48 protein-coding genes and 2 tRNA genes (1 of these 50 running past the window's edge) are annotated in these 57,296 nt (G+C 69.4%); 16 read left to right on the top strand and 34 right to left on the bottom strand.

The window, feature by feature from the left end:
* The 12 genes from FGD71_RS30570 to FGD71_RS30515 form a co-directional block, all read right to left on the bottom strand.
* Window positions 1-182, bottom strand: partial view of a TIGR03960 family B12-binding radical SAM protein gene (locus tag FGD71_RS30570; RefSeq protein ID WP_119103782.1) — the 5' end (the start) only. The gene continues 1,783 nt to the left of window position 1, outside the view; the window shows 182 of its 1,965 coding nt (coding positions 1-182); the start codon lies at window positions 180-182; its stop codon lies beyond the left edge, outside the window.
* Between the two features lie 40 nt (window positions 183-222).
* The gene (locus FGD71_RS30565; RefSeq protein WP_119103781.1) at window positions 223-1,788 is read right to left on the bottom strand and encodes a CYTH and CHAD domain-containing protein; all 1,566 of its coding nucleotides are present in this window, start codon (window positions 1,786-1,788) and stop codon (window positions 223-225) included.
* 56 nt (window positions 1,789-1,844) lie between these two features.
* Window positions 1,845-2,453, bottom strand: a complete 609-nt coding sequence (locus FGD71_RS30560) for a hypothetical protein (RefSeq protein ID WP_119103780.1) — start codon at window positions 2,451-2,453, stop codon at window positions 1,845-1,847.
* 66 nt (window positions 2,454-2,519) lie between these two features.
* Window positions 2,520-3,719, bottom strand: a complete 1,200-nt coding sequence (gene rodA / locus FGD71_RS30555; protein ID WP_119103779.1) for a rod shape-determining protein RodA — start codon at window positions 3,717-3,719, stop codon at window positions 2,520-2,522.
* Window positions 3,716-5,968, bottom strand: coding sequence for a penicillin-binding protein 2 (gene mrdA, locus FGD71_RS30550; protein ID WP_119103778.1), 2,253 nt, complete (start codon window positions 5,966-5,968; stop codon window positions 3,716-3,718). The genes rodA and mrdA overlap by 4 nt, the downstream gene beginning before the upstream one ends.
* Before the next feature lie 131 nt (window positions 5,969-6,099).
* Window positions 6,100-6,771, bottom strand: coding sequence for a rod shape-determining protein MreD (gene mreD, locus FGD71_RS30545; RefSeq protein WP_119103777.1), 672 nt, complete (start codon window positions 6,769-6,771; stop codon window positions 6,100-6,102).
* 13 nt (window positions 6,772-6,784) lie between these two features.
* Entirely contained in the window at window positions 6,785-7,738 is a 954-nt protein-coding gene (gene mreC, locus FGD71_RS30540; protein WP_119103776.1) for a rod shape-determining protein MreC, read from the bottom strand.
* 140 nt (window positions 7,739-7,878) lie between these two features.
* A complete protein-coding gene (locus FGD71_RS30535) occupies window positions 7,879-8,898 on the bottom strand; it encodes a rod shape-determining protein (protein ID WP_059131610.1) in 1,020 nt (339 codons plus the stop codon).
* Between the two features lie 350 nt (window positions 8,899-9,248).
* A complete protein-coding gene (gene ndk, locus FGD71_RS30530) occupies window positions 9,249-9,662 on the bottom strand; it encodes a nucleoside-diphosphate kinase (protein ID WP_119103775.1) in 414 nt (137 codons plus the stop codon).
* Between the two features lie 121 nt (window positions 9,663-9,783).
* Window positions 9,784-10,167, bottom strand: a complete 384-nt coding sequence (locus FGD71_RS30525; RefSeq protein ID WP_119103774.1) for a DUF4233 domain-containing protein — start codon at window positions 10,165-10,167, stop codon at window positions 9,784-9,786.
* Window positions 10,168-10,170: 3 nt separating this feature from the next.
* Window positions 10,171-11,679: a bifunctional tetrahydrofolate synthase/dihydrofolate synthase gene (gene folC / locus FGD71_RS30520; RefSeq protein WP_119103773.1), complete on the bottom strand. Its 1,509-nt coding sequence runs from the start codon at window positions 11,677-11,679 to the stop codon at window positions 10,171-10,173.
* Window positions 11,680-11,793: 114 nt separating this feature from the next.
* The gene (locus tag FGD71_RS30515) at window positions 11,794-14,418 is read right to left on the bottom strand and encodes a valine--tRNA ligase (RefSeq protein ID WP_119103772.1); all 2,625 of its coding nucleotides are present in this window, start codon (window positions 14,416-14,418) and stop codon (window positions 11,794-11,796) included.
* A gap of 136 nt (window positions 14,419-14,554) precedes the next feature.
* Here FGD71_RS30515 and FGD71_RS30510 point away from each other — a divergent pair, with 136 nt between their 5' ends.
* Entirely contained in the window at window positions 14,555-15,520 is a 966-nt protein-coding gene (locus FGD71_RS30510) for a hypothetical protein (RefSeq protein ID WP_119103771.1), read from the top strand.
* Between the two features lie 89 nt (window positions 15,521-15,609).
* On the opposite strand, the gene clpX is transcribed toward FGD71_RS30510, so the two are convergent.
* The 5 genes from clpX to FGD71_RS30485 all read right to left on the bottom strand — a co-directional run bounded on the left by clpX (window position 15,610) and on the right by FGD71_RS30485 (window position 20,731).
* Window positions 15,610-16,893 (bottom strand): ATP-dependent Clp protease ATP-binding subunit ClpX, encoded by a 1,284-nt coding sequence (gene clpX / locus FGD71_RS30505; protein WP_119103790.1) that lies wholly within the window; start codon window positions 16,891-16,893, stop codon window positions 15,610-15,612.
* Between the two features lie 160 nt (window positions 16,894-17,053).
* Complete coding sequence (locus FGD71_RS30500) at window positions 17,054-17,734, bottom strand: ATP-dependent Clp protease proteolytic subunit (RefSeq protein ID WP_119103770.1); 681 nt, start codon at window positions 17,732-17,734, stop codon at window positions 17,054-17,056.
* Window positions 17,735-17,820: 86 nt separating this feature from the next.
* Window positions 17,821-18,429, bottom strand: coding sequence for an ATP-dependent Clp protease proteolytic subunit (locus FGD71_RS30495; protein ID WP_119103789.1), 609 nt, complete (start codon window positions 18,427-18,429; stop codon window positions 17,821-17,823).
* 610 nt (window positions 18,430-19,039) lie between these two features.
* The gene (gene tig / locus FGD71_RS30490) at window positions 19,040-20,437 is read right to left on the bottom strand and encodes a trigger factor (RefSeq protein ID WP_162931268.1); all 1,398 of its coding nucleotides are present in this window, start codon (window positions 20,435-20,437) and stop codon (window positions 19,040-19,042) included.
* A gap of 217 nt (window positions 20,438-20,654) precedes the next feature.
* Window positions 20,655-20,731, bottom strand: a tRNA-Pro gene (locus FGD71_RS30485).
* Window positions 20,732-20,884: 153 nt separating this feature from the next.
* On the opposite strand from FGD71_RS30485, the gene FGD71_RS30480 reads away from it, so the two are divergent.
* Together FGD71_RS30480 and FGD71_RS30475 are read left to right on the top strand one after the other, a co-directional pair.
* Window positions 20,885-20,955 (top strand) — tRNA-Gly (locus FGD71_RS30480).
* A gap of 73 nt (window positions 20,956-21,028) precedes the next feature.
* Window positions 21,029-21,586 carry a GNAT family N-acetyltransferase gene (locus tag FGD71_RS30475; protein WP_119103768.1) on the top strand — a complete coding sequence of 186 codons (558 nt, stop codon included), beginning with the start codon at window positions 21,029-21,031 and terminating at the stop codon, window positions 21,584-21,586.
* Window positions 21,587-21,813: 227 nt separating this feature from the next.
* Here FGD71_RS30475 and FGD71_RS30470 read toward each other — a convergent pair whose 3' ends face one another.
* Entirely contained in the window at window positions 21,814-22,008 is a 195-nt protein-coding gene (locus FGD71_RS30470) for a hypothetical protein (RefSeq protein ID WP_119103767.1), read from the bottom strand.
* Between the two features lie 634 nt (window positions 22,009-22,642).
* Here FGD71_RS30470 and FGD71_RS30465 point away from each other — a divergent pair.
* On the top strand, window positions 22,643-23,824 hold the full coding sequence (locus FGD71_RS30465) for an acyltransferase family protein (protein ID WP_119103766.1): 1,182 nt from the start codon (window positions 22,643-22,645) through the stop codon (window positions 23,822-23,824).
* A gap of 62 nt (window positions 23,825-23,886) precedes the next feature.
* Here FGD71_RS30465 and FGD71_RS30460 read toward each other — a convergent pair whose 3' ends face one another.
* The 4 genes from FGD71_RS30460 to FGD71_RS30445 all read right to left on the bottom strand — a co-directional run bounded on the left by FGD71_RS30460 (window position 23,887) and on the right by FGD71_RS30445 (window position 28,930).
* Entirely contained in the window at window positions 23,887-24,363 is a 477-nt protein-coding gene (locus FGD71_RS30460) for an HD domain-containing protein (protein WP_119103765.1), read from the bottom strand.
* Window positions 24,360-26,816, bottom strand: a complete 2,457-nt coding sequence (locus tag FGD71_RS30455; RefSeq protein WP_119103764.1) for an FtsX-like permease family protein — start codon at window positions 26,814-26,816, stop codon at window positions 24,360-24,362. Before FGD71_RS30455 ends, FGD71_RS30460 begins: the two co-directional genes overlap by 4 nt.
* Complete coding sequence (locus FGD71_RS30450; RefSeq protein ID WP_119103763.1) at window positions 26,816-27,601, bottom strand: ABC transporter ATP-binding protein; 786 nt, start codon at window positions 27,599-27,601, stop codon at window positions 26,816-26,818. The genes FGD71_RS30455 and FGD71_RS30450 overlap by 1 nt, the downstream gene beginning before the upstream one ends.
* Window positions 27,602-27,751: 150 nt before the next feature.
* Complete coding sequence (locus tag FGD71_RS30445) at window positions 27,752-28,930, bottom strand: PP2C family protein-serine/threonine phosphatase (RefSeq protein WP_119103762.1); 1,179 nt, start codon at window positions 28,928-28,930, stop codon at window positions 27,752-27,754.
* A 182-nt stretch (window positions 28,931-29,112) separates the two neighbouring features.
* Between FGD71_RS30445 and FGD71_RS30440 the strand changes: the two genes are divergently transcribed.
* Entirely contained in the window at window positions 29,113-30,366 is a 1,254-nt protein-coding gene (locus FGD71_RS30440) for a GNAT family N-acetyltransferase (RefSeq protein WP_119103761.1), read from the top strand.
* 22 nt (window positions 30,367-30,388) lie between these two features.
* Here FGD71_RS30440 and FGD71_RS30435 read toward each other — a convergent pair whose 3' ends face one another.
* Together FGD71_RS30435 and FGD71_RS30430 are read right to left on the bottom strand one after the other, a co-directional pair.
* Complete coding sequence (locus FGD71_RS30435) at window positions 30,389-31,243, bottom strand: Fpg/Nei family DNA glycosylase (RefSeq protein ID WP_119103760.1); 855 nt, start codon at window positions 31,241-31,243, stop codon at window positions 30,389-30,391.
* A gap of 142 nt (window positions 31,244-31,385) precedes the next feature.
* On the bottom strand, window positions 31,386-31,871 hold the full coding sequence (locus tag FGD71_RS30430) for a ribose-5-phosphate isomerase (RefSeq protein WP_119103759.1): 486 nt from the start codon (window positions 31,869-31,871) through the stop codon (window positions 31,386-31,388).
* A gap of 283 nt (window positions 31,872-32,154) precedes the next feature.
* Between FGD71_RS30430 and FGD71_RS30425 the strand changes: the two genes are divergently transcribed.
* On the top strand, window positions 32,155-33,600 hold the full coding sequence (locus FGD71_RS30425; protein ID WP_119103758.1) for an amino acid permease: 1,446 nt from the start codon (window positions 32,155-32,157) through the stop codon (window positions 33,598-33,600).
* A gap of 80 nt (window positions 33,601-33,680) precedes the next feature.
* Here FGD71_RS30425 and FGD71_RS30420 read toward each other — a convergent pair whose 3' ends face one another.
* Complete coding sequence (locus FGD71_RS30420; protein WP_119103757.1) at window positions 33,681-34,772, bottom strand: serine/threonine-protein kinase; 1,092 nt, start codon at window positions 34,770-34,772, stop codon at window positions 33,681-33,683.
* Window positions 34,773-34,957: 185 nt separating this feature from the next.
* Between FGD71_RS30420 and FGD71_RS30415 the strand changes: the two genes are divergently transcribed.
* Complete coding sequence (locus FGD71_RS30415) at window positions 34,958-36,289, top strand: FAD-binding oxidoreductase (RefSeq protein WP_420878365.1); 1,332 nt, start codon at window positions 34,958-34,960, stop codon at window positions 36,287-36,289.
* On the opposite strand, the gene FGD71_RS30410 is transcribed toward FGD71_RS30415, so the two are convergent.
* Window positions 36,279-36,866 (bottom strand): biotin transporter BioY, encoded by a 588-nt coding sequence (locus FGD71_RS30410; RefSeq protein ID WP_119103756.1) that lies wholly within the window; start codon window positions 36,864-36,866, stop codon window positions 36,279-36,281. The genes FGD71_RS30415 and FGD71_RS30410 overlap by 11 nt on opposite strands.
* Before the next feature lie 261 nt (window positions 36,867-37,127).
* Between FGD71_RS30410 and FGD71_RS30405 the strand changes: the two genes are divergently transcribed.
* The 6 genes from FGD71_RS30405 to FGD71_RS30380 all read left to right on the top strand — a co-directional run bounded on the left by FGD71_RS30405 (window position 37,128) and on the right by FGD71_RS30380 (window position 43,964).
* Entirely contained in the window at window positions 37,128-38,522 is a 1,395-nt protein-coding gene (locus tag FGD71_RS30405) for an amino acid permease (protein ID WP_119103755.1), read from the top strand.
* Window positions 38,523-38,692: 170 nt separating this feature from the next.
* A complete protein-coding gene (locus FGD71_RS30400; protein WP_119103754.1) occupies window positions 38,693-39,334 on the top strand; it encodes a superoxide dismutase in 642 nt (213 codons plus the stop codon).
* A gap of 263 nt (window positions 39,335-39,597) precedes the next feature.
* The gene (locus tag FGD71_RS30395; protein ID WP_119103753.1) at window positions 39,598-41,820 is read left to right on the top strand and encodes an MMPL family transporter; all 2,223 of its coding nucleotides are present in this window, start codon (window positions 39,598-39,600) and stop codon (window positions 41,818-41,820) included.
* A 5-nt stretch (window positions 41,821-41,825) separates the two neighbouring features.
* Complete coding sequence (locus FGD71_RS30390; RefSeq protein WP_119103752.1) at window positions 41,826-43,061, top strand: sensor histidine kinase; 1,236 nt, start codon at window positions 41,826-41,828, stop codon at window positions 43,059-43,061.
* Window positions 43,058-43,720 (top strand): response regulator, encoded by a 663-nt coding sequence (locus tag FGD71_RS30385; RefSeq protein WP_119103751.1) that lies wholly within the window; start codon window positions 43,058-43,060, stop codon window positions 43,718-43,720. Before FGD71_RS30390 ends, FGD71_RS30385 begins: the two co-directional genes overlap by 4 nt.
* 58 nt (window positions 43,721-43,778) lie before the next feature.
* Window positions 43,779-43,964, top strand: a complete 186-nt coding sequence (locus FGD71_RS30380) for a hypothetical protein (RefSeq protein ID WP_240436848.1) — start codon at window positions 43,779-43,781, stop codon at window positions 43,962-43,964.
* Between the two features lie 154 nt (window positions 43,965-44,118).
* Here the strand turns inward: FGD71_RS30380 and FGD71_RS30375 are convergent, their stop codons facing one another.
* Window positions 44,119-44,775: a mycothiol-dependent nitroreductase Rv2466c family protein gene (locus FGD71_RS30375; protein ID WP_119103750.1), complete on the bottom strand. Its 657-nt coding sequence runs from the start codon at window positions 44,773-44,775 to the stop codon at window positions 44,119-44,121.
* A 180-nt stretch (window positions 44,776-44,955) separates the two neighbouring features.
* Here FGD71_RS30375 and pepN point away from each other — a divergent pair, with 180 nt between their 5' ends.
* Entirely contained in the window at window positions 44,956-47,532 is a 2,577-nt protein-coding gene (gene pepN, locus FGD71_RS30370) for an aminopeptidase N (protein WP_119103749.1), read from the top strand.
* A gap of 205 nt (window positions 47,533-47,737) precedes the next feature.
* Window positions 47,738-48,811 (top strand): hypothetical protein, encoded by a 1,074-nt coding sequence (locus tag FGD71_RS30365; protein ID WP_119103748.1) that lies wholly within the window; start codon window positions 47,738-47,740, stop codon window positions 48,809-48,811.
* A 35-nt stretch (window positions 48,812-48,846) separates the two neighbouring features.
* Here FGD71_RS30365 and FGD71_RS30360 read toward each other — a convergent pair whose 3' ends face one another.
* The 7 genes from FGD71_RS30360 to FGD71_RS30330 form a co-directional block, all read right to left on the bottom strand.
* On the bottom strand, window positions 48,847-49,992 hold the full coding sequence (locus FGD71_RS30360; protein WP_119103747.1) for a serine hydrolase domain-containing protein: 1,146 nt from the start codon (window positions 49,990-49,992) through the stop codon (window positions 48,847-48,849).
* Between the two features lie 34 nt (window positions 49,993-50,026).
* A complete protein-coding gene (locus FGD71_RS30355) occupies window positions 50,027-51,172 on the bottom strand; it encodes a serine hydrolase domain-containing protein (protein WP_119103746.1) in 1,146 nt (381 codons plus the stop codon).
* A 177-nt stretch (window positions 51,173-51,349) separates the two neighbouring features.
* On the bottom strand, window positions 51,350-52,498 hold the full coding sequence (locus FGD71_RS30350) for a serine hydrolase domain-containing protein (protein ID WP_181359307.1): 1,149 nt from the start codon (window positions 52,496-52,498) through the stop codon (window positions 51,350-51,352).
* Window positions 52,499-52,622: 124 nt separating this feature from the next.
* The gene (locus FGD71_RS30345) at window positions 52,623-54,395 is read right to left on the bottom strand and encodes a TIGR03767 family metallophosphoesterase (RefSeq protein WP_119103744.1); all 1,773 of its coding nucleotides are present in this window, start codon (window positions 54,393-54,395) and stop codon (window positions 52,623-52,625) included.
* Window positions 54,396-54,626: 231 nt separating this feature from the next.
* Entirely contained in the window at window positions 54,627-55,106 is a 480-nt protein-coding gene (locus tag FGD71_RS30340; protein ID WP_119103743.1) for an NUDIX hydrolase, read from the bottom strand.
* A gap of 9 nt (window positions 55,107-55,115) precedes the next feature.
* Entirely contained in the window at window positions 55,116-56,051 is a 936-nt protein-coding gene (locus tag FGD71_RS30335) for a pyridoxamine 5'-phosphate oxidase family protein (RefSeq protein ID WP_240436847.1), read from the bottom strand.
* A 12-nt stretch (window positions 56,052-56,063) separates the two neighbouring features.
* Entirely contained in the window at window positions 56,064-56,519 is a 456-nt protein-coding gene (locus FGD71_RS30330; RefSeq protein WP_119103741.1) for a VOC family protein, read from the bottom strand.
* Between the two features lie 130 nt (window positions 56,520-56,649).
* Here FGD71_RS30330 and FGD71_RS30325 point away from each other — a divergent pair, with 130 nt between their 5' ends.
* Window positions 56,650-57,192, top strand: a complete 543-nt coding sequence (locus FGD71_RS30325) for a CGNR zinc finger domain-containing protein (protein ID WP_119103740.1) — start codon at window positions 56,650-56,652, stop codon at window positions 57,190-57,192.
* The last annotated feature ends 104 nt before the right edge of the window (window positions 57,193-57,296 follow it).

Genomic DNA, 57,296 nt, shown 5'->3' with positions numbered 1-57,296 from the left:
CCCTGGTTGGGCAGCCCGACCTCGTACGCGTCCGGGTACATGAGCGCCCAGCGGACGTCACAGGCGTCCCAGGGCTTGACCGTGGAGTTGAGCTCTCCGCCGACGTACTGAATCGGCTTCTGCACATGCGGGAGCAGAGCTTCGAGCTGCGGGAACACCGATACGGCGGCTTCGGCAGGCATCTCGCGAACTTTCGTGAGCTGGCAGGGGGGACCCTCAACCCTAACGCGTTCGGCGGAGCCCTCCTGACGCGGCGGAGATCGTCGCCCACGCCTCGGGCAGCTCCCGCTCGGCCGCCGCCGCGCGCTGTTCCTCCCTGCCGTACAGCACCCCGTAGGTGAAGGAGCTCTCGCCCGCCGCGTGCGCCTGGGCGGCCAGGTCCCCCAAGGCGTGACGGGTCATCACGCTGTCCTGGTGATCGCCGAGCAGTCCCTGGAGTGCCTTCATGTCGCGGACCAGCTCGACGGCGGGCTTCCCCAGCGCCTCGGCGGCCGCCTCGGCCGCGTACCGGGTGCGCTTGGCCTTCTTGCGGGCCTCGTGCATCGCGAGGTCGCGGTCGTGGCCGGACGGGTGGTGGAGCGCCTCGTCGACGAGGCCGGACAGCCGTCGGAAGTCGCGCCGCACGGCCTTGCCGATCACCTTCCCGGGGTCGCCCGTGGCGGCGTCGAGCAGCGGCGGCTCGGCGACGAGCGCGTCGAGGACGTCGAGGAGCACCAGGTACCGCCGGCCGTCGAGGACCCCGATCAGCCGGCGGCGGGAGCCGCCGCTGCGGGCGTGCGACCAGGTGCGCAGCCGGGTGCGGACGGGGCCGGTCAGCAGCGGGCGCGGCAGCTCGCCGAGCGCGGCCGTGAGCCGTTCGGTGAGTACCTCCTGGTCGCGGTCGACGCCCAGTTCACCCGCGAGCCACTTGAGCTCCTCGCCGATCGGGTCTGTGACCGTGCGGTCCAGGACCTTGGCGTACGAGCGGAAGCAGCTGCGCATGCGGCGGGTGGCAACGCGCATGCGGTGTACGGAGTCGGGCAGGTCGCGGCGGACGGCGGGGTCGAGTTCGACGATCGCGTCGCGCTGGGCGCGCAGGTAGGCGAGCACGTGGTCGGCCGGGGTGACCGGCTCCTGCGGATCCTGCTCCTTGCGCTTGTTCTGTTTCTTCGGCGCCTTCTTCTGTTCCTTCTTCGGTGCCTTCTTCGGCCCCGGTGCGGTCTCGGCAAGGGCCCGCGCCAGCTTCGACGACGCCCCGGCGGGGCGGACGCCCGCCTTGCGCAGCCGTTTGTCCACCTTGTCGAGGAAGGCCGGGTCCCCTTCGTCGGCGAGTTCCACTTCGATCTCGGTCCACTGGGCCGTGCCGCCCTTTCCGGTGAGCCGCTCCGCCTGTACGGCGTCCACGCTGACCTCGGCGAGCAGCCCGCCGTCCGCGTCGAGGAGGTGGCGGACGTCACGGGCGGAGTGGAGGCGGACGACGGGCAGCAACTCGGTGTCGCGGACGCGGGAGCGGACGAGCCCGGCCAGGGTGCGCGGCAGGGTGTCGGAGAGCGGGGCCTGGATCTCGTCCCGGACGCCGGGGGCGACCGGGAACTTCAGGTGCCAGCCCTCGTCGGCGCCTCCGGTACGCCGACGCAGGGTGATCGAGGATGCGGCGAGGCGCTCGTCGGCGGTGTCGTAGTAGACCGCGTCCAGGTCCGCGACGCCCTTGTCGACCACGGCCGCGACCCCGGCGACACCGGTCAGGTCGGGCAGACCGCTTTCGTCGGATTCGTACTTCCGCTCGATCTCGCGCTTTGTGTCCGCCATGAACTGAATCTAGTCGTACTCGGGCCGAGATGGCACTGCCCCGGCGCGCATGGGGCTCATGAGGCGAGCAGGGCCCGCATCCGGGGCCCGTCGGGGAACGGCACGTCCTCGGCGGTCCGGGAGACGAGGTGGACGTGCGCGTCCTCGAACTGGTGGTACGACAGGGGCTCATCTCCCTGCCCGACGATGAGCACGTTGTGCTCCAGGCGCCAGGAGACGTACCGGGAGTGGTATTTCGGCTGCCGTATGTCGTAGTCGGGCAGGCCCAGGCGGTCGGTGAAGCGCTGGACGACGGTGTCGAAGTGGGCGTCGAACTCCGGACGCCAGGCGCCTTCCTCGCTGGCCCAGCCGGGCGTTCGCGCCCAGCAGTCCTCTTCGAGCAGGTCGTCGCCGATCCAGTAGAGGTAGGAGAAGGGAAGGCAGAGCGAGCCGTCGCCGTCGCAGGTGACGAAGTGCCCCTGCGGCGAGATGAAGTTCGCCTCGGGGACGTCGGGCGTCTTCTCGTAGTCGGGGCCGCGCACCGCTTCCAGCCAGTCGCGCCAGCCCAGGCCGAGCAGCCGCGCGGTCACCGCCTCGTCGTCGGTCAGGTCCAGCTCCGTCAGGCCGATGAGCTGGTCGGCCAGGTCGGGGGTGACCGGGCAGAGGGCCACGCGTTCGTCGGACATCGCTCTCTTTCCTGCCAGGGCTGTCGAGCCCCAGGGCATGTCCGGCGGATCATGGCCGGACAGGCCCTAGGCCGACATCGGCCGCTGCACCCTGATCGACTGCAGGAGCCCCACGGCCACCCACACCGCGAACATCGACGAGCCCCCGTACGAGACGAAGGGCAGCGGTAGTCCCGCCACGGGCATGATGCCGAGGGTCATGCCGACGTTCTCGAAGGACTGGAAGGCGAACCAGGCGATGATGCCGGCGGCGACGATCGTGCCGTACAGCTCGGTCGTCTCGCGGGCGATGCGGCAGGCACGCCACAGCACCACGCCCAGCAGCACCAGGATCAGTCCGGCGCCGATGAAGCCGAGTTCCTCGCCCGCGACCGTGAAGACGAAGTCCGTCTGCTGTTCGGGGACGAACTGGCCGGTGGTCTGCGAGCCCTTGCCGAGTCCGGTGCCGAAGAGGCCGCCCGAACCGATCGCGATGCGCGCCTGGTTGGTGTTGTAGCCGACGCCGGCGGGGTCGAGCTCGGGGTTGGCGAAGGCGGCGAAGCGGTTGATCTGGTACTCGTCGAGGATCCCGAGTTGCCAGACCGCGATGGCGCCGACGGCACCCGTCCCGATGAGGCCGAGCACCCAGCGGTTGGAGGCGCCGGAGGCGAGCAGCACACCGAGCACGATGATGACCATGACCATGACCGAGCCGAGGTCGGGCATGAGCAGGACGATCAGTATCGGCACGGCGGCCAGTCCCAGGGCCTGCAGGACCGTGCGGTGGTCGGGGTACGGCTTGTCGCCGGCGTCGACCCGGGCCGCGAGCAGCATCGCCATGCCCAGGATGATCGTGATCTTCACGAACTCGGAGGGCTGCAGCGAGAAGCCGCCGCCGAGGACGATCCACGCGTGCGAGCCGTTGATCGTCGCGCCGAGCGGGGTCAGCACCAGCAGGATCAGGAACACCGAGATGCCGTACAGGATCGGCACGGCCGTGCGCAGCGTGCGGTGCCCGAGCCAGACCGTGCCGACCATCAGGGCGAACCCGATGCCCGTGTTGAGCAGGTGCCGGACCAGGAAGTAGTAGGGGTCGCCCTGGTTGAGTTCGGTGCGGTTGCGGGTCGCCGAGTAGACGAGGGCCGCGCCGATCACGGAGAGGGCGATGGCCGCGAGCAGTATGGGCCAGTCGAGCCTTCGCGCCACCGAGTCGCGGGCGAACAGCCGTGCGAGGGTGGAGCGTTCAGGGCCGTACCCGGAGACCGAGAAGCTGTTCGCGCCGGTCATGTGGTCCTCCGCCTCTTCTTGCGGCGGGCAGCGCGCCTTCGGTTGTCGCGGTTGTTGCCGGTGCCCGGTGAGGGCGTGGTGGCCGCCGGGTCGTTACCCGTCGCCGCCTGCTGCTGGTTCCGTTCGGACGCCTGCTCTTTGATCGGGTCGTACTTCTTGATCTTCGGGGCGTCGATCGAACCGTCCGGCTCGATCTTCGGCAGGCTCTTCTGCGGCTGGTACAGCAGGGCCTTCTTCTTGTCGATCGAGCCGTCCTCGCCGACCCCGTACAGCGCGTTGTAGATCTTGCGCACGGCGGGGCCGGAGGCACCGGATCCGGTACCACCCTGGGAGATGGTCATGACGACCGTGTAGTCCTTGGTGTACGTGGTGAACCATGAGGTCGTCTGCTTGCCGTAGACCTCGGCCGTACCCGTCTTGGCGTGCATCGGGATCTTGTCCTGCGGCCAGCCGCCGAACCGCCAGGCGGCCGTACCGCGGGTCGCGACTCCCGCGAGGGCTTGGTCTATTTCGTCGCGCGTCGTTCTGCTCATCGGCAGCTTGCCGTGCGACTTGGGCTTGATCTCCTGGATGTGCTTGCCGTCGGCGCTGAGGATCGCCTTGCCGACGGTCGGGTTGTAGAGGGTGCCGCCGTTGGAGATCGCCCCGTAGATGGTCGCCATCTGGATGGGCGTGACGAGGGTGTCGCCCTGGCCGATGGAGTAGTTGACGGAGTCACCGGCGCGCAGCCTGTTGCCCTCCAGGCAGTTCTCGTAGGCGATCCGCTCGGCGTACGAGCCGCTCTTCTTGCCCTGCTTGCACCAGGCGTCCTTGTTGGCCTTCCAGTAGTTCTTCTTCCACTGGCGGTCGGGGACGCGTCCGGTGACCTCGTTCGGGAGGTCGATGCCGGTCTCCTTGCCGAGGCCGAACTGGTGGGCCGTCTTGTAGAACCAGTCCTTGGCCTTCTTCTTCGGCTTGTTGCCGCCGTCCCGGTTCCACTCCTCGTGCGAGAGCCGGTAGAAGACGGTGTCGCAGGAGACCTCCAGGGCGCGGCCGAGGCTGATCGGGCCGTACCCCTTGGACTCGAAGTTCTTGAAGACCTGGCCGCCGATGGAGTACGAGCTGGAGCATTCGTAGGGGCCGTTGAAGGAGTAGCCGGCGTTGACGGCGGCGGCCGTCGGGATGACCTTGAAGACGGAGCCGGGGGCGGATTGCCCCTGGATGGCCCGGTTCAGCAGCGGGTAGTTGGAGTCCTTGCCGGTGAGCTTGGCGTAGTCCTTGCCGGAGATCCCGCCGACCCAGGCGTTCGGGTCGTAGTTCGGGTTGGACGCCATGGCGACGACACGGCCCGTCTTGGACTCCATCACCACGACCGCGCCGGAGTCCGCCTTGTAGTTCGTTCCGGTGTTCCGGTCGTGCTGCTTGCGCGCCTCCTTCATCGCCTCGTTGAGCTCGTACTCGGCGACGCGCTGGACGCGGGCGTCGATGCTGGTGACGACGTTCGCGCCGGGCTTGGCCTCGTCGCTCTTGGCCTGGCCGATGACGCGGCCGAGGTTGTCGACCTCGTAGCGGGTGACGCCTGCCTTGCCGCGCAGTTCCTTGTCGTACTGGCGCTCCAGGCCGGAGCGGCCGACCTGGTCGGAGCGCAGATACGGCGAGTCGGTGTGCTCGGCTTCCTTGATCTCCTCGTCCGTGACGGGTGAGAGATAGCCGAGAACCTGCGCGGTGTTGGCGTCGCCGGGGCTCGCGTAGCGGCGTACGGCCTGGGGCTCGGCGGTGATGCCGGGGAAATCCTCGGAGCGTTCGCGGATCTGCAGGGCCTGCTTGGCCGTGGCCTCGTCGGTGATGGGGATCGGCTGGTAGGGCGAGCCGTTCCAGCACGGCTGCGGCGTCTTGGCGTCGCACAGCCGCACCTTGGCCATGACGTCCTTGGGCTTCATGCCCAGGACGCCGGCCAGTTTGGCGAGGACGGCCTTGCCGTCGTCCTTCATCTTCAGCAGATCGGTGCGGGACGCGGAGACCACGAGCCGGGTCTCGTTGTCCGCGATCGGCACACCGCGGGCGTCGAGGATCGAGCCGCGGACGGCCGGACTGACGACCTGCTGGACGTGGTTGCCGGAGGCCTCCTTGGCGTAGGCGTCGCCCTCACGGATCTGGAGGTACCAGAGGCGTCCGCCGAGCGTTCCGAGGAGGGAGACGACGAGGATCTGAATGATGACGAGCCGGATCTGGACCCGTGGGGTCCGGCCGGTTTCGGGGATGTTGGTCACTGCGGCTGCCTCCCCCTCTCAGAGCGCGTACGAGTCGGAGTCATACGAATACATGGCCGGCCTGGGCCGGTGGATGGCCGGCGGCTCCGGCAGGTGCTGTATCGGTGTGGGCTGGGGGGAGGTTGCCGCTCTCACAGGCGCTTGACCCCCTTGATGCGCCCCGCGCGGGCGACGCGCGCCTTCGCTGCCTTCATGCGCAGGCCGCCGCGCTGTCGGCCGATGCTCAGGCCCGTGCCGGACGACAGCCAGCCGGTGGAGACGTCGGTCGCCGTGGAGGAGCCGCCGGTGTCGGCGAGTGGATCGTTGTCGGCGCGCCGGGCCAGCGCCATGATCCCGGGGACCACGAAGGGTGCGAGCAGCAGGTCGTAGAGCGCGGCCGTGAACAGCAGGCTGCCCAGGCCCACATGGCGTGCGGCGGTGTCACCGACGAGGGCGCCGACGCCCGCGTACAGGAGCGTGGAGCCGATCGCGGCGGCGACGACCACGACCATCGGGCCGGTCGCGGACTTGAGCCGGCCGGTGTCGGGTTTGGCGAGGCCGGCGAGGTAGCCGATGACGCACAGCACGAGGGCGTAGCGGCCGGCGGCGTGGTCGGCGGGTGGCGCGAAGTCGGCGAGGAGGCCGGCGCCGAAGCCGATGAGGGCGCCGCCGACGTGGCCGTAGACCAGGGCGAGGCCGAGGACGGTGAGCATCAGCAAGTCCGGTACGGCCCCGGGCAGATGGAGGCGGGCGAGGACGCTCACCTGGATCACCAGGGCGACGATCACGAGGGTGGTGGAGAGCAGCATTCGGTTGGGGCGCATGGGATTTCAGCTCCTACTGCTCTTGCTGCTCTTGCTGCAGACCGTCGGCGGGCACCTGGGCCGACGGGGTGACCGTCACGGTCACCGTCGGTGTGGGGGTCGGCTTGGGTGCGGGTGGCAACACCTTGTCGCGCGGGTCCCTGCGCGGGGCCTCGACGACGACGCCGACGATGTCGAGCTTGCTGAAGGCGACGTACGGCTCGACGTAGAGCGTGCGGGTCAGGTCGCCGGCGGAGGGGTCGACGCGGGAGACGACGCCGACGGGGACACCGGGCACGAACGGCTTGTCGGCCTGGGAGCCGAAGGTGACCAGCCGGTCGCCCTTCTTGATCTTGGCCTTGCCGTTGAGCAGTTCCACGCGCAGCTGCCGGTCGCCCTGGCCCGAGGCGAAGCCGAGTTCGTCGGTGGACTCCATGCGCGTGCCGACCGTGAAGTCCGGGTCGGTGGCGAGGAGCACGGTGGCGGTGTTCGGCCCGACGGTCGTGACCCGGCCCACCAGGCCGTCCCCGTTCAGGACGGTCATGTCGCGCTTGATGCCGTCGTTGGCACCGACGTCGAGGGTGACGGTCCAGGAGAAGCCCTGGGCCGCGCCGATCGCGATGACTTCGGCGCCCTTGATGCCGTACTGCCCGGCGCCCGCCGTCTTCAGCATCTTGTTCAGCTGTTTGAGACGACTTCGGTTGCGGTCGTCGCTGCCCAGCTTCGCCTTCAACGCGGCGTTGTCTCGCTCCAGCTGGGCGATGCGGTTATGCCGGTCGCCGGAGTCGCGGACCGCCGCGATCGCGTTGCCGACGGGGTCGACCGCGGAGGACACCCCGTTCTCGATCGGGCCGAAGACCGTGGCGGCCGCCCGGCGGGCACCGTCGACGGGCGAGTCCTCGCCGCCGCGGATGTCCACCGTGATCAAGGCGAACGCGATGGCGATCAGCAGCACCAGGAGCAGCCGGCTCTCTCGTGTGTCCCTCACGTGCGGCGGCCGTGCCTTCCCTCGTCGGAATTCGTGTAGGGCTCCCCGAGCCGGGGCGCTACGGGGGAGCTTATGCCTCAATATCAACGATCCGCCGCACGAGAAGGGATCATCTCGTACGGCGGAATCGAAGAGTTACGTCATCTGCGCGGCTGAGCGTCCAGCACTTGCTGGAGCGCCTCGAACTCCTCGACACACTTGCCGGAACCGAGCGCGACGCTGTCCAGCGGATCCTCGGCGATGTGAATCGGCATGCCGGTCTCTCTGCGCAGCCGCTCGTCGAGCCCGCGCAGCAACGCGCCGCCACCGGTGAGGACGATCCCCCGGTCCATGACGTCGCCGGAGAGCTCGGGCGGGCATTTGTCGAGCGTGGTCTTCACCGCGTCGACAATGGCGTTGACCGGCTCTTCGATGGCCTTCCGCACCTCGGCCGCGGAGATGACGACGGTCTTCGGTAGACCGGAGACGAGATCCCGGCCGCGGATTTCGGTGTGCTCGTCGGAGTCGAGGTCGTACGCCGAGCCGATGGTGATCTTGATCTGCTCGGCCGTCCGTTCACCGAGAAGGAGCGAGTACTCCTTCTTGATGTGCTGGATGATCGCGTTGTCGAGTTCGTCGCCCGCGACGCGGATGGACTGTGCCGTGACGATTCCGCCGAGCGAGATGACCGCCACCTCGGTGGTGCCGCCGCCGATGTCCACCACCATGTTGCCCGTGGCCTCGTGGACCGGCAGGCCGGATCCGATGGCCGCGGCCATGGGCTCCTCGATGATGTGCACCTGGCGCGCGCCCGCCTGGGACGACGCCTCGATGACGGCGCGCCGCTCGACGCCCGTGATCCCGGAGGGGACACAGACGACGACACGGGGGCGGGCGAGATACCGCCGCTTGTGGATCTTCAGGATGAAGTAGCGGAGCATCCGCTCGGTGATCTCGAAGTCGGCGATGACGCCGTCCTTCAGCGGCCGTACGGCGACGATGTTGCCGGGCGTCCGCCCGATCATCTTCTTCGCCTCCGCGCCGACGGCGAGGATGCCGCCGGTGTTGGTGTTGATCGCGACGACGGAGGGCTCGTTGAGTACGATCCCGCGACCCCTGACGTACACCAGCGTGTTGGCGGTCCCGAGGTCGACAGCCATGTCACGGCCGATGAACGACATTGAGTTCCCCATCAGGATTCGTCTGGCCTTCCCAAGTGGAGCTTTTGATGGCTTTTTAGGTAGGCGAGGTGTAAGCGCTGCGACGTGAAGGCTTCCATCGTAGTCTCGCCTGTCCGAACACAGCGCAAGGGTCTTCGCCATTGTCAGCAGATGATGTGCCGCCCCGCTTGTGGAGACGAGCCATTGGGGGCATGCGTTCCCCCAATCGCCACGCATATGCCAGGTGACGGCCGGATTTCTCCGACAGCCGCTGGTCAGACACACACGTCGACTGACATAGCGTCAGAAAAATTCACCCGAGTGCGCCGGACGATTACGCACCCGGGTCTCTTCATACGGACCCGACTGGGCTAAGCGAGGCCGGGGAAGAAGATCTTCAGCTCGCGGTCGGCGGACTCCTCGGAGTCCGAGGCGTGGATCAGGTTCTCCCGGACGATCACACCGAAGTCGCCGCGGATGGAGCCGGGAGCCGCGGCGATCGGGTCGGTCGGACCCGCGAGCGCCCGTACGCCCTCGATGACCCGCTCGCCCTCGACGACCAGGGCGACAACGGGACCGGAGGACATGAAGGCGACCAGTGGCTCATAGAAGGGCTTGCCCTTGTGCTCGCCGTAATGCTGCTCCAGGGTCTCCTGGTCCAGCGTGCGCAGCTCCAGCGCGGTGATCTGCCAGCCGGACTTGCGCTCGATACGGCTGATGATCTCGCCGGTCAGGCCACGACGGACCGCGTCGGGCTTGAGGAGGACGAGGGTGCGCTGGCTCACGGTGGGGCTCCTTCTATGACAGATGTGCGGCGGATCGAGGTTACAGGGCGTGTCGGAGCACGGGTCACGCAGCGTCAGCCCAGGACGCGCGCCACCGCTGGGAAGAAGCCGCCCGCAGGGCCTACGCCGGGCTGCTTCCGGTCTCCGCCTGCGCCTCGCCCCCGGCACCGGCCTCCGCCTGCGCGGCGAACCGCGCCTTCGCCTCGTCCACCTTCCGCCCGTAGTGGACGGACGCCCACCACAGGGCGGCGAAGATCGCGCCCAGGAAGAACATCGTCGGAACGACGAAACCGGAAGCGATCAACGCGATCTGCAGGGCCCAGCCCAGCTGGACACCTCCCGGCCGCGTCACCACACCGCACAGCAGCACGCACAGCACCATCGCGACACCGCTGACCGTCCATACCGTCGTCATGGACAGGCCGGGGTCCTTCATGGCGACCAGTCCGGCGAAGCCGATGACGAAGAACTCACCGATCAGTGTCGAAGAACAGAGCGTACGCACAGGTCAGCCCCTCCCCAGGAGCAGTCGGGCCTCGCCGACGGTGATGACGGAGCCGGTGACGAGGACGCCCCCGCCCGCGTACTCGCCCTCCTCCTCGGCGAGCGTGATCGCCGCCTCCAGGGCGTCGTCGAGGCGCGGCTCGACCTGGACGCGGTCCTCACCGAAGACCTCGACAGCAAGCGCGGCCAGCGCATCCGCGTCCATCGCACGATGGCTGGAATTCTGCGTGATCACGACCTCGGCGAAGATCGGCTCGAAAGCCTCCAGCAGCCCCCGTGCGTTCTTGTCGTCGCTCATCCCGACCACACCGATCAGCCGGCTGAAGTCGAAGACCTCGCTGATGCCCTCGGCCGTGGCGCGAGCGCCCGCCGGATTGTGCGCGGCGTCCAGAACGACGGTCGGCGATCGCCGCACGATCTCCAGGCGGCCCGGCGAGGCGACCGCGGCGAAGGCCTTGCGCACCGTGTCGATGTCGAGCGGGTCGGGCCGCTGGGACCCGACCCCGAAGAACGCCTCGACGGCGGCGAGCGCCACCGCCGCGTTGTGCGCCTGGTAGGCCCCGTGCAGCGGGAGGAACATCTCTTCGTACTCGCCGCCGAGGCCGCGCAGTGTCAGCAACTGCCCGCCGACGGCGACCTGACGCGACACGACCCCGAACTCCAGGCCCTCACGGGCGACCGTCGCATCGACCTCGACGGCCTTCTTCAGCAGCACCTGCGCGGCGTCGACCGGCTGCTGCGCCAGGATGACGGTCGCGCCCTGCTTGACGACGCCCGCCTTCTCCGCGGCGATCTCGCCGGGCGTGGCGCCGAGCCGGTCCGTGTGGTCCAGGTCGATGGGGGTGACGACCGCGACATCGGCATCGATCACGTTCGTGGCGTCCCAGCTGCCGCCCATCCCCACTTCCACGACGGCCACGTCGACCGGCGCGTCCGCGAAGGCCGCGTACGCCATGCCCGTCAGGACCTCGAAGAAGGAGAGCCGGAACTCCTGCTGGGCGTCCACCATCTCCACGTACGGCTTGATGTCGTGGTACGTCTCGATGAACCGCTCGGCGTCCACCGGCGCGCCGTCGAGGCTGATCCGCTCGGTGATCGACTGGACGTGCGGCGAGGTGTACCTCCCGGTGCGCAGCTCGAAGGCACCGAGGAGCGCCTCGATCATGCGGGCCGTGGACGTCTTGCCGTTCGTCCCCGTGATGTGGATCGAGGGATACGAGCGCTGCGGCTCGCCCAGCACGTCCATCAGCGCGGCGATCCGGGCGACGGACGGCTCCAGTTTCGTCTCGCCCCAGCGCGTGGCCAGCTCGGCCTCGACCTCGCGCAACGCCTGGTCGGTTGCGGGATCGGCCGGCCGCGCGGGGACGTCGGACTGCGGCGGACCGCCCTGGGTGCGCAGGGTGCGGCTGCCTGCCTCGATCACCGCGAGGTCGGGATCGCGCTCCGTCTCCGCTCCGACGATCTCGTCGAACGGGTCGGACTCGCTGCTGTCGTGCGGGGGGAACTCACTCACGTGGCCAGTCTACGGAGCCCGACCGACAAGAGCGGAAGGCGCCCGGGGCCTCGAAGGTCCCGGGCGCCTTCCACCACTTACCAGGGCCGGTCAGGCCACAGCCGACGCGGCGGGTCAGGCCGCCGGCAGCCGCTCCAACTGTGTCTGAATCCGCGCGATGTCCTCGTCCGCCTTGGCGAGGCGTGTGCGGATCTTCTCCACGACGTGGTCCGGGGCCTTCGCGAGGAACGCCTCGTTGCCGAGTTTGGCGTTCGCCTGGGCCTTCTCCTTCTCGGCGGCGGCCAGGTCCTTGGCGAGCCGCTTGCGCTCCGCCGCCACGTCGATCGTGCCGGACAGGTCGAGCGCGACGGTCGCGCCCGCGACCGGCAGCGTCGCCGTCGCCGCGAAGCCCTCGCCCTCCGGCTGGAGGCGCAGCAGCTGACGGATGGCCGCCTCGTGCGGGGCCAGGGCGGTCCCGTCGAGGGTGACGCGGGCCGGGACGCGCTGGCCGGGCTGGAGACCCTGGTCGGCGCGGAAGCGGCGGACCTCCGTGATGACCTGCTGGAGCGTCTCGATCTCCCGCTCGGCACCGGCGTCACGGAAGCCGCTGTCCTTCGGCCACTCGGCGATCACGACGGACTCGCCACCCGTCAGGGTGGTCCAGAGCGTCTCCGTGACGAACGGGACGACGGGGTGCAGCAGCTTCAGCGTGACGTCCAGGACCTCGCCCAGGACCCGCTTGCTGACATCGGCGGCCGCACCGCCCGCGTTGAACGTCGTCTTGGACAGCTCGACGTACCAGTCGAAGACCTCGTCCCACGCGAAGTGGAAGAGGGCGTCGGAGAGCTTGGCGAACTGGAAGTCGTCGTAGAACGCGTCGACTTCGGCGACGGTCTTGTTGAGGCGGGACAGGATCCACCGGTCCGTCGCCGACATCTGGGACGGGTCCGGGAGCGGGCCCTCGACCGTCGCGCCGTTCATCAGCGCGAAGCGCGTGGCGTTCCAGATCTTGTTGGCGAAGTTCCGGGACGCCTGGACCCAGTCCTCGCCGATCGGCACGTCCGTACCGGGGTTGGCGCCACGGGCCAGGGTGAAGCGGACGGCGTCGGAGCCGTACTTGTCCATCCAGTCCAGCGGGTCGACGACGTTGCCGAAGGACTTCGACATCTTCTTGCCGCGCTCGTCGCGGACCAGGCCGGTCAGGGCGATGGTCTTGAACGGGGCCTCACCGTCCATCGCGTACAGGCCGAACATCATCATCCGGGCGACCCAGAAGAAGATGATGTCGTGGCCGGTCAGCAGGACGTCCGTCGAGTAGAACTTCCGCAGGTCCGGGGTCTGTTCGGGCCAGCCGAGCGTGGAGAACGGCCACAGGCCGGAGGAGAACCAGGTGTCGAGGACGTCGGTGTCCTGGGTCCAGCCGTCACCGCTCGGCGGCTCCTCGTCGGGGCCGACGCAGCGGACCTCGCCGTCCGGCCCGTACCAGACGGGAATCCGGTGGCCCCACCACAACTGCCGCGAGATGCACCAGTCGTGCATGTTGTCGACCCAGTCGAAGTAGCGCTTCGACATGTCCTCGGGGTGGATCTTGACCCGCCCGTCCCGGACCGCGTCGCCCGCCGCCTTGGCGAGCGGACCGACCTTGACCCACCACTGCATGGACAGCCGCGGCTCGATGGTGGTCTTGCAGCGCGAGCAGTGGCCGACCGAGTGGACGTACGGCCGCTTCTCGGCGACGATCCGGCCCTGCGAGCGCAGCGCGCCGACGATGGCGGAGCGCGCCTCGAACCGGTCGAGTCCCTGGAAGGGACCGTGGGCGGTGATGACCGCCCGCTCGTCCATGACCGTGATGGACTCCAGGCCGTGGCGCTGGCCGATGGCGAAGTCGTTCGGGTCGTGGGCCGGGGTGACCTTGACGGCGCCGGTGCCGAACTCGGGGTCGACGTGCGTGTCGGCGACGACGGGGATGCTGCGGTCGGTGAGAGGCAGCTTGATCCTCTTGCCGATCAGGTGCCGGTAGCGCTCGTCGTCGGGGTGAACGGCGACGGCGGTGTCACCGAGCATGGTCTCGGCACGGGTGGTCGCGACGACAAGAGTCTCGTCGCCCTCCCCGTACTTGATGGAGACGAGTTCGCCGTCGTCGTCCTGGTACTCGACCTCGATGTCCGAAATGGCCGTCAGGCAGCGAGGACACCAGTTGATGATGCGCTCGGCGCGATAGATCAACTCGTCTTCGTACAGCTTCTTGAAGATGGTCTGGACGGCGCGGGACAGCCCCTCGTCCATGGTGAACCGCTCACGCGACCAGTCGACACCGTCCCCGAGCCTCCGCATCTGGCCGAGGATCTTGCCGCCGTACTCTTCCTTCCACTGCCAGACGCGCTCGACGAACTCCTCGCGCCCCAGGTCGTGGCGGGACTTGCCTTCCTCGGCGAGCTGCTGCTCGACCTTGTTCTGCGTGGCGATACCGGCGTGGTCCATGCCGGGCAGCCACAGCGACTCGAACCCCTGCATGCGCTTGCGGCGGGTCAGGGCGTCCATGAGCGTGTGCTGGAAGGCGTGCCCCAGGTGGAGCGAACCGGTGACGTTCGGCGGCGGGATGACGATGGTGTACGGGGTCTTGTCACTCTTCGCGTCGGCGGCGAAGTACCCCTTGTCCACCCAGCGCTCGTACAGCTTCCCCTCTACCTCGGCCGGCGCGTACTGGGTCGGCAGTTCGGTGATGGGCGCTGTGGGCTGCTGCTGAGCGTTCTCGGTCACGGGCTCAGTTTAGGGGTGTTACAGGCCCGTCCCGAAACGGGATTCTTCTGTAACGGTGCGCCCCCCGATGCATCGCGCTCTCCCTGCCTACGCCAGGATGTTCGAAACGCATAAGTATCTGGAGGGGAACCCAGAGATGAGCTACAACCAGCCGGGCCCGTACGGCGGGCAGCCCCAGCAGCCCGGACCGTACGGTCAGCCGGGCCCGTACGGCGGGCAACCCCCGCAGGCCCCCCAGCCCGGCTATGGCTACCCGCAACAGGCTCCGCCGCAGCAGCCGGGCTACGGGTACCCACAGCAGACCCCTCCCGGAGCCCCGCCCCCGCAGCCCGGCTACGGCCAGCAGCCCCCGTACGGCCAGCAGCCCCCGCCTTACGGGGTTCCGCAGCCTCCGGCTCCCGGCGACGGCAAGAAGAAGACGGGGATCATCATCGGCTCGGTGGCGGTCGTGGCCGCGATCGCCGTAGGGGCGTACTTCGTGATCGGCGGGGGCGGCGGCAGCGGCTCGGACATCGCGGACGACGGCCCGCACAAGCTCACAACTCCGGCGACGGTGCTGGGTGGTGAGTACAAGAAGGGCGAGGCAACGGACAGCGGCGGCTTCGACAAGAGCGACATGGAGGAAGCGGAGAAGCACGGCGTCAAGAACGCCAAGAACGTCGACGCCGCCTACCAGGCCGGGGACGAGAACAATCCACTGGCCATGAAGATGCTCCAGTTCATGGGGGTCTACGGCGAGATCGAGGACCCTGAGAAGGTCGTCGACGCCATGTTCGCGGAGCTCAAGAAGAACGCCACCAAGGACAAGTCGAACGAGGGCGAGCTCGTCGGCAGCCCGAAGAGCTACAAGCCCAGCGGTCTGGACGGCGCGATCCTGAAGTGCCAGGAGACCAAGATCAAGAACGAGGACGCCGCGGCGGGCGACCCGGCCTCCGGCCCCAAGGAGATCAGCATGCCGGTGTGCATCTGGGGTGACCACAGCACCCTCGGTGTCGTCATCAACATCGAACTCGCCGACGCCATGGCAGGAAAGAGCGCCGACCTCAGCGGGTCCGCCGACATCACGGCCAAGTTCCGCAAGGAAGTACGCGTCAAGGCGTGAGCATCGCCGCGTGACCGCGGGAGCGGGAGCGTACGACGGAGGGGGGTGGCCCGACCTGGGCCACCCCCCTCCTCGTATGTGCGTACCGCCTACGCCGTCTTCTGCTCTCCCGAACCCCGGCCGCGGGCGTCCCGCGGGATCAGGGTCGGGTTGACGTTCGAGAGGACCACGTCCGGCGTGATGACGACGCGGCCGACGTCCTTGCGGGACGGGACTTCGTACATCACCGACTGCAGGACCTCTTCCATGATGGCGCGCAGGCCGCGGGCGCCGGTCTGGCGGAGGATGGCCTGGTCGGCGATCGCTTCGAGGGCCTCGCGCTCGAAGTCCAGCTCCACGCCGTCGAGTTCGAAGAGGCGCTGGTACTGCTTCACCAGCGCGTTGCGCGGTTCGACGAGGATCTGGAGCAGGGCCTCACGGTCCAGGTTGTGGACCGAAGTGATCACCGGGAGACGGCCGATGAACTCCGGGATCATGCCGAACTTGACCAGGTCCTCGGGCATGACGTCCTCGAACTGGTCCTTCTCCTCCAGTTCGCGCTTCGAGCGGATCGTCGCGCCGAAGCCGATGCCCTTCGCACCCGCGCGGGACTCGATGATCTTCTCCAGGCCGGCGAAGGCACCGCCCACGATGAACAGGACGTTCGTCGTGTCGATTTGGATGAACTCCTGGTGGGGGTGCTTGCGTCCGCCCTGGGGCGGGACCGAGGCCGTCGTGCCCTCCAGGATCTTGAGCAGGGCCTGCTGGACGCCCTCGCCGCTCACATCCCTTGTGATCGACGGGTTTTCGCTCTTACGAGCCACCTTGTCGATCTCGTCGATGTAGATGATCCCGGTCTCGGCCTTCTTGACGTCGTAGTCCGCCGCCTGGATCAGCTTCAGCAGGATGTTCTCGACATCCTCGCCGACATACCCGGCCTCCGTCAGCGCCGTCGCGTCCGCGATGGCGAAGGGGACGTTGAGCATGCGCGCCAGGGTCTGAGCGAGCAGCGTCTTGCCCGAGCCCGTGGGGCCGAGGAGCAGGATGTTGGACTTCGCCAACTCGATGGCGTCGTCGCGGTTTTGGCCCCCGTTCTCACCGGCCTGGACCCGCTTGTAGTGGTTGTACACCGCGACCGAGAGGGCCTTCTTCGCAGACTCCTGCCCGACGACGTACCCCTCGAGGAACTCGTAGATCTCGCGGGGTTTGGGGAGTTCCTCCCACCTCACCTCGCTCGTCTCGGCGAGCTCTTCCTCGATGATCTCGTTGCAGAGATCGATGCACTCGTCGCAGATGTACACACCGGGGCCTGCGATGAGCTTCTTGACCTGCTTCTGGCTCTTGCCACAGAACGAGCACTTGAGCAGATCGCCGCCGTCACCGATGCGTGCCACGGTGTGCTTCCCCTTCGCCTGGGAGACGCCTAGGTCCAGCGGCTCCTGGTGCTGCCTTATGTCCGACGGTACCTTGCCGAGCCCCTCGTTCGGGCCCCCCTTGGCGCGGTTCACTTTGTCGTGAACCGCGCCAAGGAGCGGCTGACGATACAGCGCTACGTCACGCGACCGCCGCGTTGTTCATCTTCCGGGTCGAAATGATCTGGTCGATCAGGCCGTACGAGAGCGCGTCCTCAGCGGTGAGGATCTTGTCGCGCTCGATGTCCTCGCGGATCTTCTCGATCGGCGTGGTGGAGTGCTTGGCCAGCAGTTCCTCCAGCTGGGCGCGCATCCGCAGGATCTCGTTCGCCGCGATCTCCAGGTCGGAGACCTGACCCCGGCCCGTCTCACTGTAGGGCTGGTGGATCAGCACGCGCGCGTTCGGGAGCGCCATGCGCTTGCCCGGCGTACCGGCGGCGAGCAGGATCGCGGCGGCGGAGGCCGCCTGACCCATGCAGACCGTCTGGATGTCCGGCTTCACGAACTGCATCGTGTCGTAGATGGCCGTGAGCGCCGTGAAGGAACCACCGGGGCTGTTGATGTAGACCGAGATGTCACGGTCGGGGTCCATCGACTCCAGGCACAGCAGCTGCGCCATGACGTCGTTGGCGGAGGCGTCGTCGATCTGCACGCCGAGGAAGATCACGCGCTCCTCGAAGAGCTTCGCGTACGGGTCGTACTCGCGCACACCCTGGGAGGTGCGCTCGACGAAGCGCGGGATGACGTAGCGGGACTCCGCGCGAGGACCGGTGTACTCGGCCTGCGTGCGGGCGTAGAGGCCGCTACCGGGGAAGTCGTTCACTGTGTCTCCTGGAGAGCCTGAAAAGGGCTGAGGCGGTCGGCTGAGGGCTCGGAGGGGGCCTTGGGTCGGCTGCGCGCGGCGCCGGCCTAGGCCGCTCCCGTGCCGCCGCCGCCCGGCATGCCGGCAGCGGTGGGCATGATGTCGTCGATGAGGCCGTACTCCTTGGCCTCGATCGGGTCGAACCAGCGGTCCCGGTCCGAGTCGCGGGTGATCTGCTCCACGGTCTGGCCGGTGTGGAACGCGGTCAGCTCCGCCATCCGCTTCTTGGTGTGCAGCAGCCGCTCGGCGTGGATCTTGATGTCCGACGCGGAGCCGGCGAGACCGGCCGAGGGCTGGTGAATCAGGATCTCTGCGTTCGGCAGCGCGAAGCGCTTGCCCGGGGTACCCGCGCTCAGCAGGAACTGACCCATGGAGGCTGCCATGCCCATGGCGATGGTCACCACGTCGTTCTGGATGTACTGCATGGTGTCGTAGATCGCCATACCGGCCGTGATCGATCCGCCGGGGCTGTTGATGTACAGGAAGATGTCCTTGTCCGGGTCGGCGGCAAGGAGCAGCAGCTGTGCGGTGATCTTGTTCGCGATGTCGTCATCGACCGGCTGGCCGAGAAAAATGATCCGCTCGCCGAGCAGCCGGTTGTAGACCTGGTCGCCGAGGCCACCACCGATGGAAGGCTCGCCGGCGGCGGAAGGCATCAGATTCGTCACGTATCCACCTGCTCGTCTTTACGACGGCGCCGGGCCGTCTCACGTGTTCTGCCGGGGCTTGGGGCCCCGTGTGCGCGCCGCGTCGGGCGGCTCCGGGGACTCCCCTGCCCTCGTACTCATGGACCCTAACGCGCAGGCAGGCGGGTGCCATCCCGGTTCTTCGACTGTTCGCTGTGAGCGCAGGTCGCTCCGCTGGGTTCAGCGGGTTTGGGCGGGCCGGGCATGGGGTTCCTCCGTAAGGGGTACCTGGGCGTCCGGGGCTTCGCGTTCAAGCGGGTTCCCTTCCCCGAGCCCGCCCCTTCCCGAAACAGGGGGCTGCGCCCCCAGGCCCCCCAGGGGGAGGGGGTGGATGGGTTTCGTACTTCGGGTGCGGGTCGGTTGTGGCTGGTCGCGCAGTTCCCCGCGCCCCTGAAGGGCGCGTCCCGCTCAGCCTCAGTTCCCCAGCGGCCCTGGAGGGGCGCACCCCCACGCTCCCGCAGTCGCCAACGCACGGGAGGGGTCGTGACCCCGACCCACCCACCCAGCGAATGCGACGGGCCCCGGGGCGCGTGGTCGCGTCCCGGGGCCCGTTCTACGTGGCTCAGCTGGAGTCCGAGGCTCAGGCCTCGGGCTTCTCCTCGGTGGCCTCGGCGGAGCCCTCCGCCTCGGCCGCAGCCTCGGTCTCGGACCCCGTCTCGTCCTCGTCCTCGTCGTCCAGGTCGACGATCTCGCCGTTCGTGTCCTTGACCGTCGCGGCCTCGACGACGACCGCGAGGGCCTTGCCGCGGGCGACCTCGCCGACGAGCATCGGGACCTGGCCGCCCTCGACGACCGCCTGGGCGAACTGGTCGGGGGACATGCCGGAGGAGGCCGCACGCCGCATGAGGTGCTCGGTGAGCTCCTCCTGGTTGACGTTCAGCTTCTCCTTGTTGACCAGCTCGTCGAGGACGAACTGGGTCTTGATGCCCTTGACCGCGGCCTCGCGCGTCTCGGTGTCGAACTCCTCGGCCGTCTTGCCCTGGATCTCGAGGTACTTCTCGAGGTCGAGGCCCATCTGGCCGAGCTGGTGGTGCTCGAGGTTGTGCTTACGGGTGTTGATCTCGTCCTCGAGGAGCTTCTCGGGGACGGGCACCTCGACCAGCTCCAGCAGCTTCTCCAGGACACGCTCCTGGGCCTGCGTGGCCTGGTCGTACTGCTTGGTGTTCTCGAGGCGCTGGCGGCTGTCCGCCTTCAGCTCGTCGAGCGTGTCGAACTCGGACGCGAGCTGCGCGAACTCGTCGTCCAGCTCGGGAAGCTCACGCGCGGCGACCTGGGTGACCTTGACGGTGACCTCGGCCTCCTTGCCGGCCGCCGAGCCGCCCTTGAGCTCGGAGGTGAAGGTGGCCTCGCCACCGGCCTCCAGGCCCTTCACGGCGTCGTCGATGCCGTCGAGCAGCTCGCCCGAGCCAATGGTGTAGGAGACGCCGGAGGCAACGCCGTCCTCGAGGATCTCGCCGTCGACCTTGGCCTCCAGGTCGATCGTCACGACGTCGCCGTCCTCGGCGGCCCGCTCGACCGGGGAGGTCGAGGCGAAGCGCTCACGCAGCTCGGTGACGGCCTTGTCGACGTCCTCGTCGGTGACCTCCACGGCGTCGACCTCGACCTCGATGCCGGAGTAGTCCGGGATCTCGATGGCCGGGCGGATGTCGACCTCGGCGGTGAAGTTCAGCGTCTCGCCGTCCTTCAGCTCCGTGATGTCGACCTCGGGCTGGCCGAGGACATTCAGCTCGGCGTTGTTCACGGCGTCGGTGTAGAACTTCGGAAGCGCGTCGTTGACCGCCTCCTCCAGAACCGCACCGCGACCGAACCGCTGGTCGATGACGCGCGCCGGAATCTTGCCCTTCCGGAAGCCCTTCACCGTGACCTGCTGGTTGATCTTCTTGTACGCCGCGTCGAGGCTGTCCTTGAGCTCCTCGAAGGGCACCTCGACAGTGAGCCGAACCCGGGTCGGGTTCAGGGTCTCCACGGCGCTCTTCACGGTTCGGTCTCCTTGATGGCTGACTTCTTGGGGGTTCTGCTGGCGACCTCTACCAGGTGCGGCGGGAGCCTCAGCGGATTCGCGGCCCTTTGAGAAACGTGACAGTGCAGACACACGGGCGCGCAGCTTGCATAGTAACCGCAGGCGGTACACGCCCCAAAAGGCGATCTTGCGGTCCCGGAGATCCCTGGACTGGACCCCTGTCGGGTCCGGCCGGTGGTCGGGGTGGCGGGATTTGAACCCACGGCCTTCCGCTCCCAAAGCGGACGCGCTACCAAGCTGCGCCACACCCCGTTCGGTGCGACACGTAGGGTACATGCCCGCAGGCAGTGCGGCTCCCGCATTTCACGAGCGCCCCCGGGGCACGGAACGGGGTGTGCGGCGAGGGCCCACGACCCGCTACGATGCTTCCGTGCCGCGCGTCGACTGACCTGCGGCGCACCCTGTGCGGGCGTAGCTCAATGGTAGAGCCCTAGTCTTCCAAACTAGCTACGCGGGTTCGATTCCCGTCGCCCGCTCTGACGACTCAGGGCCAGGTCAGAGGTTCGTTCCTCTGCCTGGCCCTGATCGTTTGTCCGAGGGGGGCACCACATGACGCCACAGGGAACCGTCACGGTAGAGCACATGGGTGGCTCGGCCGCAGCACAGGCTGAGGACGCGTTCAGGCTGATCTATGCCGACGTGTTCGCGGAACCGCCGTACAACGAGACCGCTGACGACGTCGCAGCCACCTTCCGGCGCTTTCGCTCCCAGACCCGCAAGCGCACTTTTCGCGCCGCCCTGGCCCGCACCGAGGACCGCGAGCCGGTCGGCATGGCATACGGCTACCCGGTCGGGCCTGACACAAGGTGGTGGGACGAACTGACCGAGCCCGTGCCCGACGACATGCGGCGCGAGGACGGGCACCGCACCTTCGGCCTCATGGAACTTGCCGTACGCGGACCCTGGCGCGGGCGGGGAGTCGCGCGGCGTCTGCACGAGGCCCTGCTCGATGGCATCGAGGCCGAACGGGTGCTGCTGAACGTCCACCCGGACAGCAAGGCAGCGTCGGCCGCCTACCAGGCGTGGGGCTACCGCAAGATCGGCGAGGCGCGCCCGTGGGAGGGTCCGGACCTCTATGACGTCATGCTGCTCGACCTGCGCACATGACGCTACGTGGCGAGCGGAGCTGGGCGCGGGCGGCGGCTCATCCCGGAACGCGGCGCGGTCGGGCCGGAGGACGCCGGGGAATGAAGACTCGGGCGGTGGGTACCCGCGTCGTCGCCAAGGGTGAGCCGAGCCGGTTCGCGAGGGCGTGGCCGCTGGTCACCGGCGTGCTCGACCCGAACCGCTCACCACGCCGAACCGTTCAACCCGCTCAGCCCGCCGCAACCGGCTCAGAACTGGATCGAGTTGATGGTCTCCGCTATCGAGTTGAGGAACCGCTGGATGTCGTCCGCCATGCCGGTCGAGGCCAGGAAGAAGCCAAAGAGCACGGCGACGATCGCCGGCCCCGGCTTGATCGATCCTCCTCGTATCAACACCACCAGGACGATCGCCAACAGCAGCACCACTGACAGCGAAATGGCCACAACTGATCACACCCTACGGTCGGTCCGCTCTCCCGGCCCGAGGGTGCATCCCCGCACACCCCCGCAGAACCATCGTGCCACCAACCAGGCCGCGGTATGCGACCCGTGAGGCATAGTCGGCCACGGTTCTCGCCGGACCTGCGCGTTCGGCCCCCGCTCCGCGCTCCCCGGCGGAGAGGAACTGCGGTGCGCGGTACGGCAATTCGAGCGGCCCCGCGCCCGGTAAATTCGAGTCGCTCGTTTCCGTGCCCACACACATGCCCACACACCTTGTTCGCAGATAATTCGAATTGTTGCGGCAGGCACATCGGTTGATCGCGGGCGGGCCACTATAAAGCCATCAAGCGGACATTTCACCAGAGTCGCCTGAGGATGTTATGCACCGTTTAGTCAGACTGAATGCGGATGTAGCGGTCGCACGCGGCATGCCGACGGGTATCCGCATCACCCTGTCGACTTCCTCAAATCCCGCGCACGCACCGGAGTTAATCGGGGGATACGCAGGAATGACACCCAGGGTTTTACGAAATCCCCTCAGCAACGCTAGGGTGCCTCAGATGTCCTACGCTGCCTCGTCCCCCGCTCGCGCAGTGAGGTCCCGGATCGTCTCACCCAGTTCCTGGTGGGAGGGTCTGTGACGAACTCGCTCCGTCCACACGGCCAACAGAGGGCGCCGCTCCCGCCGGCACAGACGCCGGCATCCGGAGTGCCGAGCCCGCGCCCCCCTCGGACCCCGCATGCGGGCACCGCTCCCGCCGGGCCGGACGCCAAGCCGGCCAAACAGCGCGACGCGTTCTTCGACAACGCCAAGTACCTGGCCATCGTGCTCGTGGCGATGGGCCACGCCTGGGAACCGCTGACCGACCACAGCCGCGCCGCCGAGGCGCTCTACATGGTCGTCTACGGCTTCCACATGCCGGCCTTCATCCTCATCTCCGGCTACTTCTCGCGCAGCTTCGACATGCGTGCCGACCGGCTCCAGCGACTCGTGACCGGCGTAGCCGTGCCGTACGTCCTCTTCGAAGTCGCGTACTCGCTGTTCAAGAAGACCGCGGACGACGACCCGAGCCATCCGATCAGCCTGCTCGACCCCTGGTACCTCACCTGGTTCCTGGTCGCGCTGTTCGTGTGGCGGCTGACGACCCCGCTGTGGAAGGTCGTGCGCTGGCCCGTACCGCTGGCGCTTGCCGTCGCGGTCCTGGCCTCCGTCTCGCCCGACATCGGCGACGATCTGGACCTGCAGCGTGTCCTGCAGTTCCTCCCGTTCTTCGTCGTGGGCCTGTGCATGAAGCCCGAGCACTTCCAGCTGATGCGGCGCCGCGAGGTCCGTATCCTCTCGGTGCCGGTCTTCATGGCCGCGCTGCTCGTGGCGTACTGGGCGGCACCGCGGATGAGCTCCGCGTGGTTCTACCACCGCGACAGCGCCCAGGAGTTGGGCGTTCAGTGGTGGGCCGGTGTCGTGATGACGCTGGCGCTCTTCGGCTGCTCGATGGTCCTCACCGCCTGCTTCTTCGCCTGGGTACCGCGCCGCAAGATGTGGTTCACGGTGCTCGGCGCGGGCACGCTCTACGGCTATCTGCTGCACGGCTTCCTCGCCAAGGGCTCCCGCTTCTGGGGCTGGTACGACGACTACACATGGCTGTACAAGCCGCTCGGTGAGATCTTCGTCAGCCTGGTCGCCGCCGCCGTGATCACCGCGCTGTGCACCCCGCCCGTCCAGCGCGCCTTCCGTTTCGCGATGGAGCCGAAGATGGAGTGGGCGTTCAAGCGGGACGCCGCCGAACTGGCCCGCTCACGGTCCAGGTCCACGTCTTAGGGCACCAGGAATCAGGCGCCAGGCCAGGCGCTTTCGGCCGGCGGCCGCCTGACCACGGCCTCTCAGTCGAGGCCCAGCAGTTCGCGCATGCGCGTGTACTTCCGGGTCAGCCGGGACCGCGTGGGCCCGTCCAGGACCGCCAGCCTGGACGGGTCCGCGTTGTGCGCCAGGTCGGACTCCTTCACCAGCAGGGCTCCCTCGGTGGCCAGGATGCGTTCGGCGTACGCCTCCTGGGACTCACCCGCCCGCTTGGTGAGGGCCAGGACGATGTCCTTCGTACGCCGCGTCAGCGCGGCCTCGTGCAGCAGCCACTCCTCGGACACGGCGTCGTCCTCCACGGCGTCGTGCAGCCACGCGGCGGCGACCTGCTCGTCGTCACCGCCACGGGCGCGAACTCCCTCCGCCACGGCCTGGAGGTGCTCGGCATAGGGCCGGCCCGCCTTGTCGGTCTGGGCGGCGTGTGCGTTACGGGCCAGGGCTTCGACCTCGTTGAGGGTCAGCAACTCGCTCTTGGCCACTCGCGGTGCGTTGTCGGTCATGCGTCGAGTGTGCCTCGTAGCGCCGACCGGGCCGGAACCGTCGCCGCCGTCACGCCGAGCACCACCACGGCCGCCACGAACGAGCCGTACACCAACGGGGGAACGTAGGGCGCCTGGCCGGTCAGCCCCTCCATCATCGGAACGAGCGTGGCGAGCGCGATGCCCGTGCCGAGGACGATGCCCGCGAGCGCCACGAGCAGGGCCTCCCAGTGGACCATGCGCAGCACCTGGCGGCGCGTGGAGCCGATGAGCCGCAGCGTGCCCAGCTCACGGCGGCGGTCGAGGACCGTCATCACCAGCGTGTTGGCGGCGGCGACGGCCGCGAAGCCGCCGAGGACCGCCGCCATGGTGGTGTTCGCCCAGGCGTTCAGCTCACGGTCGAGGGACTGTGCGGTGGTGTAGTCGCCGCGGTCCAGGACCGTGCCGAGCTTCGCCAGGTCGGCGACGCTGCCGCCCTTCGCCCAGATCTCCGTGGCGAAGGGGGAGCTGACGTGGGTCGCCAGGTCGGCGTGGCTCAGGGTGACTTGGGACAGTCCCATGCCGCGGGCGTACGTCGCCACGATCCTCGAAGTCGCCTTCGTGCCGTCGGGCAGGCGCAGGTCGAGGCGGTCCCCCACGCCGACTCCGGCGGAGCGGGCGAGCGAGGCGTCGAGCGCGGCCTCGCCCCGCTTCAGGGACAGCGCGCCCTTGCCGACCTCCAGGTCCTGCACGCGGGCCAGGTCCCGCGCCGAGCCCATGACGCCCTGTGTGGAGGCGGAGTTCAGTACCCCACCTGCCGGGACCAGGACCTCGGTCTTCAGCAGGCCCACGGCGGCGGTGACGTCGGGGGTGCGGGCGGCCTGCCGTACGGCGTCGGGGGTGAGGCCCGCGTCCGACGTCACGATGTGGTCGGCCATGATGCCGGCCCGCTGCTGCTCCCGCGTGGCCCGCTCCTCGCTGGTGTGCATGAAGACGAGCACCGAGGAGAACGCCATCGCCAGGACGATCGGGGTGATCGCGGAGGCCAGACGACGGGCGTTGGTCCGGGAGTTGGCGGCGGCCAGCGCGGCGGAGATGCCCGCGCCGCGCAGCGGAAGCCCGAACAGGGCGGCGCAGGCGCGGGCGACCAGCGGGCCGAGCAGGGCCACGGCCAGCATGAAGAGCACGACGATGCCCAGCGCGGCGTTGACCGCGTCCTCGCCGGTCAGCGAGGCGGCGAAGCCGGCGCAGACGAAGCCGCCGACGGCTGCCGCGATCCCCAGCGGCGTACGGATCCAGCCGGGCCTCAGCCGCTCCACGGCCGCCTCGGTGAGCGCCTGCCCCGGCTTGATCCGCGCCGGGCGGCGGGCCGCCATGTACCCGGCGAGCAGGGCGGTGCCGAGCACAGCGCCGACCGCCGAGAGCAGCGGGATGTACGAGACGGACAGCTCCACGGGCTCCGGGATCGCGCCCTTGTCCTTGAGCTGCTCGAACCACCAACGGGCCAGGGCGATTCCGGGCACACAGCCGGCCAGGCCCGCGAGGGGCGCGAGGAGCAGCGCCTCGGTGGCGATGGAACGGCGGATCTGACGCGGAGTCGTACCGATGGCGCGCAGCAGGGCGAACTCACGGGCACGCTGGGCGACCGACAGCGCCACCGTCCCGGCCGCGGTGAACACGGCCACCATCGCCGCGACACCGCCGAAGGAGCCGCCGAGCCCTGCGAGGACCTCCTTGGCCTCGGCGAGGGAAGGGTCCTCGGCGGTGCCGCGATCGTCACCGATGTGGACCTCGGCACGGCCACCGAGGGCCTGTGCCACCTGGGACTTGAGGGCTTCGGCCGTCACTGAGTCCTTCGGCAGGACGGCGATCGCGTCGATGCGCCCCGGGTGACCGCAGACGCGTACGGCTTCGGAGTCGGCGAACCAGAAGGTGTCCTGCCCGGCCCTGGCCTGTTTGCCTTCCTTCGCGATGCCGGAGACGCGGAAGGTGCGGGGGCCGTCGGCCGTGGTGAGGGTGATGTGCTCGCCGACCGTGCCGGACGTGCGGACGACTTCGCCTTCGCCGGGCGCCCGGCCCGCCGTCAGCCGCTCGCCGGTGAACGACGTGGAGCCCCAGCCGTGGGCGGTGGCCGGCGCGCCGGAGCCCGTCCGGACCTGGAAGGTCACGTCGGCGACCGCCTTGCGCGCACCGGTCACGGAACCGGCCTTCGCCACCAGGGAGTCGTCCAGCCAGGCCTTGTCCGGAACCGGCACGGCCTCGTCCTCGCGGCTGTCGCCGTGGCCGGTGACGCGGTGGGCACGCTGGTCGGCGGCGGCCACCACGGGAGCGTCGGCGTAACGGACCGGCGGAACGGACGCGCGTATGCCCGTCTCCAGGAGGATGCCGCAGGCCGACACGATCAGGGCTGCCATCGCCAGGGCGATGAACGTCCCCACGAAGGCCGCGGGTTTGAAGCGGACGGCGGCACGGGCCAGACCGTTGGGCACGAACATCAGGCGACCGCTCGCACGTCCGTCATGCGGGCGGCGATCCGCTCGGCCGAGGCGCCCTCCACATGGTCGACGATCGAGCCGTCGGCGAGGAAGAGGACACGGTCGGCCCAGGCCGCGGCCGTCGGGTCATGCGTGACCATGACGACGGTGGCCCCCAGCTGGTCGACGGCCTGACGGAGCAGAGCGAGGACCTCGCCGGCCGTGCGTGTGTCGAGCGCGCCGGTCGGCTCGTCCGCGAAGACGACATCCGGGCGGGTGACCAGGGCGCGGGCGATCGCGACGCGCTGCTGCTGTCCGCCGGAGAGCTGACCGGGGCGACGGCGGGCCAGTCCGTCGAGGCCGACCTGGGCGAGGACCTCGGCCGCGCGGCGCCGGTCGGGGCGGTGGCCCGCGAGGCGCATCGGCAGAACGACGTTCTGCTCGACGGTCAGCGACGGCAGCAGGTTGAACGCCTGGAAGACGAAGCCCAGGCGCGAACGGCGCAGCGCCGTCAGCTTGTTCTCGCTCATGCCGGTGATCTCCGTGCCACCGAGCCGCACGGTTCCCCCGCTCGGCCGGTCGAGTCCGGCCGCGCACTGCAGGAACGTGGACTTGCCGGAGCCGGAGGGCCCCATCACGGCGGTGAAGCTGCCGCGTACAAGGGTGAGGTCGACTCCGCGCAGGGCGTGTACGGCGGAGCCGCCGCGGCCGTACTGCCGTCGTACGCCACGCAGTTCGACGGCCCAGTCCGCCGCGAGGGCCGTACCGTTCTGGACGTTCTGTGCGGTCCTCTTGCGCAGGCCCATGGCCGGGTCCGTCCTTCCGTCGCGTCCAGCGGTGCTGATGCTCCGAAACTACGGATCCGGGACCTGCGGCCACCATGCGGCCGACCGCCGACTTGGGGGTAGGGAGAACCCCACCCCACGCGCCCACCGGCGGTCACTCGGCGGCGGCCGTCACCGGGTGACCGGCCCCACCACGCCCTCTCGGCAGATCAGCAGCAGCGCCCGGTCGTCGTTCACGTCTCGCGCGACCGCCTCGATGAGGTGCCAGGCGGCGCCGTGGAAGCCGCCGGCCACATAGCGGTCGGCTTCGCCGGTGAGGCGGTCCATGCCCTCGACGATGTCGCGGTCGGAGGTTTCGACGAGGCCGTCGGTGAACAGCATCAGGACGTCGCCGGGGCGCAGGGAGCCCTTCACCGGGTCGAACTGGGCACCGTCGTAGACACCGAGCAAAGGGCCCTCGGCGGTCTTCTCCTCCCAGCGGCCGTTCCCCGCGCTGAGTTGGAGCCCCGGAGGGTGGCCTGCCGAGTAGAGCTCGTAGTCGCCCGAGTCCAGGTCCAGGACGAGGTGGATCGACGTCGCGAAACCCTCGTCCCAGTCCTGGCGGAGCAGGTAACCGTTGGCAGCGGGAAGGAAGGCATGAGGGGGCAGGGAGCCCAACAGGCCACCGAAGGCCCCCGACAGCAGCAGCGCACGCGACCCCGCGTCCATGCCCTTGCCCGAGACGTCCGTCAGGACGACCTCCAGCGTGCGGCCCCCGTTCGTACGAGCCGCGACGACGAAGTCACCCGAGAACGACTGACCCCCCGCCGGCCGCAGCGCCATCTCCCGGTGCCACCCCGTGGGCAGCTTCGGCAACTTGCTCTGGACGCGGATCCGTTCGCGCAGGTCGAAGAGCATGGTCCCGCCGCGCCGCCACGGCACACCGACCCGGCTGCGGAACTGCGCGATGAGCAGGCCGAAGAAGCCGCAGGCCGCGACCACGAGGACGATCCCAGGTGTCACCCTGGACGGGCCCTCGGTGTACGGGCCGAGCTTCACGGACTCGACGATCAGAGCGGTTGCCGCGGCGGCGTACAGGCCGAGCAGGCTGGCGGGGCGCAGCAGGAGCCCGCCCGCGACGATCGGGAGGACGAGGGCGGCCGGTGAAGCCCACACGGAGTTGGCGAGTGTGACGGCCGTGATGACGGGAATGGTCAGCAGCAGACCGGCCAGTGCGACCCAGTCCGAGCCGTCCCCGCGGAAGTAGTCGACGGCGGATCTGCGCAGCCCTGTGCGGACCCGGTGAGCCTGCTTGTTCAACCGGGCCGTGAACGTGTCGGCTTCCGCGCGCCGCTCTCGTCCTGCTGCCATTGTTCGGGACCCTATCCATCGGACCAGGTGCTTGGCACGGGAGGTCCTACTTGTCCCCCGTCCGAGGACCGAAGTCACAGAAATGTCCGACCCCCGAGGATCGCACGGCCGGACCGGTCGGACCGACCAGTGCCGGAAGAAATCCACTCGCTCATCCCGGATTGCCCTGGTAGGCATGGCATATGACGACTGACTTGCGCGTGCTGAGTCCGGACGACTGGGACAAGTGGTACAGAACGCTGATGCTCGCGTTCGGTGGCGCCGAGGAGTCGGCCGAGGAGCGGGACCTGTGGAACGGTCTCACGGAGTTCGACCGCTCGATCGGCGTCTGGGACGGCGACGCGTGCGTGGGCACGGCGGGGGCGTTCAGCTTCCGGGTGACGGTGCCGGGCGGTGCGCTCGTTCCGGCGGCCGGCATCACGATGGTGAGCGTCGCCGCGACACACCGTCGCCGCGGGGTGCTGACGTCGATGATGCGGCGCCAGTTGGACGACGTGCGGTCCTGGGGCGAGCCGCTGGCCGTACTGACGGCCTCCGAGCCGATGATCTACGGCCGGTTCGGCTACGAGAACGCGACACAGCAGCTGCGCGCCGAGATCGACACGGCGCGGGTACGGCTGACGGTGCCGCCGGGCACGGACGACGTACGGCTGCGGCTCGCCGAGCCGGGCGCCGACGCCGTACGCGACGCCTGCGAGGCCGTGTACGCGCGTCAGGTGGCGACCCGGCCCGGGATGCTGGCGCGGCGGCCCGGCTGGGAGCGACTGCCGGTGCTCGACCCGGAGAGCGAGCGCAAGGGCACCTCGCCGTTGCAGTGCGTGCTCGCGGAGCGGGACGTCGCCGGTGAGGAGCGCGGTGAAGTGGCCGGTTACGCCCGGTACTTCATCAGGCCGGAGTGGGACACGGCAGGGCCCAAGGGCACGATCGAGCTGCGTGATCTGGAGGCGGTGGATCCGGCGGCGTACGCGGCGTTGTGGCGGTTCCTGTTCGACATCGATCTGACGTCGACGCTCAAGACGCACAACCGGCCCGTCGACGACGCCTGGCAGCACCTCGTCTCCGACATCCGGCGGTGCGGGCCGGCACTGCGGGATTCGTTGTACGTGCGGCTCGTCGACGTCGGAGCGGCGCTCGAGGCGCGGACGTATCACACGCCCGTGGACGTCGTGTTCGAGGTCGAAGACACGTTCTGCCCCTGGAACGAGGGACGTTGGCGGCTCACCGGTGACGCGAAGGGGGCGTCCTGCCGGAGGACCACGGACGCGGCGGATCTCGCGCTGTCCGTACGGGAGTTGGGGGCGGCCTATCTCGGCGGCGTGTCCCTGACCTCATTGGCCGCCGCGGGGCGGGTGCGGGAGGTGCGCCAGGGCGCGCTCGCCGAGGCCTCGACCGGCTTCTCCTCCGTCGTGGCTCCCTGGCTGCCGCACGGTTTCTAGGGCCTGTCCGGCAGTTTCATACCTAGGGCCTGTCCGGCGGATGGCCCTGGGCGCGCCCGGGGCCGTTCCCCGTTTTCTGGCAGACCGGGCACCAGAAGAGGTTGCGGGCGGCGAGATCGGCGGTGCGGATCTCGCCGCCACAGATGTGGCAGGGCAGGTTGGCCCTGCGGTACACGTAGACCTCGCCGCCGTGGTCGTCTCTGCGCGGCGGGCGGCCCATCGCGTCCGGTTCGTGTTCCGGGCGGACCGTGTCGATCCGATTGTTGCGGACGCCCTCGCGCATGAGCGCCACGAGGTCCGTCCACATCGCGTCCCACTCGGTTCGGGTGATGTCCTTTCCTGCCCGGTACGGGTCGATGCCGTGCCGGAAGAGGACCTCCGCGCGGTAGACGTTGCCCACGCCCGCGATGACCTTCTGGTCCATCAGGAGGGCGGCGATGGTGGTGCGGCTGCGGGAGACGCGGGTGTACGCCCACGCCGGCTCGGCGTCCTCGCGCAGGGGATCCGGGCCGAGGCGGTCGTGTATCGCCTGTTTCTCGGTGTCGGTGATCAGGGCGCAGGTGGTGGGGCCGCGGAGGTCGACGTACGCGCTGTCGTGGGCGAGGCGGAGGCGGACCGTGTCGGTGGGTGGGGGTGTGGGGGCGCCGCCGAAGGTGACCTTGCCGAAGAGGCCGAGGTGGATGTGGGTCCAGTCCTCGCGCTCGAACCGCAGGAAGAGGTGCTTGCCGTGCGCCTCGGCGGTGGTCAGTGCTGTGCCGTTCAGGAGGGCGGCGGCGTCGGAGAACTTGCCCTGGGGGCTGGTGACGTGTGCCTTCCGGCCACCGAATCGGGCGAGGTAGTCCTCGGCCAGCCGGTGAATGGTGTGCCCTTCGGGCACGGGTGCCTCCTGGTCTTGCTGTTCACGCTGTTCACGCTGTTCGAAACCGGGGGCTGTGCCCCAGACCCTCCATCGGCCTGACGGCCTCGTCCTCGAACGCCGGACGGGCTGAAGATCAGCCCCTCCGGCGGAGAAAAGCGCCCTACGGCTGCGGGTGGTGGGCCGGGATCTCCGGCAGCGTCCCCGTCGTCTCGTACGCCGACAGCATGTCGATGCGACGGATGTGCCGCTCGTCGCCCGAGAACGGCGTGTTGAGGAACGTCTCGACGAACTTGGTCGCCTCGTCCTGGGTGTGCATACGCGCACCGACCGCGACGACGTTCGCGTCGTTGTGCTCCCGCCCCAGCGACGCGGTCTCCTCGCTCCAGGCGAGCGCGGCCCGAACCCCGGCCACCTTGTTCGCCGCGATCTGCTCCCCGTTCCCGGAGCCCCCGATCACGATGCCGAGAGAGCCCGGGTCGGCCGCGGTGCGCTCCGCGGCGCGGAGGCAGAACGGCGGGTAGTCGTCCTGGGCGTCGTAGATGAGAGGCCCGCAGTCGACGGGCTCGTGGCCGGCGGCCTTGAGCCACTCGACGAGGTGGTTCTTGAGTTCGAAACCGGCATGATCGGAGCCGAGGTACACGCGCATGGTCCGAGTGTGACACGCCTGTTTCGGATCGACCGCGCGGGGTCGGGCGGCGCTGCACAACCTCAAGAAAACCTCAAGTAACGATCCGGATTCGAAGGTTCAATAATCCATTCACCTGGGATTCACTGGACCGGCTCGTTCCCACTCCCCCNCCGGATTCGAAGGTTCAATAATCCATTCACCTGGGATTCACTGGACCGGCTCGTTCCCACTCCCCCCACTCCACCCCCACCCCCACTACCTCCACACGCTCCCCCGCACCCCCCTGTGCAAAGGAACCCCCATGACCTCGCAGCCGACCATGACCAAGGCCGGAAGCGGCCCAGGAGGCACTGGAGAATCCGGCGACGGCCTCCAGGCAGGGCTCAAGAACCGTCACCTCTCGATGATCGCGATCGGCGGTGTCATCGGTGCCGGTCTCTTCGTCGGGTCAAGCTCCGGCATCGCCACCGCCGGCCCCGGCATCCTCCTGTCGTACGCCCTCGTCGGCACGATGGTCGTCCTCGTGATGCGGATGCTCGGCGAGATGTCCGCCGCCAACCCGACCTCGGGCTCGTTCTCCGCGCACGCGGACCGCGCGCTCGGCCGCTGGGCCGGCTTCTCGATCGGCTGGCTGTACTGGTTCTTCTGGGTCGTCGTGCTGGCGATCGAGGCGACCGCGGGCGCGGTCATCCTGGAAAGCTGGGTCCCGGCCGTACCGCAGTGGGGCTGGGCCCTGATCGTGATGCTCGTGCTCACCGCCACCAACCTCGGCTCGGTCGGCTCGTACGGCGAGTTCGAGTTCTGGTTCGCGGGCATCAAGGTCGTCGCGATCGCCGCGTTCATCGTCATCGGCGGGCTCGCGGTCTTCGGCCTGCTGCCGGGGGTCGACAGCGACACGGCGGGGCTCGGCAATCTGACCGACCACGGCGGTTTCCTGCCCAACGGACCCGGCGCGATCCTCACCGGCATCCTGCTGGTCGTCTTCTCCTTCATGGGCAGCGAGATCGCCACCCTCGCGGCGGGCGAGTCGGAGGACCCGCAGCGCGCGGTCACCAAGTCCACCAACAGCGTCATCTGGCGGATCGGCGTCTTCTACCTCGGCTCGATCTTCGTCGTCGTCACGCTGCTGCCCTGGGACAGCGACGCGATCCAGAAGGACGGCTCGTACGTCGCCGCCCTCAACTCGCTCGGCATCCCGAACGCCGGCGAGATCATGAAGTTCATCGTGCTGACGTCCGTGCTGTCCTGTCTCAACTCCGGCCTCTACACGGCCTCCCGCATGGCGTTCTCGCTCGGCCGGCGCGGTGACGCGCCGAAGGCGTTCGCCCGCACCACGGAGCGTGGTGTCCCGTTGACGGCGATCCTCGCGTCCGTCGCGTTCGGCTTCGTCGCGGTCTTCTTCAACTACGAGTTCCCCGACTCGGTCTTCCTCTTCCTGGTCAACTCCTCCGGTGCCGTCGCCCTGTTCGTCTGGCTGGTGATCTGCGCCTCGCAGCTGCGCATGCGGAAGATCATCGAGCGTGAGACGCCGGAGAAGCTGGTCGTACGGATGTGGCTGTACCCGTATCTGACGTACGCGACGATGGCCCTGATCGTGTTCGTACTCGGCTACATGCTCACCGACACCGAACACGACGGCCGCAAGACGGTACTGCTCTCGCTCCTGGTGGCGGCGATCGTCGTCGGCCTCGCACTGGTGCTGGAGAAGGTCCGGCGCGGCAAGGAGCGGCAGGGCGCCGAAGTCTGACACCCCGCAGTCCGACCCCCGCCTCTGGCGGACACCTTCGAAGGCCTTCTGTACGCCTTCTGTACGACGCCTCCGCGGCCTCACCGCGGGGGCGTCGTGTCCGGCGAGGCCGGCGGCCGCGAGGTGCCGGCGACCGTGGGCTGCGGGCTGACGTCGGGCAACTTCGTCTCACCGCCGGGACGGATCGCCGTGATGATCATGACGATGCCCACGGCGGCGGCGACCACCAGGACCAGAACGGTGAGCAGCCGCGGAAGCCAGTCGGGTGCCCCGCTCTCCTCCGCCTCCCTCTCCCTCTCGCCCTCCGCCTCCCTCTCGCTCTCCGCCTCCCTCTCGCTCTCCGCTTCCCTCTCCCCCTCCGGCGCCACCTCGCCTTCGAGCACCCGTTCCAGAACCCGCGCCGTCTCGCCCGCGTCCGGCCGAGCCGCCGGGTCCCGGGCCAGCAGCCCACGCAGCAGCGGGGTCAACGGCTCGTCCTCGGGCGGCAGTTGAGGTTCCTCGTACATCGCCGCGTGCAGGGTGGCGAGCGTCGAGGCGCGCTGGAAGGGAGAGCGCCCGGTCAGGGCGGTGCAGAGCGTGGCGCCGAGTGACCACAGGTCGGAGGGCGGGCCCTGTGGGCGGCCGCTGATACGTTCCGGCGGGATGTACTCCGGGGAGCCGACGATGACCCCGGCGGCGGTCAGCCCCTGGGCGTCCTGGAGCGCGGCGATCCCGAAGTCGGTGAGGACGACCCGGCCTCCCGGCCCCAGCAGGACGTTGCCGGGTTTGATGTCGCGGTGCAGCACCCCGGCCGCGTGCACCCGGCGCAGCGCCTCGACGAGCGCGAGTCCGACGCGGGCGGTCTCGGGTACGTCGAGCGGGCCGTGGTCGACGAGGGTCCGGGCCAGCGAGGGAGCCTCGACCAGTTCCATGACGATCCAGAGCCGGTCGGCCTCTTCGGCCACGTCGTAGACACGTACGACATTGGGGTGGTCGATCCGCGCGCTCGCCCGGGCCTCGCGCAGCACGCGCTCGCGGCGGACCGCCGGCTCCTCGGTGCCGGTGACGTCGAGCCGGAGTTCCTTCACGGCGACCGGACGGTCGAGCAGCTCGTCGGTCGCGCGCCAGACGCGGCCCATGCCGCCCTGCCCGATGAGTTCGAGGAGCCGGTACCGGTCCACGACACACACCATGCGAACCCACCCCCAACCTCCTTCCATGACAGCACAGTTCGTGGTGATGGCACGAGATCGGAAGGCGCGGGAGGAAAGCGGCGGAAAAGCTGACGGCATGTGTCAGGTTATGGAGGCAGTGTGGGACGCGGCAGCCCGCGCAGGCCGACGGATGCGAGGGACGATGCGATGGACGGAGGGCTCACGTGAGCTTGCAGGACCTGAGTGCGGACCGCCTGGTGTTCCGGCCCGGTGACGACGGGTACGAGGAGGAGACGGCCGGGTTCCAGACCGGTTTCGCGCAGCGGCCCGCCGTGGTCTTCGCCGCGTCCTCGGCGGACGATGTGCGGGCGGCCGTGGCGTACGCGGCGGCCGAGGGGCTGCCCGTCGGGGTGCAGGCCACCGGGCACGGGTTGCCGGGCTCCACCGAGGGCGGCGTACTGATCACCACGAAGCGGATGGACCGGGTGACCGTCGACGCCGGGGCGCGTACGGTGCGCGTGCGGGCCGGTGTCCGCTGGGGCCAGGTCGTCGCGGCCGCCGAGCCGTACGGGCTCGCTCCCCTCAACGGCTCCGCGCCCGGCGTGGGTGCCGTCTCTTACACACTGGGCGGTGGACTCGGCATCCTGGCGAGGGAGTTCGGATACGCGGCCGACCATGCCCGCTCGCTGGAGGTGGTCACGGCGGACGGACGACTGCGGCAGGTGCCCCCCGGCTCCGACCTCTTCTGGGGCCTGCTCGGCGGCGGCGCGAACCTCGGTGTGGTGACGGAGCTGGAGATCGGCCTCGTACCGGTGGCCCGGCTGTACGGCGGATCGCTCGCGTTCGACGGGCGTGAGGTGGACCCGGCGGCGGTGCTGCGCGCGTACGAGCGCTGGACGCGGACCGTCCCGGACGGCCTGACCTCGTCGTACGCGGCCGTCCCCTATCCGGACATCCCCGCGATGCCGCCGCACCTGCGCGGCCGGTACGTCATCTCCGTGCGGGTCGCCCACACCGGCAGCGACGGTGATCAACTCGTCGCTCCCCTGCGCGAGATCGGCCCGGTCCTGTCCGACTCGCTGCGTGAGATGCCGTACGCCGAGAGCCACACCATCCACTCCGACCCGGACTTCCCGCACGCCTACTACGGAGACAGCGCGGTGCTGAGCGAGCTGGACGTCGAGGCGGCGGGTGAACTCCTGTCCCTCACCGGTCCGGACGCGCCCTCGATGTACGTCGTCCAGATCAACCACCTCGGCGGGGCGCTCGCCAAGGAGCAGCCGAACGCGGTGCCGCACCGCGAGGGCCGTTTCCTCGTACGGGTCCTCGGCGCCGTCGACGACTCCGCGCGGGCGCGGCTGCACAAGGCCCTCGCGACGGTGGAGCCGTGGACGACCGGACGCGCGCTGAACTTCGCCTTCGGGGCGGGCGAGCGTACGCAGGGGCTGTACGACCCCGACACGCACAAGAGGCTCGCCGGTCTGAAGTCGGCGTACGACCCGGCGAACCTCTTCCGCGGGAACTACGGCATCGGTGGCCGCCAGGTCACCGCTTGACGAGCTTCCAGGCGGTGGGCAACAGGCCCATCGCCAGGGCCGCCTTCAGGGCGTCGCCGATCAGGAACGGGGTGAACCCGGCGGCAACGGCCTCCGTGGGGCTCAGTTCCGTGGCGGCGGAGAGGTAGGGGACGCCGATCGCGTAGATGACCGCCTCGCCGAGCAGCATCGTGCCGGCCATGCGCAGAACCGTGCGGTCGGCGCCTCGGCGGGCCAGGGCGCCGACGACGGTGGCGGCCAGCATCATGCCGATGATGTAACCGAAGGTCGGGGACACGCCGTAGCTGCCCTCCGCGAACCAGGGGACGCCCGCCAGGCCGACGAGCGCGTACACGGCGAGCGAGAGGAAGCCGCGGCCGGCCCCGAGCGCGGTGCCGACGAGCAGGGCCGCGAAGGTCTGCCCGGTCACCGGCACCGGCGAGCCCGGCACGGGCACGGCGAGCTGCGCGGCGAACCCGGTGAGCGCGGCGCCGCCGGCCACGAGCACGATGTCGCGGACGCGCGACGCGGGCAGCAGGTCGGCGAGTACCTCACGGGGGACGGAGCCGGTGTGGTACGGGTCGGCAGCGGTGCTCATGAGGACTCCGGCGGTGTGCGCGGGCGGCTGGACAGGGTGACGCTATCCCAGACGGCTGAACCGATCACCGGCAGCGGCCGACAAAGCAGGGATCGCGCGCATGGTGCGCTCCATACAAAGCGCCCCCAGTACACCCACGGCGAAGTGAACCTGGTCACTCAGTTGTGGCCGTTTTGCGTGGAGGGCGACCGCATCGGAGACTGTGGGATCTCGCCAAACCGCGAGTCCCGCACCGTCTCACGTAATGGACAAGCCGCGCTCATGTCCCGCACCAACGCCGACGCCGCACCCGACACACTCACCGCGGAGGCTTCCCTCTCCCCCGGCCTGAAACAGCGTCACTTGTCGATGATCGCCCTCGGCGGTGTCATCGGCGCCGGGCTCTTCGTGGGCTCGGGCGCGGGCATCGCCGCCGCGGGCCCGTCGATCGTGATCGCGTATGCCGTCTCCGGGCTGCTCGTCATGCTGGTGATGCGCATGCTCGGCGAGATGTCCGCCGCGTATCCGTCGTCGGGTTCCTTCTCGGCGCATGCCGAGCGGGCGATCGGGCCGTGGGCGGGCTTCACCGCCGGCTGGTCCTTCTGGGTCCTGCTCTGCACGGCCGTCGGTCTGGAGGGCATCGGCGCCGCGAAGATCGTCACCGGATGGCTGCCGGGCACGCCGGAGTGGGCCTGGGTGGCGCTGTTCATGGTCGTCTTCTGCGCCACGAACCTCGCGGCCGTGCGGAACTTCGGCGAGTTCGAGTTCTGGTTCGCCGCGCTGAAGGTCGGCGCGATCACGCTGTTCCTGGTGCTGGGCCTGCTGGCCATCGCCGGTGTCCTGCCCGGCTCGGACTCCCCCGGCCTGACCAACCTCACCGGCGAGGGAGGCTTCCTGCCGAACGGCAGCGAGGGGCTCGTCATCGGCCTGCTGGCGTCCGTTTTCGCGTACGGCGGTCTGGAGACCGTGACGATCGCGGCGGCCGAGTCGAAGAACCCGGTCCAGGGCGTGGCGAGCGCCGTACGCACCGCTATGTGGCGCATCGCGCTGTTCTACATCGGCTCGATGGCGGTCATCGTCACGCTCGTCCCGTGGAACTCGAAGGCGGTTGTCGAGCAGGGCCCGTACGTCGCCGCCCTGGACCATCTGGGCATCCCGGGCGCGGGCCAGTTGATGAACGTGGTCGTCCTCGTCGCGCTGCTCTCGGCGATGAACGCCAACATCTACGGCTCCTCGCGCATCGCGTACTCACTCGTGGAGCGCGGCCAGGGCCCGAAGGCGCTCGGCCGGGTGTCGAGCGGTGTCCCGCGCGTCGCGGTGCTCGCCTCGTCCGTCTTCGGCTTCGTCTGCGTCCTGCTGAGCTACTGGCGTCCGGACGACGTCTTCCCGTGGCTGCTGAACATGATCGGCGCGGTGATCCTGGTCGTCTGGATCTTCATCGCGGCCGCGCAGCTGCGCCTGCGCAGCCGCCTGGACCGGGAGGCGCCTCAGAAGCTGGTCGTACGGATGTGGGCGTTCCCCGTGCTGACGTGGGTGGCGCTGGCGGGCATGGTCGCGATCTTCATCCTGATGGCACGGCAGCCGGACACACGGGTGCAGTTGTACTCGACCGGTGCCATGACGCTGTTCCTGGCGGCCGTCGGTTACGCCTGGCAGAGGGCGCGCGCCAAGAGCTGACGCACCACGTCACGCCCACCGACCACTGAAGGGCCCTCGCGCGGAGGACGGTTTCGCGCAAGGGCCCTTTTTGCGCGCCCGACTTCGCATGTCCAGCGCACCCCTCCACTCTCTTGCTGTTAGTCTGCAGTTGCAAGCTACTTGCAATAAGAGGTCGGAGGAGACCTGGCATGGCTGTCTACACGCTTCCTGAACTGCCGTACGACTACTCCGCGCTGGCGCCCGTGATCAGCCCCGAGATCATCGAGCTGCACCACGACAAGCACCACGCGGCGTATGTGAAGGGGGCGAACGACACCCTGGAGCAGCTCGCGGAGGCGCGCGACAAGGAGTCGTGGGGCTCGGTCAACGGGCTGGAGAAGAACCTGGCCTTTCACCTGTCCGGCCACATCCTGCACAGCATCTACTGGCAGAACATGACCGGCGAGGGCGGCGGCGAGCCGCTCGCCGTGGACGGTGTGGGCGAGCTCGCCGACGCGATCGACGAGTCCTTCGGCTCCTTCGCCGGGTTCAAGGCCCAGCTGACCAAGGCCTCCGCGACCACCCAGGGCTCCGGCTGGGGCGTCCTCGCGTACGAGCCGCTCAGCGGGCGCCTCGTCGTGGAGCAGATCTACGACCACCAGGGCAACGTCGGTCAGGGCTCCACCCCGATCCTGGTCTTCGATGCCTGGGAGCACGCCTTCTACCTGCAGTACAAGAACCAGAAGGTCGACTTCATCGAGGCGATGTGGCAGGTCGTCAACTGGCAGGACGTGGCGCGGCGTTACGCGGCCGCCAAGTCCCGCACGGATGTGCTTCTGCTGGCTCCCTGAGACGAGCCGCCCCGATGCGCCCCGCCTCGTGATCGTCTTCTCACCTTTCACGCCGGCGGGCGGAATGAAGGAAAACCCCCGCGAGGACGTGACTCGCGGGGGTTTTCCACGTCGCGGGGGTCTTGCGCACGCGAGCTCGCGGCGGGGGCTTCCGCAAGCGGGGGTGGGGTTCTCCGCACCTCCGCCGTCCACCGATCAGTGGACGGCAAGTTCAACCGAGCACCTCTGCCGAGCAACTGCCCTGCTCGGCAAGGCTTTTGGGCATGAACTCACTCACTGTGCGCATGGCTCGCTGGAGTGCGCTGCACCCCTGGCGGGCGATCATCGGCTGGCTGGTGTTCGTGGCGCTGTGTCTGGCGGTCGGCAGCGCCGTCGGGCTCAACAGCGCGAAGACCGCGGACTACCGGGTCGGCGAGGCCGGCCGCGCCGAGGCGATGGCCGCCGAGGGAAACCTGGAGCGCAGGTCCACGGAGCAGGTGCTGATCTCCGCCCGCTCCGATGCCGGTCTCGACCGCGGAGCCGCCGAAGTCTCCGCGAGGGCCGCCGCCAGGGACCTGACCGTCCGGATGGAGCGCCTGCCCGAGGTGGCGGGGGTGGCCGACCCGCTGCTGTCCGAGGACAGCCGGATCCTCATGGTCGAGGTGGCCCTGAAGGGCGAGGAGCGGGACGCGAAGGACAAGGTCGACGCGCTGCTCGCGCAGACCGAGGCCGTACGGAAGGCGAACCCCGAGCTGCTGCTGGAGGAGACCGGAAGTCCCTCCATCAGCAAGGGAGTCGACCAGCAGCGCGGCGACGATCTGGCGCTCTCCGAAGCGATCACGCTGCCCGTCACACTGATCACGCTGCTGATCGTGTTCGGTTCGGTGACGATGGCCGGAGTGCCGCTGCTGCTCGCGCTGTCGTCGATCGCGGCGGCCGTCGGGCTGTCGATGGTGGTCTCGCACCTCTCCCCCGACACCGGAGTCGGGACCAACATCATCCTGATGATCGGGCTCGCGGTCGGCGTCGACTACACCCTCTTCTATCTCAAGCGGGAGCGCGAGGAGCGGGCGCGCTCCGGCGGGCGGCTGAGTTCCGAGGCGCTGGTGGAACTGGCCGCGGCGACCTCGGGCCGGGCCGTCGTGGTGTCCGGGCTCGCGGTCGTGGTCTCCACGGCGACGCTGTTCCTGGCCTCCGACGTGATCTTCACCTCGCTGGCCACCGGCACCATCGTGGTCGTTCTGGTGGCGGTGCTCAGCTCCCTGACCGTGTTGCCCGCGCTCCTGGTCAAGCTCGGCAAGCGGGGCGAGCGCAGGGAGTCGCGCCGTGCCGCGCGCGGCAAGCGGCCGCGGCGGGTGCGGGGCGAGGGCGGCGGCCGGGTGTGGACGGCACTGCTGCGGCCCGCGACCCGGAATCCCATGGCCACCCTGTGCCTCGCGGTCGTCGCTCTGCTCGCGCTCGCCGCGCCGCTGGCCGGGCTGAAGATCACGGAGATGAGCCGGGACACGCACTCCCGGGAGATCCCCGCGATGCAGGTGTACGACCGGCTCAACGAGGCCTTCCCCGAGCGGCGGGTCACCCACGACGTCGTCGTACGCGCCGAGGCCGGGCGTTCCGGTGAGGTGCGGGCGGCCCTGGAGGAGCTGGCCGAACGCGCCGACGCGGACCCGCTGTTCACCGGGGAGTCCCGGATACGGACGTCCGACGACCGGCGGACCAGCGTGCTGGCACTGAAGGTGCCGCATCTCGGCAACTCGGACGAGGCGTACGACTCCCTCGACCATCTCCGGGACGACTACGTGCCCGCCACCGTCGGCCGGATCGACGCGGCCGAGACCGGTGTGAGCGGGGACGTCGCCCGCTACGCCGACTATCCCGCGCACCAGAACGGCAAACTGCCCCTGGTCCTCGGCGCGTTGCTCCTTGTGACCTTCGCGATGACCGTGTACGCGTTCCGTTCGGTGGTGCTGGGCCTGCTCGGTGTCGTACTGAACCTGCTGTCCGCGGCGGCTGCGCTCGGGATGCTGGTCCTCGTCTTCCAGAACGGCTGGGCCGAGGGGCTGCTGAACTTCGAGTCCACCGGGTCGATCGGGTCGCGGGTGCCACTGTTCCTGTTCGTGATCCTCTTCGGCCTCTCGATGGACTACCAGGTGTTCGTGGTCAGCCGGATCAGGGAGGGCGTGCTCGCCGGCGTACCGACGCGGCAGGCCGTGCTGGACGGGATCCGCACCTCCGCGGGGGTGGTGACCAGCGCGGCCGTGGTGATGATGACGGTCTTCGTTAGCTTCGTCTTCCTGCACATCATCGAGATGAAGCAGATCGGCTTCGTCCTCGCGACAGCTGTACTCCTGGACGCTTTCATCATCCGGATCATGATCCTGCCGGCGGCGATGCTGCTGCTCGGCGAGGCGAGCTGGTGGCCCTCGCGCGGGGCGCGGCCGCGGCCGACGGCTGATCGCCGGGAGGACGAAGCGACCACCAAGTCGCCGGTGCCGGACGTACGTTGACTGTCATGACCGCCTCCACCCTTCGTGGACACACCGACCCCTTCTGGGCCGTCACGCTCCGCCGCTGGAACGCGGTGTGCTGGGTGCTGTTCGGCGCGATGGCGATCGGGCTCGCCGCGCTGGACCGGCCCGGCGCGAGCAAGTACTGGGCGCTCGGGCTGCTCGGGTGTCTGACGCTCTGCTACGCGGTGGTGGACCGGTTCCCGGACAATCCGGTGCTGCGCCCGCACACATATCTGCTGATACTGGCCACCAGCCTCGGCGTGTTCGCCTATATGCGCGGCTCCTTCGGGACGCTGTTCATGGTGACGCTCCCGCACTTCTGGATGTTCGGCCGTACGCGGCGGGCCTCGCTGGGGTTCCTGGGGCTGGCCGCCGGGGGGACGCTGGCCGGGAGCTGGTTCCGGCTCGGCCCGTCGGCGACGTTCTTCGGCGAGACCCTGATCCCCGTGGTGATCGTCGTGGCCGTCGGGATGCTGATCGGGCTGTGGGTGCACTCGGTGGTCGCCCAGAGCCATGAACGGGCGCGGCTGATCACGGAGTTGGAACAGGCCCAGTTCCAGCTGTCCGAGGCGCATCAGCGTCAGGGGGCTGCCGATGAGAGGGAGCGCATGGCACGCGACATCCATGACACGCTCGCGCAGGGCTTCGCCTCGATCATCGCGCTCGCGGAGGCGGCCCGGGCCGGTCTGGACACCGATCCGGCGCGCAGCGCACAGCAGTTGCGGTCGATCGAGTCCACGGCGCGCGAGAACCTCGCGGAGGCGCGGGAGCTGGTCGGCTCCGCGCAGCGCGGCGGTCAGGTGGCGGCGGGTTCGGTGGCCCACACGCTGCGCCGGACGCTGAACCGTTTCGTGGAGGACACCGGGCTCGTGGTGGACGCGGAGCTGGCGGACATCGAGGCGGACATCGAGTGCGACCAGCCGACCCGGATCGCGCTGCTGCGCTGCACACAGGAGTCGCTCGCCAATGTGCGCAAGCACGCGCGGGCCTCCACGGTCGGGGTCGTACTGGCCCGGCAGCCGTACGGGGTGGAGCTGGAGATCACGGACGACGGGGCCGGGTTCGTCGTGGGGGAATCGGCGGGGTTCGGGCTCGACGGGATGCGCAAACGGCTGGCGGAGCTGGGCGGGGAGCTCACGGTGACCAGCTCGGTGGGGGACGGGACGCGCGTACTGGCGACGATCCCGATGGGCGGCGAGACCGGCACGATGGGCGAGACCGGCGAGGAGCTGATATGAGCGGCGGCGGAGAACTGCGGATCATCGTGGTGGACGATCACACGGTGATGCGGGCCGGTGTGGTGGCCCTGCTGGCCGCCGAGCCCAGCATCGAGATCGTCGGCGAGGCAGGCGACGGCCGTGCGGCCCTCGAACTCGTCGCCGCGCACGAGCCCGACGTGGCTCTGGTGGATCTGCGGATGCCCGTACTGGACGGGGTCGCGACGACCGCGGAGATCGTGGCCGCGTACCCGCGCACCCGGGTCCTGATCGTCACCACCTACGACACCGACGCCGAGATCGAGCGCGGGGTCGAGGCGGGCGCCATCGGCTACCTGCTGAAGGACGCCACCCGCGAGCAGCTGGTCGACGCGATCCACGCGGCCTCGCGCGGCGAGACGGTCCTGGCGCCCCGGGTCGCGGAAAAGCTCGTCGCCCGCATGCGCCGCCCCGCCCATCCTCCCCTCACCGCCCGCGAGACCGACGTCCTCAACGCCGTGGCCGACGGCCTCACCAACGCCGAGATCGGCGCCCGCCTGGTCATAGCCGAGGCCACGGTCAAGACCCACCTCCTCCGCCTCTTCGCCAAGCTGGACGTGAACGACCGGACTCGGGCGGTGGTGGTGGCGATGGAGCGGGGGCTGTTGCGAAGGTCTTCCGGTATGGGGGGCTCCGGGTGATAGTTACCAAATGCCGACACCGAAGCACTTGACGTGCCAGACATGCAAAACCGGGCACGTGCACAATCCGCTGACGCCGGACCAGAAGAAGTGGCTCGAGGAGCGGCTCGGCACGAGCGTCCCGCACAACTACTTCATGTGCCTGGGAACCCGTCGCGACACGACCCCCTGCCGCAACCTCCGCACCTACGGGCACGAGAAGCACTTCCGGATCCCGCTGCGCATGCCGGACGGCATCGACTGAGAGCCACGTTGTCGGAATCCGGATCTGGAGCCCGCCTGGGATCTCGACGACCCGGACGAGGCGATGCGTCGGCTGCCACGGCTCAGCGCCCTCTACGCGGAGTGAGCGGGATGAGCGGGGTGAGCTGGAGCGGGGCGGCAGCCGACGTGAGAGCTCACAGGTTGCTGAAGTCCGGGCCCGCCGTGCGTGTGCGCTTGATCTCGTAGAAGCCCGGGACCGAGGCGACCAGCAGGGTGCCGTCCCAGAGCTTGGCGGCCTCCTCGCCCTGGGGGGTCGGCGTGACGACGGGGCCGAAGAAGGCGATCTGTTCGCCGTCGGCGCCGGGGACGGCGATGACGGGGGTGCCGACGTCCTGGCCGACCTTGTCGATGCCTTCCTTGTGGGAGGCGCGCAGCTCGGCGTCGAACTCGAAGTTCTCCTGGTCCGCGTACTCGATCAGGTCCGCGGGGAGGCCGGCGTCTTCGAGGGCGGCCGCTATCGCCTCGCGGGTCGGGCCCTCGCCCTGGTTGTGGAAGCGGGTGCCCATCGCCGTGTAGAGCGGGCCGAGCACCTCGGCGCCGTGCTTCTGCCAGGCGGCGGTCACCACCCGGACCGGGGCCCAGGCCTTGGTGGACAGCAGCTCCCGGTACTCCTCGGGCAGCTCGTCCAGCTTCGGCTCGTTCAGGACGGCGAGGCTCATGATGTGCCAGCGGACCTCGATGTCCCGGACCTTCTCCACCTCCAGGACCCAGCGCGAGGTCATCCACGCCCAGGGGCACAGAGGGTCGAACCAGAAGTCGACGGGGGTCTTGCCGGAGGTCTGCTCAGACATGGCTCTCCTCGAAAAGGGCAAAAAGGGCGGCAACGGCCGCTGCCTGGGTGGTGTCTACCAGCCCCAACGCCGACGGTCACGCGGCTCATTCCCAGGTGCCCGGTGTCAGTGGCACATGGGAGGATCAGTGCTGTTCGGAGGAGACGCAGCCAGTCATACAGCCACGAGGGAGTGCCGCCCGTGCCCGGTGAGAATCTGTCCCGCGACGAGGCCCGCGAGCGGGCCGCCCTGCTGTCCGTCGACGGGTACGAGGTGTCGCTCGACCTGCGCTCCGCCGTCGGCGACACCGGCGCCGAGCCGCGGACGTTCCGGTCGGTGACGACCATCCGCTTCCGCTGCGCCGAGCCGGGCGCCACCAGCTTCGCGGACCTGATCGCGCCGAGCGTCACGGCCGTCTCCCTCAACGGCAAGGACCTCGACCCGGGCGCCGTCTTCGACGGCTCCCGCATCCTCCTGGAGGACCTCGGCGACGACAACGAACTCGTGGTCGACGCCCAGTGCGCCTACAGCCGCACCGGCGAGGGCATGCACCGCTTCGTGGACCCCGAGGACGGCGAGGTCTACCTCTACACGCAGTACGAGCCGGCCGACTCCCGCCGCGTCTTCGCGAACTTCGAGCAGCCGGATCTCAAGGCCCCCTTCCGGTTCGAGGTCCGGGCCCCCGAGGACTGGGTGGTGTGGAGCAACGGGGTGGGTGAACGGCACGACGGCGTATGGCGGTTCGCCGAGACGAAGCCCATCTCGACGTACATCACGGCGTTCGTCGCGGGCCCGTACCACTACGTGACGGACCGCTACTCCCGCACCTTCGAGGACGGTACGACGCTGGAGATCCCCCTGGGCGCCCTGTGCCGCAAGGGCCTCGCCCGGCACTTCGACGCCGACGACGTGTTCCTGGTGACCAAGCAGGGGCTGGACTTCTTCCACGACCACTTCGACTACCCGTACCCGTTCGGCAAGTACGACCAGGCGTTCGTACCGGAGTACAACCTCGGCGCGATGGAGAACCCGGGGTGTGTGACCTTCCGCGAGGAGTTCATCTTCCGCGGCAAGGTGACACAGGCGGCGTACGAGCGCCGGGCGAACGTCATCCTGCACGAGATGGCCCACATGTGGTTCGGCGACCTCGTCACCATGGAGTGGTGGGACGACCTGTGGCTCAAGGAGTCCTTCGCGGACTTCATGGGGACCTTCACCACGGCCGAGGCGACCCGCTTCACCGACGCCTGGATCACCTTCGCCAACAACCGCAAGGCATGGGCGTACCGCGCCGACCAGCTGCCCTCCACGCACCCGATCACGGCCGACATCCGTGACCTGGAGGACGCCAAGCTGAACTTCGACGGGATCACGTACGCCAAGGGCGCGTCCGTTCTCAAGCAGTTGGTGGCGTACGCCGGGCGGGAGGCGTTCCTCGAGGGCGCGCGGCGCTACTTCAAGCGGCACGCGTACGGCAACACGCGCCTCGGCGATCTCCTCTCCGTCCTGGAGGAGACGAGTGGCCGTGACATGGCCACCTGGTCGCGGGCCTGGCTGCAGACCGCCGGCGTCAACTCCCTCACGCCGCAGGTGCTCCTGAGCGCCGAGGGGCGCATCAATGAGGTCGCGATCCTCCAGGAGGCCGCCGAATCGCACCCCCAGCTGCGGCCGCACCGAGTGGCGGTGGGCCTGTACCGGCGGTCGCCCGAGGGCGCCCTGGAGCGGTACGCGCGCGCCGAGGTGGACGTCGACGGCCCGCGCACGGTCGTGGCCGAGCTGGCCGGTGCGGACGCCCCCGAGCTCGTGCTGGTCAACGACGACGACCTGACGTACTGCAAGATCCGCTTCGACGAGGGCTCGCTGGCGACGCTGCGGGAGCGGCTCGGCGACCTCACCGACCCGCTCGCCCGCGCGCTGTGCTGGTCGGCGCTGTGGAACCTGACCCGCGACGCCCTGATGCCCGCCCGCGACTTCATCGATCTCGTCCTGCGCTTCGCGGGCCGCGAGTCCGACATCGGCGTGCTCCAGATGCTGCACGCGTGGGCGAGGTCGGCGCTCACGCACTACGCGGCGCCGGACTGGCGCGACGCGGGCGGCCTGCTGCTCGCCGAGGGCGCGCTGCGCGAGCTGCGGGCGGCCGAGCCGGGCAGCCAGCACCAGCTGACGTGGGCGCGGTTCTTCGCGGCGGTCGCGTCCGGTGAGGACGATCTGCAGATCCTGCGGAGCCTGTTGGACGGCACGGACAAGTTCGACGGGCTGGAGGTGGACCAGGAGCTGCGCTGGGCGCTCCTGGAACCGCTGGCCTCGCACGGCGCCGCCGACGAGGCCGTGCTCGCGGCCGAGCTGGCCCGCGACGACACGGCGTCGGGCAAGCGCCACCAGGTCCGCTGCCTCGCCGCCCGGCCCTCGGCCGCGGTCAAGGCCCAGGCATGGGCGGCCGTCGTCGAGTCGGACACGCTGTCCAACGCACTGGTCGAGGCGACCATCGCGGGCTTCGCCCAGCCGTCGCAGCGGGAGCTCGGCGCTCCCTACGTCGCCAGGTACTTCGAGGCGATCGAGCGCGTCTGGGAGGAGCGGTCCATCCAGATCGGCATGAACGTGGTCAAGGGACTGTTCCCGTCCCTTCAGGACTCGCACGCGACGCTGGAGGCGACCGACGCGTGGCTGGCTTCGCACCAGAGCGCGGCACCCGCTCTGCGCCGGCTCGTGCTGGAGGCGAGGGACGACCTCGCGCGGACGCTGAGGGGGCAGGCGTGCGACGGGGCCGCCGCCCGGTAGGGAGCGGCGGCTTCGCCCCTGGCGGCGTGTTGACGCGCACCGTCCATAACAGTTACGGAATGCGGGTAATCGACGCCGTAACCCCCATACGGACCAGGGGTTTCGGCAATCGAACGCATGGACTTTAGGGCGATCTTGTCCGCATTTGCCGACGGGCATGTAACAGCGGTTACGGGGCGGATCGGACGGGGGGACATTGCGGGGCATGAACCACAACACCCCGCTCTCCCCCCGCCCCCTCCGCCATCTGTCCGACGTCCAGCGGCGCGTGCTGAGCACCGCGCAGCTGCGGGCGCACGGCGTGAGCACCGCCGAGATCAACGAGCAGTGCCGTCCGGGCGGGGCCTGGCAGCAGATTCTGCCCGGCGTCGTCCTCCTCCACCCGGGCCCGCCCACCGGTGAGGAACGGCTGCACGCGGTCCTGAAGTACGCCACCCGTTCGCCCCTCCGGGCAGCACAGGGGATCCCGGCCCAGCCGGCCCCTGCCGGGCCCGATACCGAGGCCGGGGCCGGGGCCGCCCCTCAGCGGTACGCCGACCCTGTGATCACCGGCCTCGCCGCCCTCACCCTGCACCGCTTCTCATGGGCGCCGCCCCTGCTGTCCCTGGAACACATCGACGTCCTCGTCCCGCGGCTGCGCCGCCTCCGCTCCTCGGGCTGCGCGCGCATCGTTCGCACCTCCGTGATGCCGGCTCCCGAACAGATCACCGGCTTCCCGGTGGCCCCCGTCGCCCGCGCCCTGGCAGACGCGGTCCGCGAACTCGCGGACGCGGGCGCCGTGCGCGGTCTGCTCAGCGAGGCCGTACGCGGCGGCCACTGCGAACCGGCCGCCGTGGTACGGGAGTTGACGCAGGCCCGACTACTGAGCCGGCCGCACGTGGTGGACGCGGTGAACTCACTCCTGGCCGAGGGCCGGGCGATCGCGGAGGACCGCCTGTACCGCATGGTCCGCGAGAACGGCCTCCCCGATCCGGTCTGGAACGTCGACCTGCGCCTGCCCGGTGGCCCCTACCTAGGCGGCCTCGACGCCTACTGGCCCGAACAGGCCGTCGCCCTCGAACTGGACACCCGCGCCCCACGCCCGGAGGAGGACGCGCTCTGGTCCGAGTACGTCCGCAAGCGCGAGCAACTGGAACGCCTCGGCATCACGGTCGTCCACATCACCCCGAGGAAGCTCCGCGACGCGTTGGAACAACAGGCCGCCGTCGTACGCACGGCTCTGATGGCGTCGGCGGATCGCGACCCGGCGGCCTATGTGGTCGTGCTGCCCCGGTCGTGAGGGACCGACCGGTGGTTCTCTGACCGGTGGGTTCTCTACTTGCAGAACTCCGCTTCGATGACCGCCTTGGCATCGCCCGCGAATTCGCCGTTGAAGTTGAACGCGAGGGCATGGCGGCCGTCCCGGGTCGTGAACGCCGCCGTCGAGCTGCCGTGGACGTCGCCGCCGTGGCCCCAGACCACCTGGCCGCAGCTCAGCTCGTACCGGATGAGACCGAGGCCGTAGCGGCGGCTGTCGTTCCATCGGACGGTCTTCGTCATCTCGGCCAGCTGGGTCTTCGGCAGCAGCTTCCCGCGCAGCAGCGCCGTGTAGAAGTGCATCAGGTCCGCGGAGGTGGAGATCGCGTCGCCGGACGCACCCGCCACCGAGGGGTTGTACTCGGTGAGGTCGTGGATCGGGGCGTCCGGGTCCTTGGAGAGCTTCGAGTAGCCCCTGCCGCTCGGCTGCGGCAGACGCGGGTCGGTGCCGGGCGAGCGGGTGCCCTGCAGGCCGAGGGGCTGGATGATGCGCGTCTGGATCTCGTCGGCGTACGAGTTGCCGGTGACCTTCTTGATGATCATCCCGCCCAGGATGAAGTTGGTGTTGGAGTAGTTCCAGCCCTTTCCCGGGTCGAAGTCCGGCTTGTGCCGCATGGCCATGGCCACCATCTGCTCGGCGGTCCAGGTGTCGTAGCGGTGTTCGAGGAACTCCTCGCTGAACACCCTCTGCTGGTATTCCGGGTCCGCGAGTACGTCGTAGATGCCGCTGGTGTGGTTGAGGAGTTGACGGAGGGTGATGCGGCTGCCGTCGTGGCCGTTGCCCCGGACGACGCCGGGGAGCCAGCGCTCGACCTTGTCGTCGAGGTCGAGCCTGCCCGCGGCTTCGAGCTGGAGGAGCACGGTGGCGATGAACGTCTTGGAGACACTGCCGACGCGGTAGTGGTCGTGGGGGCTACGGGGCTGTCCGGTTCTGATGTCCCCCACGCCTGAAGTGCCGCTCCAGGTGCCGTACTTGTCCTTCGCCTGAGCCGTGACACCGGGTACGCCGTCCCGGACCGCGGCGTCCATGGCTCGCTGGGTGGGGCTGTGACGGTCGGTCACGGGTGCCGATGCCGCGGCGGGTACCGCGAACGTCCCCGCGGTGACCGCCATCGCCGCGGTCACTCCTATCAGTCCTGTGCTCAGTCCTGTGCGCACTTTCATGCCTTTCCTCCGCGCTGAGGTTCGACCTGTGGGGTTACTTGGCACAGAACTCGGCCTCGATCACCGCGCCGCTGTTCCCGGACCAGGTGCCGTTGAAGTTGAAGGCGAGGGAGTGGCGACCGTCCGCCGTCGCAACCGCCTCCGAGAGCGAACCGAAGAGTTCGCCGCTGTGGCCCCAGACCACGACGCCGCAGCTCAGCTTGCGTTCGATGAGGCCGAGGCCGTAGCCGGCGCCGGGGGCTTCGTCGACCTTGACGGTCGTCTTCATCTCGGCGAGCTGAGCCTTGGGAAGGAGCTTGCCGCGCAGCAGGGCCGAGTAGAAACGGTTCAGGTCGGCGGAGCTGGAGATCATGGAGCCCGATCCCCCGGCGAGCGTGGGGTTCAGTTCCGTGACGTCGTACGTCGGGCCGGTCGCGGTCTCGGCGAGCTTCGCGTACGCCCTACTGCTCGGCTGCGGGACCTTCGGGTTCGTACCGGGGACGGATGTGGCGTGCAGGCCGAGCGGTTCGATGATGCGGCGGCGGATCTCCTCCCCGTACGAGTGGCCCGTGGCCTTCTCGATCACCATCGCCGCAAGGGAGTAGTTGGTGTTCGAGTAGTTCCAGTCCGTCCCCGGTGCGAAGTCCGGCTTGTTCGCCATGGCGTACTTCACGAGCCGGCCGAGGGTCGCCGTGTCGTAACGGTTCTTGAAGAAGCCGTCCTTGCGGATGTACTTGCGGACGAACTCCTTGTCGTCGCGGTAGTTGAAGATGCCGCTCGTGTGGTTGAGGAGCTGGCGGAGGGTGACGCGGGTGCCGTCGTGGCCGTTGCCCCGGACCACACCCGGCAGCCACTGGTCCACCTTGTCGTCCAAGGTGAGTCTGCCCTCGGCCTCCAGCTGCAGCAGCACCGTCGATACGAAGGTCTTGGTGATGCTCCCGACGCGGTAGCGGTCGTGGGCCGAACGCGGCTTGCCGGTCCTGAGGTTGCCGACGCCCGAAGTCCCCTTCCAGGCCCCGTACTTGTCCTTCGCCTGAGCCGTGACGCCGGGTACGCCGTCCTCGACCGCGGCGTCCATGGCTCGCTGGGTGGGGCTGTGGCGATCGGTCACGGGTGTCGAGGCGACGGCGGGTGCCGCGAACGTTCCCGCCGTGACCGCCATCGCCGCGGTCACTCCTATCAGTGCGGTGCGGGCTGACATGTCCTCCCCTGTCGCTGTCGATTGTGATTCGGGGGAAGGGACCCAGCGGCCGGCGCGAAGGTTGACCACTCGTGTCCTGGTTGAGCGGGTTTCAGCCTCCTGCGAGGCGTGTCCGTGCTGAAAAGGGGTATGGGGTGAGCGCCGCCGTGTGCGCTCACCCTCTCGTGGCCCGTGGAGTTACTTGGCGCAGTACTCCGCCTCGATCACCGCTTCGCTGTCTCCCGACCAGTCGCCGTTGAAGTTGAACGAGAGCGAGTGGCGGCCGTCATCCGTGGTGAGCGCCTCGGACGACGAGCCGTGGATGCCGCCGCCGTGGCCCCAGACGACGGTGCCGCAGCTCAGCTTGCGTTCCATCAGACCGAGGCCGTAGCCGGCGTCGGGGATTTCGTCGATCTTGATGGTCGTCTTCATCTCGGCGAGCTGCGCCTTGGGCAGGAGTTTGCCGCGCAGCAGGGCCGAGTAGAAACGGTTCAGGTCGCCGGAGTCGGAGATCATCTCGCCTGCCGCGCCGGCGAGTGAGGGGTTCAGTTCGGTGACGTCGTACGTCGGGCCGGTCGCGGTCTCGGCGAGCTTCCCGTATGCCCGGCTGCTGGGCTGCGGCACCTTCGGGTTCGTACCGGGGGCGGATGTGGCGTGCAGGCCGAGCGGCTGGATGATGCGGCGGCGGATCTCCTCCCCGTACGAGTGGCCCGTGGCCTTCTCGATCACCATGCCCGCCAGGATGAAGTTGGTGTTCGAGTAGTTCCAGGACGTGCCCGGCGCGAAGTCCGGCTTGTGGGACATGGCGATCCGCACGAGTTGCTCGGGCGTCGTCGTGTCGTAGCGGTGCTTGAAGAAGCCGTCCTTCAGGAAGAACGTCCGGCCGAACTCCTCGTCCGCGGTGTAGTTGAAGATGCCGCTCGTGTGGTTGAGGAGCTGGCGGAGGGTGACGCGGGTGCCGTCGTGGCCGTTGCCCCGGACCACGCCCGGCAGCCACTGGTCCACCTTGTCGTCCAAGGACAGTCTGCCCTCGGCCTCCAGCTGCAGCAGCACCGTCGACACGAAGGTCTTGGTGATGCTCCCGACGCGGTAGCGGTCGTGGGCCGAACGCGGCTTGCCGGTCCTGAGGTTACCGACGCCCGAAGTCCCCTTCCACGTCCCGTACTTGTCCTTCGCCTGCCCGGCGACACCCGGGACTCCGGCCTCGACCGCGGCGTCCATCGCCTCCTGTGTCGCGCGGTGGTCCTGGCCGGTCGGGGCAGGGGCGGCCGTCGCGGATGCGGTGAACGAAGCCGCGGTGAGCGCGACGGCTCCCACCAGGCCGAGACGTATTGTTCGGGATGCCATGTCGTGTCCCTCTCGTCGATGACACATCGCCGGGAGGGACCGGGGGTCGGGGCGCGAGGGTTGCCTGCCCCAGGGCGGGTTGGGCGCTTTTGAGCCCCCTTGAAGGAACTCGCGCCGACCCTGCTCAGCCCTTCTTCAGGACCAGTTCCACGTTGCGGTCCCCCGCCTCGCCCGACAGGTCCGTGCGGGCCCCGGGGGTGTTGAACGACAGCTCTCGGTAGAGGGCCGCCAGGCCCGTCTGGGAGAGGTCGGTGAAGTCCGTGCGGTGGGGGGCCGCGGACTCGATGAGCGTGCTGAAGAGGGAGACCGTGCCGTCGTGGTTGTCCACGACCTCGATCACTCGGGCGAGTTGCGGGAAGTCGATGTGGGAGGCCGTGGAGATCTCCCAGAACGACTGGTTGCCGGAGGCGGAGTGCGGGGTGATGTCGTTCTTGTGGCTGTGCCCGTTCACCCAGGCCAGGGTGGAGCGGTGGCCGGCGAGCAGGTCGACCAGTTCCTCGCCGCCGTGGCGGCTCTCGCCCGGGTGGTCCGGGTCCTCACGGAGGTTGCGCATCGTCTTGCTGGTGTGGTGGCTGAAGACGATGACGTGTTCCTTGTTCTTGTCGGCCTCCTTCAGCGTCCGCTCCAGCCAGCGCAGCTGCGCCGTGCCGATCGAGCCCTCGTAGTGACCGCCCGGGTCGGTGGTGTCGAGGCTGACGCCGATCAGGTCGTCCGCGATGCGGAACGCGTAGTACTGGGTCTTCGCCGCGAGGTTCGCCTGCGAGTAGCCGTGGCCGATGGGGCCCGCGCCGGTGTGGGCCGGGTCGAGGTGCGCCTGGAGGTACTCGGTGGGTGTGAAGGGGGCGCGTTGCTCGTCCGGGGTGACCGAACGCATCCGGCGGGCCTCGGACTTGAGCATGTCCTTGAAGGCAGCACCCTTGGGGTCGCCGCCCTTCTTGACGTTCTTCCAGATGGCGGCGCCCACCGCCTCGTCCAGCTCCATCAGCTTCTTGCCGCCGACCGCGAAGTCGGCGAAGAAGGAGTCGCCGGGCGCGTAGCAGCCACCGGGCAGGGAGTCGTGGTTGCCGACGGTGGAGTACCAGGGCAGGTTGAGGCCGGGGCTGCGCAGCTCCCGGACGGCCGCGGCGAGGAAGCCGTCGATCTGGGGGAAGCCGAGCTGCTTGTCGGAGTCGCGGATGGCTTCGTCGGGCTGCCAGTAGAGCTTGAGGCCGCTGTTCTGGACGCCCTCGTAGCGGCGCGGATCACCTGAGTTGGGGGTGATGCGGCCGCCGCTCATCACCTTCAGGAACCAGTCCAGCTCCGTTCTGGCGTTGTTGTCCGTGTTGTCGCCGGTGGTCATCACGAAGTGCAGCGGGGAGCCGGTGACGGGCGCTCCGCGCAGCGCGTTGACCCGCTCGACGAGCGAGACCGCGCCGGCCACCGACAGGGACTCCTGCGGGCGCCAGGCGCTGCTGGTCTGGGTGCGCAGGTACTCGTACCGCAGCGGGTGCTGCACGTCGACCAGGTGCAGGTCGGTGAACTGCACGAAGGAGGCGAGTGCGGTGCGCCGCCCCTCGCGCCCGGACTTGGCGGCGGCCAGGTCGGTGCGGACGACCCGCTGCCAGGCGGGCCCGTCGCCGAGCCGCCGGAAGCCGGAGGAGGTGCGGGGCGCCGCGACCGACGCCAGCGTGGTGCCACGGGTGTACGGCTCGAGCGGCGGGGCAGGAGCCTCGCGGGACATGGCCACGGCCGCGTTCCCCTCGACGGCGGCGGAGTCGGCGGCGGCCTCACCGGCGCCCGGCCGGAGCGCGAGTCCGATCCCGGCGGAGAGCGACACCGCCCCGGTGGCGGCCAGGAAGGCGCGGCGGTCACGAACAGTGGCGGTGGCGGCGGTGGCGACAGAGCGTGTGCGCGACATGGCGCGGTCTCCCCGAGTGCGAACGCGTCAACAGTGGTCTCGGGCGGTTCGCTGACGCGAACTGCCCGTTCACACTGGATCGTTGGCACCGGGAATGACCTGCACGTGAACGAGGCGGCAACGGGCAGCGCCGATCGCATACGTGGATCTTGGACCATGTGCGCGTCAACCGCCTCCTCGTCGAGCCGATGGAAAGCGGTCACTCCATGTTCACTTTCTTGGGTACGGAACCTATTTTTCGAGGGCCCCCGGTTCCGTCGGAGACACCGCCACGCGGCCGGCCGCCGGCCGCTCGCGCCAGAGCGCGAGCCCCACGTCGACCAGCTCGACCCGCTCCAGACCGGACACCTCGTCCAGCGGATGCCAGGCCGCCATGTCGGTGGAGCCGTTGGTCTCGTGGCGGAGTTCGCCTCCGGTGACACGGGCCTCGTACACGATCCGCAGGCCCTGGAAGTCGGCCGTCGTGCCGAGCCGGCGCGGATAGCGGCGCCGCACGGAGTCGACTCCGAGCAGCGCCACCGGCTCGACCGCGTACCCGGTCTCCTCCTCGGCCTCCCGGATCACGGTGTCGTACGGGTCCTCCCCGTGATCCATCCCGCCGCCGGGCAGCGTCCACCGTTTGCCGCCGTCCCCGTCCACCCAGCGCGCGAGCAGCATCTGCCCGTCCCGCACGCACACGGCGTAGGCCGCCACCCTCAACTCCTTATGCATGCGCAGACGTTACGGCAGCGGCGGGTTGGCCGGTGAGTACTCGGGAGCGGACCAGCGCAGCGGGCTGGCTCCCGGTGTCTCGACGACCTCGGTGACCGTGAAGATGACGGTACGGCCGCCGTCGGGCTCGAAGTCCGTACGCGCGGTGCCCGTGAGCTGCAGTGTCGTGCCGGTGACCCAGTCGAGGAGCAGCAGTCCGGCGCGTGGATCGGCCGCCAGGTTGCCGAGCGTGAGGAACATGGAGTTGCCGGGGTAGTCGCGCCAGCTCAGTTCGGACGGTGAATCGGCGCGTACGAAGCCGGGGTTGCCGCCCCGGTGGCTGGCGTCGGCGCCGTGCCCGTGGACGGTGGCGAGGAAGAAGGTGTCGGCGGCTTCGACGAACTTTCGCTGTTCCGGATGGAGTTGACCGCTCCTGCGCGCGGCTCCCGCTGCCCGGCGCGGCACCTCCTCGTAATGGTCCCTCTTCTGCAGGTACTTGGGGCAGTTGGAGAACACCTGGTCGGCCTCGACCGCGAATCCGCGGGGCGTGGGGCGCGCCCGTCCGTTGAGGCGCATACGGCGGCGGGTGCGCGGGTCCAGCGCGATGGTGCCGACCGGGACGCCGGTCGCCTCCCCGACCGGGACGCCGGCCGAGGAGGCGGCTGGGGTCCCGGCCGCGAGCGTGTCCGCGAGGGGGTCGCCCTCGCGCACGCCGCCCGCCACCGAGATCTGCCTGGGTCCCGTAGCCCTGACGAACCCGGGGGCGCCGGTGAGCAGTGAGGCCCAGACCCGGCCCGTCCGGTCGGCCGCGCCGAGCACCAGCATCGGCTGGAGTTCCAGGAAGGCGGCGGCCACCGGCCTGATGCCCTGGCCGATGGACCGGCCGACATGATCGGCGAACTCGCGCACACCGACGTGGTCCTGCACGGCGCGCGAACCGGGGTGATAGGGGTCGTACGCGGCCACGGGATCCATCCTCTAGAAGAAACCGCAGGTAGGAGCGGCCCCGGAAGGCGCCGGAGCCTCTTCGGCGCCGCTCGGCGCGTAGATCTCCAGGCGGGTTCCGTCCGGGTCGTGGAAGAAGATGCCGCCCGAGGCTGCGCCCTCGCCATGGGCGACGACACCGTCGTACGCGAAGTCGACGCCGTACGCGCGCAGTGTCGCCTCGTACTCCCGGACCCGCTCGACCGTGTCGGCCTCGACGGCGAGGTGATGAAGGCCGGCGCGCCCGGCGTCGTATCCGCCCTGAGCCTGTTCCCACAGCGTGAGCGTCGGGCGGCCTGCCTCGCCGAAGAACGCGAACCGGCGGCCCTGCTCCTTCCCCTCGGCGATCACACCGAAGCCGAGGACGTCCCGGTAGAAGGCGAGCGAGCGGTCGAGGTCCGTGACATTGAGACCGATGTGACCGGTGCGCAACGTGCTGGTTGCCGACATGGCACACCCCTTCGTCAGCGGCTGCCCGCCTCATGCGGACTAACCTGTGTAATGAAGATTAGAGGTTAGGCGCAGGGTCGTGCAACCGGCCACGTACCCTTGACCGGTTAGCACCGGAGGGAGACCCGAGATGTCCGCCACCCGCGATCCGCGTCCGCTCACCGGCGAGCCGCTCTCCCTCGACCTGCTCAACACGCGGTGGATGCACGAGGGCGCGGTGCGGGACCTGCTCGTGGACGTCGACGGACTGGCCGTGTGGCTGGCCGCGAACGGGCTCGATCACTTCGCCGCGGACGAGGCGGCACTGCGCCACGTCCTGCGGGCGCGGGACGCCCTGCGAGCGGTCGTCGACGGCCCGCTGGACGCGGAGAGCGCCGGGCGGGTCGACGCCGTCCTGGGCCACGGCCGGATCCGGGCGACGCTCACTGCCGAAGGGCCGGGCGAACGTGCGGAGTTCAGCGACACATCATGGGGGCCGGCCTGGCTCGCGGCCCGCGACTACCTGGAGTTGCTGAGCACGGCCCCCGACCGCGTCCGCGCCTGCGCGCACGAGGCGTGCATCCTGCACTTCTTCGACACCTCACGAAACGGCACCCGGCGGTGGTGCTCCATGGCGGTGTGCGGCAACCGCGCGAAGGTGTCCCGCCACTACGCGCGCGCGAAGGAGAGCTGAGCGCGGTTCTCACCGACTGACCGGGCTGACCGGCTGACCGACCGACCGCGGGCAGGGCGGGGCGAATCGGAAAGGGCGGGCGTCCGGTGTGCCGCACCGGACGC

This window comes from Streptomyces sporangiiformans (assembly GCF_005768555.2).
Lineage (GTDB): Bacteria > Actinomycetota > Actinomycetes > Streptomycetales > Streptomycetaceae > Streptomyces > Streptomyces sporangiiformans.
Note: the sequence above shows the minus strand (reverse complement) of the source record. Positions and strands in the feature narration are given on the sequence as shown.

Excerpts from the sequence above, each read along its gene's own strand:
- FGD71_RS30565 (WP_119103781.1), bottom strand. The coding sequence starts at position 1,788 with ATGGCGGACACAAAGCGCGAGATCGAGCGGAAGTACGAATCCGACGAA.
- FGD71_RS30560 (WP_119103780.1), bottom strand. The coding sequence starts at position 2,453 with ATGTCCGACGAACGCGTGGCCCTCTGCCCGGTCACCCCCGACCTGGCC.
- rodA (WP_119103779.1), bottom strand. The coding sequence starts at position 3,719 with ATGACCGGCGCGAACAGCTTCTCGGTCTCCGGGTACGGCCCTGAACGC.
- mreD (WP_119103777.1), bottom strand. The coding sequence starts at position 6,771 with ATGCGCCCCAACCGAATGCTGCTCTCCACCACCCTCGTGATCGTCGCC.
- FGD71_RS30535 (WP_059131610.1), bottom strand. The coding sequence starts at position 8,898 with ATGTCGTTCATCGGCCGTGACATGGCTGTCGACCTCGGGACCGCCAAC.
- FGD71_RS30510 (WP_119103771.1), top strand. The coding sequence starts at position 14,555 with ATGAGCTACAACCAGCCGGGCCCGTACGGCGGGCAGCCCCAGCAGCCC.
- FGD71_RS30495 (WP_119103789.1), bottom strand. The coding sequence starts at position 18,429 with ATGCCTTCCGCCGCCGGCGAGCCTTCCATCGGTGGTGGCCTCGGCGAC.
- FGD71_RS30475 (WP_119103768.1), top strand. The coding sequence starts at position 21,029 with ATGACGCCACAGGGAACCGTCACGGTAGAGCACATGGGTGGCTCGGCC.
- FGD71_RS30460 (WP_119103765.1), bottom strand. The coding sequence starts at position 24,363 with ATGACCGACAACGCACCGCGAGTGGCCAAGAGCGAGTTGCTGACCCTC.
- FGD71_RS30455 (WP_119103764.1), bottom strand. The coding sequence starts at position 26,816 with ATGTTCGTGCCCAACGGTCTGGCCCGTGCCGCCGTCCGCTTCAAACCC.
- FGD71_RS30450 (WP_119103763.1), bottom strand. The coding sequence starts at position 27,601 with ATGGGCCTGCGCAAGAGGACCGCACAGAACGTCCAGAACGGTACGGCC.
- FGD71_RS30445 (WP_119103762.1), bottom strand. The coding sequence starts at position 28,930 with ATGGCAGCAGGACGAGAGCGGCGCGCGGAAGCCGACACGTTCACGGCC.
- FGD71_RS30440 (WP_119103761.1), top strand. The coding sequence starts at position 29,113 with ATGACGACTGACTTGCGCGTGCTGAGTCCGGACGACTGGGACAAGTGG.
- FGD71_RS30430 (WP_119103759.1), bottom strand. The coding sequence starts at position 31,871 with ATGCGCGTGTACCTCGGCTCCGATCATGCCGGTTTCGAACTCAAGAAC.
- FGD71_RS30425 (WP_119103758.1), top strand. The coding sequence starts at position 32,155 with ATGACCTCGCAGCCGACCATGACCAAGGCCGGAAGCGGCCCAGGAGGC.
- FGD71_RS30420 (WP_119103757.1), bottom strand. The coding sequence starts at position 34,772 with ATGGTGTGTGTCGTGGACCGGTACCGGCTCCTCGAACTCATCGGGCAG.
- FGD71_RS30410 (WP_119103756.1), bottom strand. The coding sequence starts at position 36,866 with ATGAGCACCGCTGCCGACCCGTACCACACCGGCTCCGTCCCCCGTGAG.
- FGD71_RS30405 (WP_119103755.1), top strand. The coding sequence starts at position 37,128 with ATGTCCCGCACCAACGCCGACGCCGCACCCGACACACTCACCGCGGAG.
- FGD71_RS30400 (WP_119103754.1), top strand. The coding sequence starts at position 38,693 with ATGGCTGTCTACACGCTTCCTGAACTGCCGTACGACTACTCCGCGCTG.
- FGD71_RS30395 (WP_119103753.1), top strand. The coding sequence starts at position 39,598 with ATGAACTCACTCACTGTGCGCATGGCTCGCTGGAGTGCGCTGCACCCC.
- FGD71_RS30390 (WP_119103752.1), top strand. The coding sequence starts at position 41,826 with ATGACCGCCTCCACCCTTCGTGGACACACCGACCCCTTCTGGGCCGTC.
- FGD71_RS30385 (WP_119103751.1), top strand. The coding sequence starts at position 43,058 with ATGAGCGGCGGCGGAGAACTGCGGATCATCGTGGTGGACGATCACACG.
- FGD71_RS30375 (WP_119103750.1), bottom strand. The coding sequence starts at position 44,775 with ATGTCTGAGCAGACCTCCGGCAAGACCCCCGTCGACTTCTGGTTCGAC.
- FGD71_RS30365 (WP_119103748.1), top strand. The coding sequence starts at position 47,738 with ATGAACCACAACACCCCGCTCTCCCCCCGCCCCCTCCGCCATCTGTCC.
- FGD71_RS30360 (WP_119103747.1), bottom strand. The coding sequence starts at position 49,992 with ATGAAAGTGCGCACAGGACTGAGCACAGGACTGATAGGAGTGACCGCG.
- FGD71_RS30355 (WP_119103746.1), bottom strand. The coding sequence starts at position 51,172 with ATGTCAGCCCGCACCGCACTGATAGGAGTGACCGCGGCGATGGCGGTC.
- FGD71_RS30350 (WP_181359307.1), bottom strand. The coding sequence starts at position 52,498 with ATGGCATCCCGAACAATACGTCTCGGCCTGGTGGGAGCCGTCGCGCTC.
- FGD71_RS30345 (WP_119103744.1), bottom strand. The coding sequence starts at position 54,395 with ATGTCGCGCACACGCTCTGTCGCCACCGCCGCCACCGCCACTGTTCGT.
- FGD71_RS30340 (WP_119103743.1), bottom strand. The coding sequence starts at position 55,106 with ATGCATAAGGAGTTGAGGGTGGCGGCCTACGCCGTGTGCGTGCGGGAC.
- FGD71_RS30330 (WP_119103741.1), bottom strand. The coding sequence starts at position 56,519 with ATGTCGGCAACCAGCACGTTGCGCACCGGTCACATCGGTCTCAATGTC.
- FGD71_RS30325 (WP_119103740.1), top strand. The coding sequence starts at position 56,650 with ATGTCCGCCACCCGCGATCCGCGTCCGCTCACCGGCGAGCCGCTCTCC.